Source organism: Streptomyces lydicamycinicus (assembly GCF_000829715.2).
In the GTDB taxonomy this organism is placed as follows: domain Bacteria; phylum Actinomycetota; class Actinomycetes; order Streptomycetales; family Streptomycetaceae; genus Streptomyces; species Streptomyces lydicamycinicus.
Window position 1 is genome coordinate 192,326 of sequence record NZ_BBNO01000001.1, and the last position, 57,505, is coordinate 249,830.

Below are 57,505 nucleotides of genomic sequence, written 5' to 3' on the forward strand. Positions count from 1 at the left end.
GCCGCCAGGCGCAACGGCGAGCAACACCCACGGCGGGAAAGCCGAAAACGTGGGAAGCCCGCTTATCGCGGAGCGATGTCCTCGTACCCGGCGATCTCCCGCGGGCTCCGCGCGCTGGGCCCCACATACCGGGCCGACGGCCGAACCAGTCGGCCCGTCCGCTTCTGTTCCAGGATGTGCGCGCTCCACCCCGCCGTGCGGGCGCAGGTGAACATCGAGGTGAACATGTGCGCCGGGACCTCGGCGAAGTCGAGGACGATGGCGGCCCAGAATTCGACGTTGGTGGCCAGCACCCGGTCCGGGCGGCGGCTGCGGAGCTCCTGGAGGGCGGCCTTCTCCAGTGCCTCGGCGACCTCGAAGCGGGGGGCGCCCAGCTCCTGGGCGGTCCGCCGCAGCACCCGGGCGCGGGGGTCCTCGGCGCGGTAGACACGGTGGCCGAAGCCCATCAGCCGGCCGCCCTTGTCCAGCGCCTGCCGGACGTAGGCCGACGCGTCGCCGGTCCGCTCGACGTCCTCGATCATGCCGAGGACGCGGGAGGGCGCACCGCCGTGCAGCGGCCCGGACATCGCGCCGACCGCACCGGACAGCGCGGCAGCCACATCCGCGCCGGTGGAGGCGATGGAGCGGGCGGTGAAGGTGGAGGGGTTCATGCCGTGCTCGGCGGCCGAGGTCCAGTAGGCGTCGACGGCCTTGACGTGCTGCGGGTCCGGCTCGCCGCGCCAGCGCTTCATGAAGCGCTCCACGATGGTGTCCGCCTTGTCGATCTCCTTCTGCGGCACCATCGGCAGGCCCGGCCCGCGGGCCGACTGGGCCACGTACGACAGCGCCATCACCGCGGCGCGGGCGAGGTCGTCACGGGCCGTCTGCTCGTCGATGTCCAGCAGCGGCTTCAGGCCCCATACGGGCGCGAGCATGGCGAGCGCCGACTGCACATCGACCCGGATGTCACCGGAGTGCACCGGGATCGGGAAGGGCTCCGCGGGCGGCAGCCCGGGGTTGAACGCCCCGTCGACCAGCAGCCCCCAGACGTTTCCGAAGGACACCTTGCCGACGAGATCTTCGATGTCCACACCGCGGTAGCGGAGCGAACCGCCTTCCTTGTCCGGCTCGGCGATCTCCGTCTCGAACGCGATGATTCCTTCGAGCCCGGGTACGAAGTCGGACATCAGGCAGCTCCTCAAGATGGGGACGGCAAACGGTCCGTGACCGGCTGCCGTGCGGTCGAGTCTCTGGTGTGCGGTGCCGGTGCGGTTCCGCGGCTGCGCCGGCAGCTCGCGGTCCGTACCGGTCACCCCGGTGATGCCCCGCCAGGGGGTGGGTCACGCGACGGTCTTGTCCGCGGTGGTCGGTCCGCGGGCGGCCAGGTGCGCTGTGGTGCGCCCTTCAGGCCGGACGGACACGATAGCTCTCCGCGCCCGGGGTCCACAGGGGGCCTGCCCCTGATTGTGGCGGGTCCCTCACCTGCGGGGAGGGGCGCGACCCGCACACCGGTCGATCTGCTGTCGGGAGGGTTACGGCCGGTCGACGAGGGGCAGACTTCCGCCCCTCCCGGCTGACCGCGTCAGACCGGGTGTTGCAAGATGAGGCCGTGCACCCCGCCGACGCGCCCCATGCCGAGACCCCCGATCCCTCCTCCATGCGTGCCCACTACCGCGCCGAGGGACTCGTCGAGTCCGACCTCGCCGCCAGCCCGTACGACCAGTTCGCGCGCTGGTTCAAGGACGCGACCGTGGCCGGTCTGCACGAGCCGAACGCGATGGTCGTCTCGACGGTGGACCCGGCGGGCCGGCCGAGCTCACGGACCGTCCTGCTGAAGGCGTTCGACGACCGCGGCTTTGTGTTCTTCACGAACTACAACAGCCGGAAGGGGCGGGAACTGGCCGAAAATCCGGCCATCTCGCTGCTGTTCCCCTGGCACCCCCTCGCCCGACAGGTCGTGGTGACCGGCACCGCGGAGCGCATCGGCCGGGACGAGACCGCCGCCTACTTCCGCACCCGCCCGCACGGCTCCCAGCTGGGCGCCTGGGCCAGTGACCAGTCCGCACGGGTCGGCTCGCGCGAGGAACTGGAGCGCGCCTACGAGGAATTGGCGGCCCGCTACCCGGAGGGCGAGCAGGTGCCGGCACCGCCGCACTGGGGCGGCTACCGGATCGCCGCCGAGACGATCGAGTTCTGGCAGGGCCGGCTCAACCGGCTGCACGACCGGCTGCGGTACGTGCGGGCGGGCGACGGCTGGAGCGTGGAGCGTCTGGCGCCCTGAGGGCGGGACGGCGCCGCCGGGACGGTGCCTCCGGCGCCGGGCGTGCGCCTGTCGTGTGCAGACGCAGACGACCCGCGGGCTGTTTCCTCCGCGCTGTGTGGCGCGAAGGGCCGGTCGGACGAACCGGCAGCCCGCGGGTCGGGTGACTGCTTGGGATTGGCCGGCTGCGCATCTCAGGATGCGCTGGTCCGGCGCTGCACTGCGGTGAAGCGACGGGCCGCTAGCCCGCAGCCACCTCACGCGTCCGGTGCGAAATCATCTGCCGAACCACCTCCCTTCTCGTGTGCTCAACACACTAGGAACCCGTCCGGCCGCACACAAGGGAATTTCCCGTTGGCAACGATTTCCGCGAATCCCGTGTGTGCTGTGTCACGTTCCAGTTGAATGTTCCCAGGTGGAGCATGTGTGGCCGCGTTCGTGAGGGGTGCCAGTGACTGCTTCGTCAGCTTCTTCCGCCTCGTCGGCCTCGGCGCGCTGCGCCGCCGACGAGACCGAGGACTCGGGTCTGCTCGCCGCGCTGCTGGACGGTATGGACGCCGCCCTGGTCGCGTTCGCCGCGGACGGCACGGTCACCCACTGGAACCACGAGGCCGAGCGCATTCTGGGCTGGACCACCGCCGAGGCCGTCGGCCGTACGGGCCTGACCGGCTGGGCGGTCCGCAAGGAGGACGCCGACGGGATCGAGGCCGCACTGGCGGCCGCGATGCGCTCCCCGGGCCGCCAGGTCCATGAGTTCGCCCTGCTGACCAAGGACGGCCACCGCGTGCTCGTCCGCACCCAGTCCTCCGCGGTCCGCGCCCCCGGCGGCCGGGTCGCGGGGGTGTACTGCGCCTTCAGCGAGGTGCACACCCAGATGGATCTGGAGCGGTCCATCGCGCTCAGCGAGGCGCTGTTCGAGGATGCGTCGTGGGGCGTGGTGCTGATCGACGCCGATCTGCGGCCCGCGGTCGTCAACGCGCACGCCGCCCGCGCCCTGGGCGTGGGGCGCACGGCCCTGCTGGGCCGCCCCCTGGGTGAGCTGCTGGCGCAGGGCGTCGAGGAACTGGAGTGCGCCCTTCAGCACGTCCTCGCCGAGGGCGCGCCGCCGGCCGTCAGCGAGCTGTGGGTGACGCTGCGCGCCGAGGCCGAGGTGCCGCGCCGGTGCTGGCGCAGCGGCTTCGTCCGGCTGGCCTCCCCGATGGCGGAGGAGCCGGTACCGCTGGGCGTGGCCTGGCTCTTCCAGGACATCACGGCCACCAAGCGTGCCGAGCAGGAGAACTCCCTGCTGCGCTTCCGTGCCCAGCAGCTCCACCGCGCCGGCCGGGCGGCCGCGGACTGCCCGGACCCGGCCGAGGCCGCCGCGGTCCACCTGGACTTCGCCCTGGCGGGCTTCGCCGACCACGGCCTGGTCGATCTCGCCACGACGCCCGCGCCCGCACCGTTCGGGGCGGTCGCCGAGGGCGATGCGCTCGACGCGTACGAGACGCAGGGCGCGACGGGCGGGGTGGGCGTGGAGTCTGTGGCGGGCGCGGCGGGTGGTGCCGAGCCGGGGTCCGGGGCCGGGGACGCCGCTGCCGCCGGGACGGATGCCGGGCGCCGGACACCGGCGGGCACGCCGCGGCTGGTGCGGGCGCTGGCGTCCCCGGCCGGTTCGCCCGGCCCGTCCGGGACGCCGGCGGCGACCGGCATCCCCGTGCCGTATGTGCCGGGCCATCCGGCGCTCCAGGCGTACGAGCGGCGCGGTTCGGTGCGTACCAGTGCCGGGCCCGCCTCGCCCGAGGGCTGGGCGGCGGCCCGCCGTTGGCCGGACGGCACCGTGCACGGGCTGTGCGTGGTGCTGTGCAGCCGCGGCCGCAGGCTCGGCGTCGCGACCTTTCTGCGGGCGCCCGCGCGCCGCCCGTTCGACCGCGCGGACGCGGACTACGCCGAGGAGGTCGCGGCCCGGATCGCGGCGGCCCTGGATCTCGCTGGTGCGGCCTCGCGCTGAGCGCGCCGGCCGCTCACTGCCGGTAGAAGATCCGGTCCGCGTAGGCGCTCATCACCCCGGCGTTCCAGTCGTGCCCGCCGTCGACGTTCCCGGAGCGCAGCAGCGGTGGCTCGATGCCCCGTTCGGCGAGGGTGCCCGCGGCCGTCGCCACCACGGCCTGCATGATCGCGCTGGTGACGACCGTGGAGGCGGGGGCGAACGGCGCGTCGATGCCCGCCAGCGTCAGCTCCGCGTCACCGACCGGGATCCGGCTGTCCAGCACGAGATCGCAGTGGTCCTTGAGGAAGTCCCCGGAGGTGTGCCGGGACGTGGTCGCCTCCGCGTACGCCACCGACGTCACGCCGATGACCTTGATGCCGAGGGCGCGGGCGTGCCGCGCCATTTCGACCGGCAGCGCATTGCGCCCGGAGAGCGAGATGATCACCAGCACATCGCCCGGCTCCAGCGGGCTGGTGTCCAATACGGCCCCGGCCAGCCCGTCGACCCGCTCCAGCGCGCTGCCGAGGGTCGCGGGCCGCACGTCCACGCCGACCACGCCCGGGACGGACAGCAGATTCATGATCGCCAGGCCGCCCGCGCGGTAGACCGTGTCCTGGGCGGGGAGCGAGGAGTGCCCGGCACCGAAGGAGAAGACCCGGCCGCCCGCCGCGACGGTGTCCGCGATCAGCGCTCCGACGGCGGTGATCCGGTCGCCCTCCTCGTCGCGGACCCGCCGCAGCAGGTCGATCGCGGCGTCGAAGTACTTCCCGGCCAGCCGGTCGCTCCGGTCGCTCTCAGCCATTGCCGCGGGCCCCTCTCGTCGGATCTCGGCGCATTTGATCAGTGGCGCGGATCACGTTGCGGTCTGGACCAGTGCCCTGTCAATACGGTGGGGAAAGCCCGGTGCGTGGACGAGGCGGCACCGTTGTCAGTGGGATGCGTCAGAATTGAGTTCAGGGCCACCGCACCACACATCGAGGGGCACGCATGTCCGGACTGATCGACACCACGGAGATGTATCTCCGCACCATCCTCGAACTGGAAGAGGAGGGTGTGGTGCCCATGCGCGCCCGCATCGCGGAGCGGCTCGAACAGAGCGGCCCGACGGTGAGCCAGACGGTGGCGCGCATGGAGCGAGACGGCCTGCTTCAGGTCGCGGGCGACCGGCATCTGGAGCTGACGGAGGAGGGCCGCCGGCTGGCGACGCGGGTGATGCGCAAGCACCGCCTCGCCGAATGCCTGCTCGTCGACGTCATCGGGCTCGAATGGGAGCAGGTGCACGCCGAGGCGTGCCGCTGGGAGCATGTGATGAGCGAGGCGGTCGAGCGCCGCGTCGTGGAACTCCTGCGGCATCCCACGGAGTCCCCGTACGGCAACCCCATCCCCGGGCTGGAGGAGCTGGGCGAGAAGACCGGGGGCGACCCGTTCCTGGACGCCGGCATGGTGAGCCTGATGGACCTGGACGCCGGGGCCGACGGGAAGACCGCCGTGGTGCGCCGGATCGGTGAGCCGATCCAGGCGGACGCCCAGCTGATGTACACGCTGCGGCGGGCCGGTGTGCAGCCGGGCGCGGTGGTGAGCGTGACGGAGTCGCCGGCCGGGGTGCTGGTCGGCAGCAGCGGCGAGGCCGCCGAGCTGGATTCCGAGATCGCCTCGCACGTCTTCGTCGCCAAGCGCTGAGATCGGTTTCGGCTGGTTTCCTTTTCGCACTTCCGCCCATATCTCGTCCACGAGCCCGCTGAGCTGCGCCGACGCGCCGTTCGGCGGGCTCGGCCCGTTCCTTCCCGCTGAACGGACTTGTGCGAATCCGTGCGATACGGCCGGTCTCGTGCCACCCTGACGCATGGCCATGCATCGGCCTGTCCTGGCCAGGGAGGGGGCTCGGATGCATCCACATATTCGGGAGACAGTCAGGGCCCCGGCGCTGCGAGCAGCCGGGGCCCTGCCTCCCCATGTCCCCCACCCCAGACCCGGAGCCCCGAGCTCCCAGGGTCTGTCCCCACGGGCCCCCTTCCCGGTAGGGCCCGCCTCCCGGCAGATGTCTCCCCGTGGCGGGCGCGGCCAATCCTTGAGCGAGGTCACTCGAACGAGGGGTGTTCCGCGTCGGAACGGCGCGTTCGAATAGGGGTTCGATAGTGTGGAGCTGCTCAAGGGACGATTGGGGGTGCCAGGGCACATGGTGCGGCGCATCGATGTAGCAGGGGCGGGCGGCGTGCGGCTCGCCGCCTGGGAGTTCACCGACCCGCCCAAGATCGGCGGCGGGCTGGAGGAGGGCGAGCAGCGGCCGGGCGTGCTGCTGCTCCATGGCCTGATGGGGCGCGCCTCGCACTGGGCGGCCACCGCACGCCGCCTGAGTGCCCGTCACCGCCCGGTCGCGCTGGATCAGCGGGGCCACGGCCGCAGCGAGAAGCCCGCCGAGGGGCCGTACGACCGCGAGGCGTATGTCGATGACGCCATCGCCGCCATCGAGCAGCTCGGCCTCGCCCCGGTCGCTCTCGTCGGGCATGCCATGGGCGCCCTGACGGCCTGGCAGTTAGCGGCCCGAAGACCGGATCTGGTCAGTGCGCTGGTCATCTGCGATATGCGGGCATCGGCGCTGGGCGCGGCCTCGCAGCGCGAATGGACCGAGTGGTTCCGGTCCTGGCCGGTGCCGTTCGCCACCCTCGCGGATGTCCGCAAGTGGTTCGGCGAGGACGATCCGACCCTGGAGCGGCCCAGACCCGCCCGTGGGGAGTTCTTCGCCGAGGTGATGGCCGAGCGCGCCGACGGCTGGCGGCCCGTCTTCTCCCGCCGGCAGATGCTCAGCGCCCGGGAGACCTGGGTGCATGACGCCCACTGGGAGGAGCTCGCCCAGGTGCCGTGCCCGGCCCTCGTGGTCCGCGGCCTCGATGCCGAACTCGGCCGCGCCGAGGCCCAGGAGATGGTCCGGGTGCTGCCCCGCGGCGCCTATGCCGAGATCCCCGACGCCGGACATCTGCTCCCGTGGGAACAGCCCGACGCCTGGTGCGCCGCCATCGAACCGTTTCTCCATGCGGCCACGATGCCGTCGTAGCGGCCCTCTGCCGTGCGCCACGGCCCCGAGGACCTGGCGCACGGCATCCGGGCCGCCGTCGGCTCAGCCGGCGTTGTCGAACTTCCAGATCAGCGGGGAGCCGCTCTGGTCCTCACCCGCCCAGTGGACCTCCACGGACTTCGCGCCCTTGGGGATCATGTAGGTCTGGCAGATGGTGTGGCTCTGCCCCGCCTTCCAGTTCTCGATGTCCAGGGTGTCCTCGCAGCCCGGACCGTCCTCGGCCGCGCCGATGAGCAGACCGCCGCGCTGTCCGTCCGCGTAGATCTCGGACTCGTCGGCCACGTCGGGCGATTCCTTGACGACGCCGCCGCCCTTGTTCGTGTACTTCACCCAAGCGGTGGCCGCCACCAGGCCCTTGGCCCGCTTCGGGTCCGAGACCAGTTTCTTGGTCTCGGCCTCGGTGCTCACATGCACCTTCTGCGCGGCGACCTCGTAAGTGATGGTCCCGCTCTCTTCCTTGAACTTCCCCGTACCGCCCTGGCCGGGCTTCAGTTCACCGCCGCCCGCCGGGGCCGACGATCCCTTTTCCGTCTTGGGTGCGTCGTCGGTGGTGGTGGTGGTGCTCTTCTTGTTACCGCCACAGGCGGTCAGTGCCACCGCCAGTACGGCGACGGGCGCGGCGGCGCGCAGCAAAGCGGTCTTCTTGTGCAGCACAGCATTCTCCTGACAGACGTTTCCCCCGTCGCACCACTCGGTTCCCATGGGTGTGTGAACGGCCCCATGGGTGTGCGAACGGCTGTGTCAGCGGAGCATAGGAGGGGGCTTTCGGATTTGTCGAAACTTTGCCGTGCGTGGGGCCCGGGACCGTCACCGGTGATTCGCGTGAAATTCCCGAAAAGGCTGGGGTGTTCTGTTGAGCGTTTGTCCAATTGACGGTGAATTCAATGCGATTGATATGCGGCATCAAATGCGGGAGAAATCTTTGAAAGCAGGGGAGTGCGGGAGGGGGCTGCCGACTTCCGGCGGCCGGCTTCCGGCGGCGGGATGCCGGCTTCCGGCTGCGGGCTGCGGACTTCCGGCCTCCGGCTGCGGGCTGTCGGTGGTGGCGGGCTGGGGGCTGCGGTCTGCGGACGGCATGGGGGGACGGGCCGACGGGCGGTGACGGGCGGCGGGTTGTGGACAGCGCTGGGGGGAACAGGCCGGCGGGCGCGGTCCGTGTGTCGGCCGACGGCATGGGTGACCGAGCCCGGAACCGTGCCTCGGTCAGCCCCGGGTACGGGTGAAGTCGCCGCGCTGGACCCGCCCGGTGAGGGAGTCGTCGGCGCCGCTCAGCAGTGAGCCGTAGCCGGTGGCCGCCCAGAGGCTCTCCTCGGCCGGGACCTCGAAGTACGGCACCGGGCGGTTGTCCTGGCGGTCGGTCAGCACCTCCGGGGCGCGCCGGGTGCGTATCGCGCGCAGACAGGTCTCGCAGGCGGCCACCCGCAGTTGCTCGCGCCGGCCCAGTGGCCGCCAGGGTATGCGGCGGACGGCCGGGCCGTGCAGGGGATGGAAGAAGCACAGCGGGAGCGCCGCCGCGGCCCCGGAGAGGGCCGCCCGGCCCTCAGCGACCAGCGCGAACACCCCTGCCAGGTCCGGGACTCCACCCGCCCGGTCCAGGACCGTGCCGGCCGCGGCATACGCGTCGAGTGCCCGCTCGACGGCTGCCGGGGCGCCTTGCGCGGTGCGCGCCTCCTCGCCCAGCCGGACGACCTCCTCGGCTGCCCGGTCCCGCAGCCCCGCCTCGTCCGCCTGCCGGGCGGCGGCGAAGACCGAGCGCGGCAGCGCGAACGGTGTCGAGAGGTCCCGCAGCCGCGACCGGCGCCGCAGCAACAGCCCCACCGCGGCCAGCAACAGCACCGGCCCGACGATGAGGGACAGGAGCCGCACAAGAGGGGAGCCGTGCCCGGGAGCGCTCTTCGCCCCCGCGCCGTCCGCCGTGGTCCGCGTCGGCGCCGGGGCACCGAGATCGGCGGTGGCCCGCTCGTACACCGCATCGCCGTTGCCGGCCTCGATGATGTCGATCGCGCGGGCGACCCGCTTCGCCGGGCCCGCGCCCTTCATGTCCTTCTGGAAGAAGACCGCGGCGGCGGCGTGGAACGCCTGATGTGCGTCCGAGGGCCATTCGCGGGCGGAGATGTCATCGGGCTGGTCCCCGAGGGTGATGAGGATCGCCGGGCCGCCGCCCATCCGGTCATGGACCACCTCGGCGAGCTGCTCCGGCTTGCCGCCCCAGCTGTCGCCCTCCACCAGCGGCACCAGCGCGACCCGGATCGGCAGATGGGTCCGCCGGATCCGCGCGGCCAGCTCCCGCTGTTGTTCCGCGTCGACGGCCGAGGTGAGGGACGGATCGACATGGACGGGGGAGCGGCGCAGCGCGTCGGCGATCTTCTGCCCCGGGCTCTCGGCCGCCGCGGCGGGCGGCACGGTGCAGCACAGCAGCGCGACGGACGCGGCGCCGACGGCGAGGGCCCTGCGCAGCCGGCCGGTGGCGGCGGCCCGCTGCGGGCCGGCGGGGTGGAGGAGGTCAGTGCACACCGAAGTACTCCCGTACATCGCGGGTGAGTTGATCGATTCCGACGCCGTCGCCGAGTGCGGCCAGTGGTCCGGGCAGGGTGGCGTACGGGACGTACCCGCCGCGTCCGCCGCTCCCGGAGGAGCGCAACCGCAACACCGGGCCGAACGCCACCCGGCACGCCTCGCACACCGGCAGCGACCGCGCCGGACCGCCGTCTGCGGGCCGGGCCGTCGCACGTCTGCGGGCCGCGCCGTGCAGCGGGTTGCGGTGGCAGACATGCCGCGCGGCGGCCGGTTCCCCGAGCGCGGTCCGTCCGGCGCGGGCCAGCACCACGGCACAGGCGAGGCCGACGGGTCCGGCGTCGGCGTCGATCCGGCCGTCGCTGTCACCGTCGATCAGGAGTGCCGCGGCGTCCAGGCACTCCCAGGCCCGGCGCCGGGCCTCCTCGGGCGGCGCGGCCGCAGCCTCCAACGCGGCGGTGAGGGCGTCGAGATCCTGCCGGGCGGTGCGCCGCAGCCAGGACAGGGTGGGCCGGTCCGGTGCCGCGGGTGCCACGGCGCCGCCCGCTCCCGGGGCCTCCGGCCTCCTGCGCCGGACCAGCCGGCGGGCGACGGCACGGGCCGCCGCCACCAGCCCGAAGACCAGACCAGCGGCGAACGTGCCGATCACCATGCCGGGTTCGAAGTCCCCGGTGAACAGACCGGGCAGCGCCTTCTCCTCGACCGGGTCGGCGGCGGGCGGCGGGTCATAGGGCCTGCCGCCCGTCTTGGCCCGCGGGGCCTTGCCGACATACGTGAGCAGCTCGTCCAGATGACGGCCCAGCTGCTCCTCGGCGGGCCCGGTGTAGGTGAGGTCGCGCGGGCGGTCGACGAGATAGCTGTCATCGACGCGGGTGCTGTAGTTGACGAGTTCGATACCGCCGGTCGCGGGGTCGGCGAACACCATCAGGGCATCGCGCCGCAGCCGGTCGTGCACGTGCTTGGCCAGCAGCTCCGTGCTGCCCCCGGACTCGTCGTCCGGTGGTGTGGGCAGGGCGGCGATCACCACCGGAACGTCCAGCTCCCGCAGCCGCTTACGGAGCCGGTCACGCTCGGCGCCGTCCAGCGTGGACCGGCTCTCCGGGTCGAGGTAGAGCGGGTCGTGGCGCAGCCCGGCGGACACCCGGTCGATCCGGGCCCGCATATCGGCGGCCGTGGGACGGGAGCCGTCGCCACTGGTCGTGTCGTCGAAGACCTGGGACGCGGTGAAGGCGATCAGCCCGCCCAGTACGGCGGCACCCGCCATCAGAGGCAGCAGCCGCGCGCGGGGGAACGGACCGGGATCCCCACCCGGCCGCTGCCGGGCGCTCCCCGCCCCGTTGCCGGCCTTCATTCCCCCGCCGGCCTTCTCGCCCCCGCCCTGCGCACCACCGCGCGCCGCCGGTACCCGTACCGCTCCGCCCGCCGCCGCGGCCCGCCGCACCCGGCGTCGCTGGAGGGAATGGACCGTCACCAGCAGCACGGTCAACGGGATGCCGAGAACGGCGATGCCCGTCACAAAGCTCTGGTTCTCGCGCTCGGTGGTGTCGGTGTGCAGACCGGGGCCGTCGTCCAGCCCTTCGTCCTCGTGTGCGGCGCGGGCTTCCTCGGCACGCTGATGCGCCTGCCCGGAGGCGACCACCTCGACGAAGTGCCGGAACACCTCGCGGGGAGTGGCGTCGTACGGCATCGCGTACACCGCTTCCGAGACGGCGTCCGCCGTGCCGGGCAGGTCCACGCCGTAGGTCTGCGCCGCGTCCAGGCCCGAGTCGCTCAGGGCGACATACAGGCCCCGGCGCCCCAGCCGGTCATGGACACCGGCGAGCAGGCCGTCCGCCTCGGTGCCGTAGGAGGTGTGCGGCAGGACCATGACGTACGTCGGAACGCCCAGCCGCCGGGCCTCGCGGGCGAAGGAGGGCGCGGTCGAGCGGGGGACCTCGCGCGGGATCTGGTCGCTGACATAGACCGGGCTCTTGCGGAGCTGCGCGGCGAGGTACGCGTACTGCGTCGGGTCGCCGGGCGCGTCCGGGCCGGCCGGCGCCGCCTGCACCGCCCCGGCGCAGAACAGCACCGCCAACCAGCCCGTCACCAGCACCCATCCGGCGCGCCGCACCGCCCCCACCACCCCTCGTCCAGGTCGTGGATGACGCTACCGCCACCGCGCGCCGGCCGGTGCGGCCTGTGGATAACCTTTCGGCGAGGCCACCGCCGCCCGGCCGGCGCGCTCAGCCCTTGCTGACGGCCGCCAGAATCTCCGGCAGCCGCTGGGCGGCCCGCGGCGCCATCACCCGCAGCCCCAGCTGCGCGATGCCCACGCCGTAGACCGCACCGAGCGGCAGCAGCACCCACAACAGGTGGTGCAGACCGGCGACATGGAGCCAGATCGTCAGCGCCAGCAGCGGCGCGCACAGCACGGCACCCACCACGACCCCGCCGAAGAGGCTGAACCAGGCGATCGCGCCCTGTCCCGGTGCGACGTTCTTGTTGCCCTCCGAGGGGATCGAGTACGGGAAGAACACCGACGACAGCGCCCCGGTGGCCAGCAGTGCGCCCAGCACCGCCAGCGAGAGCCCGTACACCTCCAGGAAGGCCGACCACGGCCCGATGAGCGCCGCGCTGCCGACGACGACCAGCGTGACGTACGGGATGGCCACCAGCGCCAGTGCCAGCGCGCGGGCCCGCAGTTCCTGGTAGGCGTCCCGCGGGGTCGCGATCGTCGAGGCGACCATCCAGAACGCCGAGGTGTCCTGTCCGAACTGGTTGTACATCTGCATGCCGAGCAGCGTGGCGGCCGAGAACGCGGTGTAGATGCTGCCGTTGCCCTGGAGGGACGAGATGACCGGCACCAGCAGACCGGCGGCGAGCGCGGTCGACCACGACATCTTCGACTTGGGGTCGCGCCAGCCGTAGCGCAGCGTACGGAGGATGACCGTGCCGGTGCGCCCGCGCGACAGCAGCCGCGCAAGCCCCCGCTCCCCGCCGCCGGACCGCCGCGCGCTGTCCTTCTCCACCGCCTGGAGGGTGGAGGAGTCCGGGGACGTCATCAGGGTGGTCAGGGTGCGCTGCCACCACCACAGCAGCAGGACCAGTGCCAGCACCGTCAGTCCCAGGCCGGCCAGCGCCCGCCCGTACGCGCCGTGTCCGGCGTCGTCGACGGCGGCCACGGCCGAGACCGGCGGCACCCAGCGCAGGATGTCGCCCAGCGGCTCCAGTACGGACAGGCCGTCCGACCGCCCCAGTTTCTGGGCGGCGATGTTGACGCCCTGGGCGCCGATGGCGATGAACAGACCGCTCAGCACGGCGAGGTCACGGCCCCGCCGGCTGGTCAGCAGCCGCACCGAGGCGGTGGCGACGGCCCGCGCCAGCGATACACACACCAGCACCACCAGGACCACGGCCACCACACCGACGGCCGCGGCGGCCGCCCCGTCGGCGACCGCGATCACCGAGCCGGTCACCAGCGCGAGGGTCACGAACGGGCCGATGCCGACGAGCGAGGCCACCAGCAGCGAGACGATCAGCGGCCGCGGTCGCAGCGGCAGCATGACCAGCCGGGTCGGATCGAGCGTCTCGTCGCTCGCCGGGAAGAACAGCGGCATCGCCGCCCAGCCCAGGGTGAGGATTCCGGTCAACAGCACGACCAGCGCGCCGACATGGGCGTTGCCGCGCAGCGCGATCAGTCCCGTCACGACGCCCGCGGCGAACAGCAGGCCCACGAGTACGGAGGAGACATACGCCAGCGTGCGCCCGGTCGACTGGCGCAGCCCGTTGCGCAGCAGGGTCAGCTTCAGCCGTACGAAGACGGCGGTCAGGGACGGCGCGGCGGCCGGTCTTACGGCCGCAGCGGCGGATTCGGTGCTCATCGGGCGCCGCCACCGCCCAGCCAGTCCAGGTTCGCTCCCGCGCCCCGGTCGCCCGCGCCGACGAGTTCCAGGAACGCGTCCTGGAGCGAGGGCGCCGCGCCGCGCACCTCGGCGAGCGGGCCGTCCGCCCGGATCTGCCCGGCGGCGATCACCGCGACCCAGTCACAGAGAGACTCGACCAGCTCCATCACATGGCTGGAGAAGATCACCGTCGCACCGGAGGTGGTGTAGCGCTCCAGTACACCGCGGATCGTCTGCGCCGACACCGGGTCGACGCCTTCGAAGGGCTCGTCGAGGAAGAGGACCTCGGGGTTGTGCAGCAGCGCCGCGGCCAGCCCGATCTTCTTGCGCATACCGGTGGAGTAGTCCACCACCAGCTTGTGCTGCGAGCCGGCCAGATCGAGCACGTCCAGCAGCTGAGCGGCCCGCTTGTCGACCTCGTCGCCCGGCAGACCGCGCAACCGCCCTATGTAGCCGAGGAGTTCGCGGCCCGACAGTCGCTCGAAGAGCCGCAGCCCCTCGGGCAGCACCCCGATCCGGGACTTGACGGACACCGGGTCCTTCCAGACGTCGTGCCCGCCGATCTCGACCAGCCCGGCGTCCGGCCGCAGCAGGCCCGTCACCATGGAGAGGGTGGTGGTCTTACCGGCGCCATTGGGGCCGACCAGTCCGATGAAGCGGCCGGCGGGCAGCGTCAGATCGATGCCGTTGACGGCGATCTGCTCGCCGAACTTCTTCCACAGGCCCTGGATGCGGACGGCGGGCGGACCGGCCGCACCGCCCCCGGGGGCCGCGGCCGGCCCGCCCGGAGAAGTGGCCGTGGTGCGCTGCGGCGGTGCCGATGCGCCCCGCTCCTCGATGTGTTCCGGCTCGTTCGCCACCGGTCCTGCCCTTCGACGTCCCCGCAGGGGCCGGTCCCGACCCCCGTCCGGCATCCCACGATACGGGCGGATACCGGGACGGGGCGGGACTGTGGACAGCCTGGGGACAAGGGGAGCGGACCGGTCCGGGATCAGCGTGCCCGGAGGGCGACCGCGTCCCGTGCGCAGGCATAGGCGAGCGGGCTGATCAGTTCCTCCGCGTCCGGCAGCCAGCGGTTGGCGGGGGTGGGGCGGCACGCCCACTGCACCACGCCGTGCGCGCCCACACGGGTCGGCGGTGCGGCGATGTACTCGCCCTCGCCGCGGCAGATCAGATCGAGCGCGGCCGGTGCCCAGCCCAGGGTGCGTACGAGGGCGGGCACCTTCACCGAGGCGCCGGGGAGCACGAGGAAGAGCATCCGGCGGGCGGGGGTACGGGTGACCGGGCCCAGGGTCAGCCCCATCCGCTCCATACGGGCCAGCGCCAGACAGCCCGCGGTCTCGGGCACGTCGAGCGCCTCGAACGTCCGGCCCGTGGGCAACAGGATCGAGGCGCGCGGCTGCTTGCTCCACATCCGGCGGACGGCGGTCGCGCTGCCGCTGGCCTGTCCGGCCCAGCCGGGCCCGGTGGGGTGCGCGCCGGGTGCGGCGCAGTCGGCGGCGTCGCACGAGCAGCGCGGGGTCTCACCGTCGTGCTCCAGCCATGCGCCGGGGAAGACGTCCCAGTGCCGTTCTTCCGCGTAACGCACCGCAGTGTCTATCAGCTGCTCGCCGCGCTGTAGGGGGATGTGCGGGGCTTCTGTGACTCCGATGGTTTTTTCCACGCTGAGGACAACTTCCGTCGTCACCAAGGGTTACGGCTCAGGGGTGGACCTCGGGGCGCATCGTTCTCGCACGTGGGGCGCATGGGTGCACCGGTGGGGGCGCGTATGCGGGCGGGGCCCGAGGAGCGGGTAGCCACCTGCGTGACGGGCGGAGGGACCGCCCGGCGGCAGTCCGCAGTGCACCCGGGGGGAGCCCGGCACGGCGGCGCCGCGATCTGTGCACGGCACCGCGCAGCTTTCCCACCCGTGAACGGCGCTGGGCGCCGAGGAGGCACCGGACCTGGCGCAAAAGTGCTCAGGACCGAGCATCCTCGGCACAGTGCATATCACACCGATCCCACCTATCGCGCATATTCAGGATCTCTCGGATATCCGGCATATTCCTGGGGAATCGATCACGGGTAACGGCGTTCGGCGGTGAACGCACAGCGGTACTCAGGGGGTACAAGCATGGCCGCCAGGCCACTCGTCGCACGGCAGCCCAACGAACGGCTCCAGGCGCTGATCCAGGAAGCCGCCTGTTCCAACGCGGGCCTCGCCCGCCGCGTCAACATGTGCGGGGCGGAACACGGTCTCGACCTCCGCTATGACAAGACCTCCGTGGCCAGATGGCTGCGCGGCCAGCAACCACGGGGCCGCGCCCCGGCCGTCATCGCGGAGGCGCTGGGGCGCAAACTGGGGCGCACGGTCACCATCGACGAGATCGGGATGGCCGACGGCAAGAACCTCGCGTCCGGGGTGGGGTTGCAGTTCTCGCCCACCGTCCTCGGGGCGATCGAGCAGGTCTGTGAGCTGTGGCGCAGCGATGTCGGCCGGCGCGACTTCCTCAGTGGTTCCACGGTCGCGGCGTCCGCCCTGGTGGAGCCCAGCCGCGACTGGCTGATCACCGGGGCGGACACCCAGGTCGCCCGGAACGCCGGTGCCCGGGTCGGGATCTCGGACGTCGAGGCGGTCCGCGCGATGACCACGGCGCTCAGCGAGCTCGACCACCGGTTCGGCGCCGGACACGTCAGACCGGTCGTCGTGCACTACCTCAACAGCGTGGTCTCCGGACTGCTGGCCGGTTCGTACCGGGAGTCCGTCGGGCGCGAACTCTTCGCCGCCGTCGCGCGGTTGACCGAACTGGGCGGCTACATGGCCGTCGACACCGGCCAGCCCGGCCTCGCCCAGCGCTACTACATCCAGGCGCTGCGGCTGGCCCAGGCGGCCGGGGACCGCGGCTATGGCGGCTACGTCCTCGCCGCGAGCATGAGCCATCTCGCCGCCTCGCTCGGCAATCCACGGGAGATCGCCCAGCTCGCGCGCGCCGCACAGGAAGGTGCTCGCGGCCATGTCACACCGCGCGCGGAGGCGATGTTCTGCGCCGCGGAGGCGCGCGGGCATGCGCTGATGGGCGACGGGCGGGCCTTCGAGGTGGTGGCCGGCCGGGCGGTCGCCGCACTGGAGCGCGCCGAAGCGGCTGCCGACGCGGGCGACGACCCGGTGTGGATCGCCCATTTCGACCAGGCCTACCTGGCCGATGAACTCGCCCACTGTCACCGCGACTTGGGGCAGCCGGGGCCCGCCGCGCAGCGGGCGCAGGAGGCGCTGGACGGGCATCCGGCCGGCCGGGCCCGGCGCCGGGCCATCGGCCTGCTGCTGCTGGCCGGCGCGCAGGTGCAGCAGCGCGAGGTGGAACAGGCCTGCCATACGGGCACCCAGGCCGTCGACCTGCTGAGCGGACTGCGTTCGGACCGTGGCGCGGAATATCTGGAGGACTTTCAGCTGCGTTTGGAGCCTTATCGGGACGAACCGGTGGTGCGGGAGTTCAGTGCGCGGCTGGAGTTGCGGGCCACAGCGGCGTGATCAGTGCCTCATCACAGGGGTGACGACTGCTTTGTCGTGCGACGTCGGGTTTTGTCGTGGGGTGACGGAAAGCCCAGGCGGCGGGGCCTGCCCGGGGGTTATGGGGGCGGGCAGGGGCGGTGACCAGGCGACGTGGTCGAACGTTGCTGCGACCCGGTAGCGTGCAGCCGACGATTCCGTAGGTCTGCACGTTGGTAGGAGTCACGGTGACGCAGAGCGGACAGGGTCACGACCCGCAGAATTCTGCGGCCGGTCCCGCGCGAGAGGGCATTGTGCTGCCCGCCAACGGTGAGCCGTGGGTGCCCGACCAGCAGGCCGCGCCGCCGGCCGGCCAGCCGTGGGGCCAGCCCTGGGGACCCGGCCAGCAGGCCGCCGCCCCGCAGTCGTACGGCGAGGCGCCCGCCCAGGGCCAGTCCGCCCCGCAGCAGGGATACGGCCAGAGCCCGCAGCAGGGCTACGGCCAAGGACCGCAGCAGGGCCACGCCCCGGCGCAGGCCCCGCACCCGCAGGGCGGCCAGGGCTTCCCGGCACCGCCCCAGGGGCAGCAGCCGCCGGCCATGCCGCCCTCGGCGCCGCAGCAGGCACCCCAGCAGCCCGCCGCGCCGCAGCCGCAACCCGGCTTCGACGCCGAGGCGACGGCGCTGCTGCCGCCCGGCGCACAGCCCGGCCAGGCTGCGCCCGGCGCGCTGCCGTCCGAGGGCCCGCAGTCGTACGGCCAGCAGATCCCGCAGCAGCCATACGGCCGGCAGACGCAGCCGCCGCAGCAGGCCCAGCAGCCTCAACAGCCGTACGGGCAGCAGCCCCAGGGCCAGTCCGGAGAGCTGGTGCGGGCGACACCGCAGACCGGTGCGCCGCTGCCGCCCGCCTCGGGCGACGCGGAGGCCACCGCGCTGATTCCGCCCGTCGGCGCCCCGGCCGGTGGCCCCGGCAGCGCGCCGCTGCCGCCCGAGGCGGCCTCGCGCCCCGAGACGCCCGACGAGTCCACGACCATGCTGCGCGCGATCAAGCCGAACCAGGGCGGTCCCCAGGGCCGGCCGATGCCGCAGTCCCAGCCGATGCCCGGTGCCCAGGGCGCGGGCGACGCCGAGGCCACCCAGCTCATCTCCCCGGTGGGCGCCGCCACGCCGCCCCCGCCGCCCGGCGCGCCGTACGGCGTGCGCCCCGGCGCGCCCGGTGACCGTCCCACCCCCGCCGAGTTCGACGGCCTGTTCCGCGACGGTCCGGGCGCACCCGGCCAGGCCGGACCGGCCGCCGCCCCGGACTCCACCGCGCAGCTGCCGCGTTTCGAGGACCCCGGCCGCCCGCCGTACGAGCAGCAGGGCCAGGGCTACGGGCAGCAGTTCCCGCCCGGCGGCGGCTACGAGCAGCGGCCCACGTTCGACGACGGCGGCAGCGGACGCCGCCGGCTCGCCCCGGCCGCGATCGTCGGCATCGTCATCGTGGCGCTCGCGGGCGCCGGCCTCGGCCTCGGCTGGGCGCTGAGCGGCGGCGGCAGCGAGGAGACCGCGAAGAAGCAGGGCTCCGGCGCCGACACCCCCAAGGAAGCCAAGGAGCCGGAGAAGCCGAAGCCGACCACCGACCCGGCCGAGTCCCAGGCCAAGGGGCTGGACGCGCTGCTGGGCGACAGCAACAACAGCCGCTCCTCGGTGATCAATGCCGTCAACAGCATCAAGACCTGCCACAACCTCGGTGGCGCGGCCAAGGACCTGCGGGCCGCGGCCGGGCAGCGCAACGATCTGGTGAAGCGGCTCCAGCAGCTGCCCGTCGACAAGATTCCGAACCATGACCGGCTGACCGCCGCGCTGACCAAGGCCTGGCAGTCCTCGGCGTCCGCGGACAACCACTACGCCGCCTGGGCCGGGCAGGTCGGCGGCAAGAAGGGCTGCCACAAGGGCAAGGCCCGGGTCACCCGGCAGACCGCCCAGGGCAACGCGGCCAGCGGGCAGGCCACCCTCGCCAAGAAGCAGGCGGCGCAGATCTGGAACCCGCTCGCCAAGAAGTACGGGCTGACGGAGCGCCGCCCCGAGCAGCTCTGAGCCGGGCCGGGACGGGCGCCGCCGGGCGGCCCGTCCCGCTCAGCTGTCCGTGCGGCGCCGTTCCAGCGTCTTGGTGACGTTCACAAAGCCGTGCTGGGCGGAGACCAACTCGCCGTCCCGCACGACCTGGTAGGTCACCGTCCCGTTCACGATGCGGGGGAAGTCCTGGACGGCGAGCATGTCGTCCTCGCGCCAGCGCAGCTTCGGGGTCAGGCCGCCGGTGTCGACGGCACGGTCGCCGCGGTCCAGCGCGGTCTGGAGGGAGTGCGGGGTGATGTCCTCGACGCCCTGGTCATCGAGCTGCTCGATCATCGACCGCAGCACCGTGTAGGCGATCCAGGTCGTCTGCGCGCCCTGGTCGGCGGGGTCGATGCGGTTGTCGTTGAACGCGAAGTCGTTGATGACCTTGCGCATCGGCGCCCAGCGGGAATCTCCGGCGGCCGGATACCAGCCGGTGATGTCCGCGCCTTCCAGCGGCCCGGACCTGCCGCCCGTACGGTTCACCAGGGCCTGGCCGACGCTGCCGAGCACGGAGGCGACCCGCACCCGGGGGCTGTCCTCCTGGAGCCGCCGGAACGAGTCGAAGAACGCATCGGTGTGATCGCCGAGCGAGGCGGTCACACAGGAGCCGTCCGCTTTGCCGCCGGCCTCCGACGTCCCGTAGACGGCCGGGTCGGCGCCCACGCCGTCCAGGGCGCGGTTCACCGCGGACGAGTAGTCGGTGCCGTCCTCGGGTGCCTTGATGTCCTTGGCCGGGTGCCGACTGCCGTTCTCCAGGCCGGAGTTGAGCAGGGACGGCATCTGGTCGCCCTGGATGGTGTCCGGGCGGACCAGTGCGACGCGTTGGCAGTCGCGCGCCAGCTGGCGGCCGTTCCCGGCGAGCAGGGAGGCCTGCCCGCCGTTGACGGGGTAGGACAGCGGGCTCTCGAACTCCTCGTCCGAGGCGCCGTAGCCGCCGATGAAGGGAACGCCCTTGACCTCCAGCGGCGACATGAACGAGCGGCCGAACTGGCTGTAGGAGCCGACCACCGCGACCGCGCCGCGGTCCACCGCGCGCTGGGCGCACTGCGCGGCGGCCACCGAGTCATTGCGCTCGTTGCAGGTCAGTACCCGTAGGTGATGCCCCCTGATGCCGCCCCGGGAGTTGACCCAGCGGGCGTAGGCCTGCGCCATGGCGGGCATACCCGGCATATTGGTCGCCTTGGTGCTCTCGGGGGCCCAGGTCATGACCGTGACCGGGTCCTTCTCCCCGGAGCCCCCCGAGACTCCGGGGAGGGAGCCGCAGCCCGAGAGCAGCGACGCGATGACCGCCGTACATGCCACCGCCGCACCGACCGCGGGGGCGTGAGAAGAAGGGCGGGGGGAGGAGCGTCGCCGTCCGGTCATGACACCGCAGCCTTCCGTCCTGCCAGGAACGGCCGAGTGACGACAAGGCAACGGATGGTGACGTCAAGGTGAACTCCGGGGGGCCGCTTGAGATCATCCGCGCGGAACGTACGATCCAATACTGTGCAAGGTTCGGAGAAGACTTCCCGTCGCGGCCGCCGCTCGACCACCATGGGCGGCATGCCACTCAACGACATGCCGTGGTGGCGCTGGCGCAGCAATGTGCGCTCCGCGCTGCACATGCTCTCCGACCCCGCCTTCCAGCAGGAGACCTGGCTGGCCGGCCGCCCCGGGTACGGAGATGTCACCGACGCCGTCTACCGGCTCGTCGAGGACACCTGGCTGGACAACTGGTCCGCCGAGAAGTACGTCGGCACGATCTTCCGGGACGCCCAGGAGGCGCAGCTCGTCGATGTCGCCGTGCTGCGGGTGCTGCGGATCATGCACCAGGTCGGCGCGGACGCCCCGGTCACCGCGTACATGGCCCACCAGGGCTGGCCGGAGGCCGTACGGGCGGCCCGTGAGGCCCATGTGCAGCTGGCCACCGCGGACGGCGAGGACCCCGATGCCGCGCCGCGCTCGCTGGAGGTGCTGGCCATCATGACCGGTCAGGCGGACGCCCCGGCCTGACCCGCTCGGCGGGTGTGCGACCCTATGAGGTCATGAGCGAGTCGCAGCCCACCCAGCCCGGTCAGCACGATCGGAACGATCAGTACGTCCTCACCCTGTCCTGCCCGGACAAGCAGGGCATCGTGCATGCCGTGTCCAGCTACCTCTTCATCACCGGCTGCAACATCGAGGACAGCCAGCAGTTCGGCGACCACGACACCGGGCTGTTCTTCATGCGGGTCCACTTCAGCGCGGACGCCTCGGTGAGCGTCGACAAGCTGCGGGCCAGCTTCGCGGCGGTGGGCGACTCCTTCGGCATGGACTGGCAGATCCACCGGGCCGACGAGAAGATGCGGGTCATCCTGATGGTGTCCAAGTTCGGGCACTGCCTCAACGACCTGCTGTTCCGCTCCCGGATCGGCGCCCTGCCGGTAGAGATCGCGGCCGTGGTCTCCAACCACACGGACTTCGCCGAGCTGGTCGCCTCGTACGACATCCCCTTCCATCACATTCCGGTCACCCGCGACACCAAGGCGCAGGCCGAGGCGCAGCTGCTGGAGCTGGTGGCGGCGGAGAACGTCGAGCTGGTGGTCCTCGCCCGCTATATGCAGGTGCTCTCCGACGATCTGTGCAAGGCGCTGTCCGGCCGGATCATCAACATCCACCACTCCTTCCTCCCGAGCTTCAAGGGCGCCAAGCCGTACCACCAGGCGCACGCCCGCGGGGTGAAGCTCATCGGTGCCACCGCGCACTATGTGACCGCCGATCTCGACGAGGGCCCGATCATCGAGCAGGAGGTCGAGCGGGTCGGTCACGAGGTCACGCCGGACCAGCTCGTGGCGATCGGCCGGGACGTGGAGTGCCAGGCCCTGGCGCGCGCCGTGAAGTGGCACAGCGAGCGCCGGGTGCTGCTGAACGGCAGCCGGACGGTCGTCTTCGCGTAGGCGGAACGGCCTCCGGACGGTCGTCTTCGCATAGCGCGGAACGGCCTCCGGTCGGTCGTCTTCGCATAGGGCGGAGCGGCAGCCGGGCGGTCGTCCTGGGCGGAGGGCCTCCGGGGCGGCGTCCTCACGAGCGCATTCGCCCACCGCCCCGGAATACCCTCCGCACCCCTCACGTTGTGGGCCCCGAGGGGGCGCTCGGACCCCCTACGGGACATGTTCGACCGCCCCCTACTGGCGAGCCTCTACGGGCCGCCCTCAGAGGCGGGACAGCGACGCGGTCGCGAAGAGCACCTCGCGGATCGCGTCGCGTTCGCCGTCCTGGCCCGCGGCGGCCTCCTCGGGGGAGATATGGCCCGCGGCCAGCTGGCAGAACTCGGCGCTGTCCAGGGCGATATGCGCGACGGTGCGCTCCGGGGTGCCCAGCGCGGCCGGTGAGTCCAGCGCTATGTACCAGTGGCCGCCGCCGTTGCCCTCGACCTCCAGATGGAGCGTACGGCCCGGGGCGCCCGCCTCGACCAGCCGCTGCGGCGGCGCGGCGAGCCCGGCCCGGCGGCGGTCGGCCAGCGCACTGGGCAGCAGCCGGGCGGCGAGGTCGACCATCTGGTGGAGATGTCCGGAGGCCGGCGGCACATACGGGTAGTCCACCGCCTCCGCGATATCGCCGGCGTGCACCCAGTACTCGAAGGCGCGGTCCAGGAACGAGTCGCGCAGCGCGAGCCGGAAGTCGCCGTACGGGACGGCGAGTTCGGCGACCCTGCTGCCGGCGAACGACACCTGCCGCATCAGCGCGTAGCTCTGGTCGCGCCACGGGGCGTGGACCGTGAGCGGACGCTGCGTCTCGTGTGCCGCGCGCCAGAACGTTTCCGTACGGATGAGGGGGTCCGGGGTGCCGGGCGGGGCGGCGGTGCCGAGCGGGTCGGTCAGCCCGAGGGCCGTCGCGACCAGGCCGTCCACCGCCATCAGATGCCCCATGACTCCGGCGACGGTGGTCTCCCGCTCGACCGGACGGTCGCCCTCGAACCAGCGCAGCCGCACCGGAGCACGCCACTCCGCCTCGCCCATGTCATGCAGCAGCGCATCCAGCTTGGCGGTCTCCGCGTCGTACGGCGCCGCCCAGTCGGGCACCGGGATACGGGCCGGCCGCCGGCCCAGAGCGCCCTCCAGGACGCGGGAGCGCAGCAGCGGATCGAGGTCGAGGCTGTCGGCGGGGTGCAGCAGCCCGACGGCATCGCGCAGCCGCAACGCCTCGTCCGCGCAGGAGGCGCAGTCGGTCAGATGCGCCTCGACGGCGGCGGTCTCCTCGGCGGAGCAGGCCGCCAGCGCCCAGGCGCCGAGCAGCGACTTGAGGACCCGGTGCGGCGGGGCGGGATCCGGGTCCGGAAGCGGCTGGGGCGCGGCGGGCGGCTCGGACCCGGGCCCGGCCTCCGGGAGGGTCTCGACGGTGTCGCTCGCCGGGTCGTGGGCGGGCACCGGCGGGGCGTCCGGAAGGGGGCCGTGGTCCTCGACTGCGGAGCGCGGGGAGGGTATCCGCGGCCGCTCACCGGGGCTGCCGGGCAGCTCGCGGCCGTCCCACTCGTCGGGGCCCTTCACCGCGACCGTCCATGGCCCGGACCGGGTGGTGCGGAGGATCCCGGGCCGGTGTGCTGGGAGTGCGACGGCAGCGGGCCGCGGGGAGCGTGCGGCCCCGGTGGCGCGGTGGGCGCCGCGGGGGCGGAGCGCGGGCCGCGGGCGGTGTACGAGGCGCGGTGGCCGGGCGGCAGGGCGTGGTGGTGATGGGCGGTGGAGAGCAGTTGCAGGCCCAGGCGGAGCCGGCGGCGGGCCTCGTCCTCGGTGACGCCGAGGTCGGCGGCGGTCTGGCGGTAGTCCCGGCGCTGGAAGTACGCCAGCTCCAGCGCGGCCCGCAGGGGCGCGGGCATGGACGTGACGATGTAGTCGGCGCGGGCGGCGGTGGAGGCCTCGCGGATCTTCTGCTCTATCTCGGCGGGCGCCGGGGCACCGTCTCCGCAGTCGCGCGCCGAGGCCACTTCGGTCTGGCGCAGCCGCTGGACGGCCTGATGGCGGGTGACACCGGCGATCCAGGAGCGCAGCGGGCCCTGCTTGGGGTCGTAGGAATCGGGGTGTTCCCAGATGTAGGTGAACACCTCGCGGGTGAGGCGGTCGGCGGCGTCCTCGTCGTCCAGGACACGGTGGGCGAGGCTGTGCACGAGCGAGGCGAAGCGGTCGTAGAGCTCGCCCAGCGCCGCCGCCTCGCCGTGGGCGAGCCGCTGTTGCATCCGCCTGTCCCAGCGCGGTGGCGCGTCGTGTCCCATTGGAACCCCATCCCTGCCCGTCGCCTCCGGGCTCACTCCTCAGCCGTCACTTCCGCACGCGCACGCACACCCGGAGCTGTACGCACGCTCACAGAAACCACCGTGCTACCGAATGTAATGCGCGGGTCTGACAACGCACGCTCCTTTGCGGCAAACCGAGCCCCGACGGGGACGGGGGTGGTAAGGACCTCACCACGGATGGCCTCGCTTTGTGGCGATACTGCCCGATCGGAGCCGATCGATGCCGATCGTTCGTGTCCACATACGGTGATGTGTTATCCGTGTGTGACCAGATGTCGGCGAAAAGGTGCGGCCGCTGGGGCATAGCCTTAGGCCGACTGTCTGTTGAGCCGGGGATTCGGAAGAGTTTCAGGGGAGAGAGGCCGGGCAGTCGAGGCGGGGAAGGATGAGTTCCGGATGCAGCCGGGCCCATCCGGTCCGAAAGCGAGCGAAAGGCTTCGAGCGCGTGTCGTTGAAGGTGGCAGAGGACGAACAGGGCCCGTGGGCCGTACTCCAGGTGTCGGGGGAGATGGACCTGGTCACGTCGCCCGCGGTGCGCCAGCATGTGCACGACGCGGTGGCGGATGGCCGGAGATCGGTCGTCCTCGACCTCTCCGAGGTGCGGTTCTGTGATTCCAGCGGTGTCGGTGTGCTGATCGCCGCCCGCCGTCTGATGCGCTCCTGTCAGGGACGGCTGCGGCTGATCCTCCCCGCGCAGGGCGCCGTGGACGGCTCGCACGTCAACCGGGTGCTGGCCGCCCTGGGTGTGCGCCGGCTCTTCGAGGTCTACCCGGACCTGCACACCGCCGTCGACGAGGCCGCCGCACCGCTCTCCGCCTGACCACGTCCGGGCACGCCTTCTGCCCCCGTACGCCCGCTCCTGCCTGATTCACCCCGCTCCGTACGGAAACTCCGCCCGTACGACGAAGCCGCCGTCGGAGGTATGACGCGCCTCCAGCGTCCCGCCGAGGCTCTGCGCGCGCTCGCGCAGCCCCACCAGCCCGTGCCCGCCCCCGGGAAGCGCGGGAACCGTCGCCGTCGCGTCCGGCGGCCCGTTGCGGATCTCCACCCGCAGCCCGTGCGCCGCACGGCTCTCCTCCGCCCGTCCGGAACCACCTGCCCGTCCGGAATCCTCGCCCCGCCCGGAGCTTTCGCCCCGCACCGTGTCCACCGGATCCACCCGTACCCGGACCCGCGCTCCCGGCGCGTGCTTGCGGATGTTGGTGAGCGCCTCCTGGACCGTACGGAACGCCGCCCGCTCCACCGTCTTCGTGCCGCTCGTCCCGGCCGCCACCGCGCCCTCGTACGTCACATCCAGCGCGCTCATCTCGATCAGCCGCGGCAGCTCCGTCAAGTCCGGCTGCGGCGCCAGCCGGTGCGCTTCCGCGGCCTCACCGCCGTCCGCCCGCAGCACGCCCACCATGTGCCGCAGCTCCTCCAGCGTCCGCACCGACAGCTCCCGGATCGTCCTGGCGCCCGCGCGCGCCGCCGGGTCCTCCGTGCTGACCTGCACCGCCCCCGCCTGGAGGCTGATCAGGCTGACCTGATGGGCCACCACGTCATGCATCTCACGGGCCAGCCGGGCGCGTTCGGTGGTCTTGACCCGGTCCGCGAGCAGCCGGTCCTCCCGGCGCAGGCTGCGGGTCAGGTCCTCGACGCGGGAGGCGAGTTCCTGGCGGGTGCGCACCAGCAGGCCCAGGGCGATCGGTGCGGCCGAGGTGACGCAGGCGTCGATCAGCACCAGGGTGTTCTCGCGGTAGACGGTGAGCTCGAAGTCGGTGATCGGATACGGGAAGAAGTGCGCGGCGATCAGCAGCACCGCACAGATGCCGAGCCGCGCCCGGCCGGGCCGGCGGACGGCCAGGGTGTAGAGCCCGATCATCGGCGCGAACCAGATGTAGCCGATGTAGAGCCCGGGGAGGGTGAAGAGGAACACCAGCAGCGGGAAGCGCCGGCGCAGCACCAGGGCCGCCGCCGCCAGCATCGAGACACCGACCTCCAGGTCGAGTTCGAGGCCGTTGACCAGCATCGCGTCGGCGATCGCCAGCAGCACCGGGACCACCACGGGAGCCAGGGCGCGCAACCGCCGCACCGGTGCCCCGTGCCCCAGCGCCCGCCCCTTCGCCTCCCCGCGGGCCACCGCCCGCCCCGCGCGGGCCCGCAGCCGGCTCCGCCCGCCCCGGGCCCTCACCACGCCCCCCGGGGATCGCCCGACACCAGGCCGGCACGGTCGGCGACGATGGCCGCCTGGATGCGGTTGATCCCGCCCAACTTCCCCAGCAGGGCGCGCACATGGTCCTTGACCGTACTGGGGGCGAGCCCCATTCGCCCGGCTATCTGGGCGTTGGCCAGCCCCTCGCCCAGCAGGGCGAGCACCTCCGACTCCCGCGGTGTCAGCCCGCTGACCGCCCTCGTCGCCGACGCCTGGTCCTCGGCGGTCAGATAGCCCCCGATCACCGCCCGCGTGACGCCCGGATCGAGCACGCTCCCGCCCTCCGCCAGCGTCCGTACGGCCCGTACGAGTTGCTCGGGATCGGAGTCCTTCAGCAGGAACCCGGCCGCGCCCTCACGCAGCGCCGCGGTCAGATACTCCTGGGCGTCGAAGGTGGTCAGCATCGCCACCGCGGGCGGCTCCGGGGCGGCGCGCAGCCCGCGCAGTACGGTCAGCCCGTCCACGTCCGGCATACGGATGTCCAGCAGCACGACATCGGCCGCACAGCGCAGCACGGTCTCCACGGCCTCGGCGCCGCCGCAGTCCGCGACCATCTCGATGTCCGGGGCGGTCCCCAGAATCATCCGCAGTCCCGATCTGACCAGCCGCTCGTCGTCCACCACAGCGACACGGATCACCGGCCGCCCCTTTCTCCTTCGCACCCACCCGCATCCGCGGAACCGCCCGGCGCTGCGCGATTCCGTTCCCCTGTCACCCGGGCCCGCCCTGCGACGGATCCGCACCCCCGCCGAGCGGCGGGGGTGATCCCGCGACCTCTGGAGGATGCCGCGGGGGGTTCCCCACGGGCAGAGTGGTTCTCATGCTGCACCACTGAAGAGGCCCCGAGCCCAGGACGCGGTGCAGTTCACATCGGCGGCCGCCGCGACCCCCACACGCGGCGGCCGCCTTTGGCGTGCGGGGGCGGTTCGGAGGGGGATCTCCCCCGCACCGCCGGAGCACGGCCTGTCACCCCCTCAAAGCCGCTGGTGGAGCAGGTACCCGGCGTGGTGGCGAGCGTCGCCGAAACGTGGGCCACCGGTCACGGCGTCGTCGACGGATGTCCTCGCGGGCAGGCATAAAATCGGATGAAATCGGCGCGTGGGTGCGGAACACTCGGGCCGGCCGATGAGTTCTGCCCTGCCTGTCGGTCTCTACCGACAATCCACCGCCCATGTTCGTGCCGACAGCCCCTGGCTGCGAGGCGACTGTGACCAGGAACCCCAGCGAGGTGCTGCCGTGACAGCTGCAATCCAAGAACGACCTGCCGCGAAGGCGGGCCGCATACCGACCGTGGTGCGGCTGCTGGTGCTCGCCACGTTCGTGGTGATCCTGAACGAGACGATCCTGGTCAACGCCATTCCGCGGCTGATGGACTCGTTGCACATCACCGAGCAGTCGGCGCAGTGGGTCTCCACCGCGTTCATGCTGACCATGGCCGCCGTCATTCCGGTGACCGGCTGGTTCCTCCAGCGGGTCACCACCCGCCAGGCCTACGCCATCGCGATGGGCGTGTTCCTCGCGGGGACCGCGCTGTCCGCCGTCGCGCCCTCCTTCGAGGTGCTGCTGCTGGGCCGGATCGTGCAGGCCGCCGGCACCGCCGTGATGATGCCCCTGCTGATGACCACGTTGATGATCGTGGTGCCCGAGCACGACCGCGGCCGGGTGATGGGCAACGTCACCCTGGCGATCTCGGTGGCGCCCGCGCTCGGACCCGCCGTGTCCGGACTGGTCCTCCAGCTCGGCTCGTGGCGCATGCTGTTCGTGGTCGTCCTGCCGATCGCGGCGCTGGTGACCCTGTTCGGGCTGCGCAAGATGGACAACATCGGCGAGCCGCAGGTGAGCTCCATCGACTGGCTCAGCGTCTCCGTGGCGGCGCTCGGCTTCGGCGGTCTGGTCTACGGTCTGAGCCTCCTCGGCGAATCCGGCGACAGGGTCGGGCTCGGCATCGGGATCGTCGTCGCCGGAGTCGCGGCCATCGCGGTCTTCGTGGTCCGCCAGCTCAAGCTGCAACGCACCGGCGTGCCGCTGATGGACCTGCGCACCCTCAAGCACCGCACCTACGGCCTTTCCCTGGCCCTCATCTCCGTCGGCTTCCTGGCGATGCTCGGGTCGATGATCCTGCTGCCGCTCTACCTCCAGAACATGCGCGGACTCAGCCCGCTGGAGACCGGCCTGCTGGTCATGCCGGGTGGTCTGGCCATGGGACTGCTCGGACCGACCGTGGGGAAGCTGTTCGACCGGTTCGGCAGCCGGCCGCTGGTCCTGCCCGGCTCGATCGGCATGGTGCTCTCCCTCGGCGGCTTCACCCAGGTCTCGATGACGATGCCGTACTGGCAGGTGCTGGGACTGCACACGCTGCTGATGGTGAGCCTGGCGGCGACGTTCACCCCCGTCTTCACGCTGGGCATGGGCGCGCTTCCGCCGCATCTGTACTCGCACGGCAGCTCGATGCTCGGGACGTTGCAGCAGGTCGCCGCGGCGTTCGGGACCGCGCTGGTGGTGACCGTGATGTCCGCGCGCAGCGGTCATCTGGTCGCCGACGGCGTCGCCGCCGCGCCCGCGGCAATGAGCGGGATGAAGCTGGCCTTCGGCGTCGCCGCCGCCCTCACCGTGGTGACGATCGTCGTGGCCGCGAAACTGCCGCGCCGGATCGCCGGCGCCGATGACGCCCCGGACCACGACAGCGCCGCGGAGCAGCCCATCGGGTCATGAGGGCCCATCGGGTCATGAGGGCCGGGCGGAGCTCAGTCCCCGGGCTCCGCACACCACGGCGCAGGCCGCCCGCCGGCCCGCGCGTCCCTCACAGCCACCCCTCCCGTCCCACCGCCGCCGTCCGGACCCCCTCCGGGCGGCGGCCGTCGTACGGGCCGATGCCGCGGCCGGTGGCCAGGACGACGACCGAGGTCATGGCGGCCAGGCCGTAGGCCGTCGTGGCCATGGAGAGGGCGCCCTCGGTGGTCTCGAAGGAGCGGTTGAAGAAGTCGGAGACGGTCAGCCAGACCACCGTCCGTACGGTCATGTACAGCTCCAGCGCCGCGAACACCAGGAGCGCGCCCCGGACTTCCCGGCGCCCCCGGAGGGCCAGCACCCCGAGGATCAGCAGGACGAGCACCGAGCCGACGGTGGTGAACTCGGCGGACGCGGCGAGATCGAGGGCGCCGAGCACCGAACCGTCCACGACCCCGCGCAGATAGCGGCCGGTGTCCGTCCCGGTGGCGGTCATGTCGCGGACCGCCCAGCCGAGTTCGGCCAGCGCCATGACGAGGAACAGCACCCCGCAGATCCGGGACAGGCGGCGCCACTGGGCCTCGGGACCGGTGGCGCCGGCCGCGGGCGGCGGGGCGTCCTGCTGCCGCTCGGTGGCCGGGAACATCGAGAACAGCACGACCAGCGCCACCACCACCCCCAGCCCGCGGGTGGCGAGCGCCCAGCTGCCCAGCGGGTCGTTGGTGTACTGGTGGCGGTAGGCGGCATGGAGCAGGCCCACGCCCTCGCGCAGCGAGAGGGCGAGCAGTACGAAACCGGACAGCAGCGCCGCGGAGCGCGCCACCCGCCGCTGGGCCAGCATGAGCACGGCGATCACCAGGAACGCGGCGGTGAAGGCCCATTCGTACGGGCCGAGGATCTGGGTCGTGGGGGAGGCGCCCGGATTGAACAGGCCCTCGACGAAGTCCCAGGTGCTGCCGTCCCCTTGGGTGATGCCGAAGACCGTCCAGGCGCCCAGCACTCCGGCGTACAGCGTCAGGCACAGCCCGGTGGCGAGGTAGGCGCCGCTGTGCTCCGGGGCGGCCCGGCGCGGATCGGGCCCCGGGCGGACATCCACCGTTCCACCGTCCTGCATCACCATGACCGACCCCCGATCCGCCTCTCGTGGCCGCCGTACCGGCAGTTCCCGTACAACGGCCTCACTGTGTCAAGGACGGCGGGAGAGCCGGTGGAGGTTCCACCCCGTGTCGTCCGGCTCCCGCCCGGTTGATCAGCGCACATACCGGGCCGTGGCCGCGATGAAGTCCCGGATCCCCTGGCGCGTGGTGGCCCGCAACGCGGTGAGGGTCTCCCGGTCGCGGGCCCGGTGCAACTCCGTCGTCGCCGACATCACCTGCTCGCTGCGGTCAAGTATTTCTCGGTCATCGGTCACCATCTGGGCCCGGAACATGGCCTCTTGGGCGCTGTAGCGGGTCTTGTACACCTCCTCGCGCAGCTCCGGGGTGTCCTCGCCGCCGCGGCCGCCTTCGTGCAGCACGAACCAGCGGTGGACGAGCACCCGCCGGTACTCCAGCAGCGCCCCCGCGTAGGCGCAGTACGCGTCGATCCGCTCCTGCCGCAGCCGCTCCGCGCGGGCGAACCCCTCGCTGCGGTCGGCCGCCCGGCGCTGGAAGACGTGGGTGATTCCGGAACCCAACAGGGTGCCCAGGACGGCCACGACGCTTGCCACAACTGCCTCCATGAGGGCAGTGGATCACAGCGGACCAGGTCAGCGGCAGGGTGCACATGACCATGGCCGGACGAGGGGTGCCGCCCCTGCCGGAAGGGCGGCCGTGCGGCAAGATGGGGCCATGGGGATCTTCGGGGGCGAGGGCCGACTGATCGGTGGCCGGTACCGCCTGGGAATACGGCTGGGCCGCGGCGGAATGGGAACGGTCTGGCGGGCCACCGATGAAGTGCTGGGACGTCAAGTAGCGGTGAAAGAACTGCACTTGGACGAGGGAACGGCCGAACCCGAGGCGCGGGTGCAGCGTGAGCGGGCGATGCGGGAGGCGCGGACCGTCGCGCAGATCAAGCATCCCAATGTGATCGTCGTGCATGACGTCGTCGAGCAGGACGGCCGGCCGTGGATCGTGATGGAACTGGTGGAGGGCGCGTCGCTGGCCGACCGGCTCCAGAGCGGCGGACCGGTCGCACCGCGCGAGGCGGCCCGGATCGGCGTCGCGCTGCTGGGCGCGCTGCGCGCCGCGCACACCCGCGGGGTGCTGCACCGTGACATCAAACCCGCCAACGTCCTGATGGAGTCGGGCACCGGCCGGGTCGTGCTCACCGACTTCGGGATCGCCCAGGTGCCCGGCGTCACGACGCTGACCGACACCGGCGGCTTCGTCGGCTCGCCCGAATACACCGCGCCGGAGCGGATGGCCGGGCGCGGCACCGGCCCCGAGGCCGACCTCTGGTCGCTCGGGGTGCTGCTGTGCGCGGCGCTCAGCGGTGCCTCGCCGTTCCACCGCGACTCGTTGGGCGGGGTGCTGCACGCGGTGGTGTACGACGAGATCGAACTCCCCGAATCCGCCCGCCCGTTGCACGCCGTGGTCGACGGTCTGCTGGACCGGGAGCCGGAGCGGCGGCTGGGTGTCGCCGAGACGGAGCGGATGCTGCGCGGCTATCTCCAGTCGGGCCGCGCCCCGGAACGCGGGCCGGGCGGGCCGCCGGGACACGGGACCGGTCGCGGTCACGGCGGCCACGGCGGCCACGGTGGTCATGGAGCTCATGGCGGTCACGGCGCCGGTGCAGCGGGGCTCGCGGCCGAGGCCGTGGCGGGCGGCCCGTTCCCCGGCGGCCCGAACACCCCGCGGTACCACGGGCCCGACGTCCACGCCCCCTTGTACGACGTCCCCGGCGGCGGGCTGCCCGGTGAACCCCCGCCCGGCGAGCACCCGTCCGGTGAGGACCCGCCGGTCGCGGGTACGCCGCCCCCGGGCCCGGCCGCGGCCGGCCGTACCCCTGCCGGGGGCGCCGGAAGACCCGGTGGCCGCACGGGCGGCCGCACCCCGGGCATGCCGATCCGGGACGCGCTCGACGACCGGGCACTGGCCGCGGCCGCCCGCCCGCACACCGGCCGTGCCCGCACCGCCCTGCTGGTCGCCCTCGCGGCGGTGGTGATCGGCGGCGCCGGTGCGGGCATCGCCGTGCTGCTGATGAACCAGGGCGGAGCCGACCACGGCACCGGCACGGGCGGCCGGCCCAGCCGCTCCCAGCAGGCCTCGGACACCGCGCCCTCGAAGGGCGGCGGCTCCGGCACGGCGGAACCCACCGTCACCGCGCCACCGGCCGCCGGAGGCACCGCGAAGGTCCCGGCCGGCTACCGCCTCGTCCGCGACCCGGCCGGCTTCGCACTCGCCGTCCCCGAGGGCTTCACCCGGTCCTATGAGAACGACCGCGTCTACTACTACTCCCAGGGCAAGCGGTTCCGGATCGGCGTCCAGCTTCAGCAGCCGGTGCCGGAGGGACCGCTGGGCGCGATGCGCGCGGCGCACGCCAAGGGCCCCGCCGATTACCGCGGTTACCGCCAGGGGCAGGTCACCGAGACCACCCACAACGGGCTCCAGGCCGGACTCTGGGAGTTCGTCTGGGACGGCAGTGCCCAGGACGGCGGCGCGCGGTACACCTACGACCTCAGCTGGGACGAGGGCGGCCGGATGATCGATGTGTGGATCTCCTCCCCGGTCGCCTCGCGCACCGAGGCCAAGCGGCACTTCGACACCGCGGTCGACGCGTTCCGGCTGTCCGGGACGTGATCGCGGGCCGTCCGGTCGTCCCAGACCAGCGCCCTTGCGGCCAGCGGACGCTGGCACGATTGTGCGTGCCGCGTGAAAACTCATTACTGCCGGGTACACAAAGCGCCGGGGGAGGAATACGCTCGCCCGCATGACGGACTCGCAGGACACCGGAACAGCTGCCGCCGCCGCGGAGGCCCCCGCCGAGGCCTCCACGGACGCCCCCGTGGCCACCGCGCCCGAGGGGGCCCCTGCCGGAGGCAACCCGGTCGCCCCCGCCCCCGCGGGCGCCCGTACCGCGGCGGAGGTGGTCACCCCCGAGATCGCCGCCAGGCTCAGTCGCGGTGTAGTGGGCAGCGGCCGTACCGCCAACCACACCCCCTTCACCGGGGAGAAGCTGGCCGACCTGCCGGAGTCCACCCCCGAGGACGTCGCCACCGCCTTCGAGCGCGCCCGCGCCGCCCAGGAGCGCTGGGCGAAGGTCCCGGTCAAGCAGCGTGCCGCGGTCCTGCTCCGCTTCCACGACCTGGTGCTGCGCCGCCAGGCCGAGGTGCTCGACCTGATCCAGCTGGAGACCGGCAAGGCGCGGCTGCACGCCCACGAGGAGGTGCAGGCGGTCGCCGTCACCGCCCGCCACTACGGCCGCAAGGCCCATGCCTACCTCAAGCCCAAGGCCCGCACCGGCGTCGTACCGACCCTCACCAAGGTCACCGAACTCCGCCAGCCCCGGGGCGTCGTGGGGCAGATAGCCCCCTGGAACTACCCCTTCGAGCTGTCCGTCGGCGATGCCCTGCCGGCCTTCGTCGCGGGCAACGCCGTCGTCATGAAGCCCGACACGGAGACCGCGCTGACCGCGCTGTGGGCCCGTGAGCAGCTCATCGAGGCCGGGCTGCCGGAGGACGTCTGGCAGGTCGTGATCGGCGAGGGCCCGGTCGTCGGCCCCGCCGTCGTCGCGCACGCCGACTACGTCTCCTTCACCGGCTCGACCCGTACGGGCCGCGAGGTCGCCCAGGGCGCCGCCGCCCGGTTGGTCGGCGTCTCCCTCGAACTCGGCGGCAAGAACGCCATGTTGGTGCTCCAGGACGCCGATGTGGAGAAGGCCGCCGCCGGCGCCGTCCGCGGCTGCTTCTCCTCCGCCGGCCAGCTGTGCATCTCCATCGAGCGGCTCTACGTCCACGAGTCCATCGCCGATGACTTCCTCCAGCGCTTCGCCGCCCGGACGAAGGCGATGCGGCTGGGCAACGCCCTGGCCTACGGCGCCGACATGGGCTCCCTGGTCGGCGAGCGCCAGCTGGAGACCGTCACCCGCCATGTCGAGGAGGCTGTCGCCAAGGGCGCCACGCTGGTCGCCGGCGGCCGCCCCCGCCCCGACATCGGCCCGCTGTTCTACGAGCCGACCATCCTCGACGGCGTCGAGGCCCCGATGGCGGTCTGCGGCGAGGAGACCTTCGGCCCGGTCGTCTCGATCTACCGCTTCCGTGACGAGGACGAGGCGGTGGCGCTCGCCAACGCCACCCCGTACGGGCTGAATTCCAGCGTCTGGACCAAGGACGGCCGCCGCGGCCGCGCGGTCGCCGCCCGGCTGCGGACCGGCACCGTCAACGTCAATGAGTCCTACGCCGCGGGCTACGGCAGTGTCCAGGCGCCGATGGGCGGCATGGGCGACTCGGGGCTGGGCCGCCGGCACGGCTCCGAGGGCATCCTCAAGTACACCGAGGCACAGACCGTCGCCCAGCAGCGGCTGATGCCGCTCGCCCCGTCCTTCGGCATGACCGACGAGAAGTACGCACAGTTCATGAGCCGCAGCCTGCGCGCGATGAAGGCGTTCCGACTCCGCTAACCAAGCAGCAGGGAGAGCCAGTGCCCCAGGAGAACTCTGCCCGGAAGCAGGACGGCAACGGCGACCGGGAGGCCGCCGACGCCCCCGCCGCACCGGACGACGGCTATGACTACGACGTGCTCGTCGTCGGCTCCGGCTTCGGCGGCTCGGTCTCCGCACTGCGGCTGACCGAGAAGGGCTATCGCGTCGGTGTCCTCGAAGCCGGCCGCCGCTTCACCCGGCAGACCCTGCCGAAGAACTCCTGGGACATCCGCAACTATCTGTGGGCGCCGGCACTCGGCTGCTACGGCATCCAGCGGGTGCATCTGCTCGGCAAGGTCATGGTGCTGGCCGGCGCGGGCGTCGGCGGCGGCTCGCTCAACTACGCCAACACCCTCTACGTCCCACCGAAGCCGTTCTTCGAGGACCGCCAGTGGGGCGATATCACCGACTGGCAGGAGGAGTTGGCCCCCTACTACGACCAGGCCAAGCGGATGCTGGGGGTCCGCCTCAACCCGACGATGACGCCCTCCGACGTCCACCTCAAGGAGGCCGCGGACAAGATGGGCGTCGGCGACTCCTTCCATCTCGCGCCGGTGGGGGTGTTCTTCGGGGACGGCGAGGACGCGGACGGGACCTCGGAGGCGGCACCGGGCGCGGAGGTCCCCGACCCCTACTTCGGCGGCCAGGGCCCGGCCCGTAGGGCCTGTACGGAGTGCGGCGAGTGCATGACCGGATGCCGGCACGGCGCCAAGAACACCCTCAATGAGAACTACCTCCACCTCGCCGAGCGGGCCGGCGCCGTCATCCACCCGATGACCTCGGTCGTCACCGTCACCGAGGACTCCCGCGGCGGTTTCGCCGTCGCCACCCTCCCCACCGACAACAAGCGCAAGGGCCGGGGCCGCACCTTCACCGCCCGCCGGGTCGTCCTCGCCGCCGGCACGTACGGCACCCAGACGCTGCTGCACAAGATGAAGGACAGCGGACTGCTGCCCGGCATCTCCGGCAGGCTGGGCGAGCTGACCCGGACGAACTCCGAGGCGCTGGTGGGCGCGCAGACCGACAACCGCCGCTACCGCAAGCGGCACGGCACCAAGGCCGACTTCACCCGCGGGGTCGCGATCACCTCGTCCATCCACCCCGACGCCCACACCCATATCGAGCCGGTCCGCTACGGCAAGGGCTCCAACGCGATGGGCGCGATGTCCATCCTCCAGGTGCCCGTCGACGGCCGCGGCTCCCGCGCCGGCCGGTGGGCCGCGAACTGTCTGCGGCATCCGCTGCTGCTGCTCCGGTCGCTCTCCAACCGCCGCTGGTCGGAGCGCACCATCATCGGCCTGGTGATGCAGTCGCTGGACAACTCCCTGACGACCTACCGCAAGCCGGACGGCCTCGGCAAGGGCCTGCTCACCGCCCGCCAGGGCCATGGCGCACCGAACCCCGAGCAGATCCCCGAGGCCACCGAGGCGGCCACGCTGCTCGCGCAGGAGATCAACGGCTTCGCGGGCAGCAATGTCGGCGAGCTGATGGGGACGCCGCTGACCGCGCACTTCCTGGGCGGCTGCCCGATCGGCGCCGACGCCGACCACGGGGTCATCGACCCGTACCACCGCCTCTACGGCCACCCGGGCATCTCGGTCGTCGACGGTGCCGCGGTCTCCGCCAACCTGGGCGTCAACCCGTCCCTGACCATCACCGCGCAGGCCGAGCGTGCGATGTCGCTGTGGCCCAACAAGGGCGAGGCCGACCCGCGCCCCGCCCCGGGCCGGGCCTACCGCCGGCTGGCACCGGTCGAGCCGGTCCGCCCCGCCGTCCCCAAGAAGGCGTTCGGCGCGCTGAACCTGCCCTTCCTGGCGGTCCCGCCGGTCCCGCCGAAGAAGTCGCTCTCCTAGAGCGTCTCCTGCGCACGTACGACGGAGGGCCGCACCCCGAACCGGGTGCGGCCCTCCTTCGCTGCGCTCGCCGTTACGCGGCGGCGCCATCCGTCTTGCGGCGACGGACCACGAAGATCGCGCCCGCGCCCACGACCATGGCGACCCCGCCCACGAGGCCGAGGGTCGGCAGCGCGGAGGAGGCACCGGTCTCGGCCAGGTTGCCGGTCACCGGCAGCTTGTCCATACCGTCCTTCGGCTTACCGGTGTTGACCGGCTTCCCGCCGCCCTGCGTACCGGGCTTGTTGCCGGGCTTACCGGGCTTGGCCGGCGGGATCTCGCCCGGGTTGCTGCCGGCCGACAGGATGGTGAAGTCGTACCACTGCTCCTCGGACCAGCCGCAGGAGCCGTCCTGGTTCTGGTAGTCGCCCGCCACCAGCGCGAAGCCGTCACCGGGCGTGGCGCCCTTGTCGGCACGGATCCGCATCTTCAGCTCGGCGGTCTGGTGCGCGTCGAGCTGGAACCAGCCGAAGTACTCCCCGTCGGTCCACTCGTCGAACGAGGTCCACTTGCCGGTGTCCGGGTTCTGGTACTCCAGGTCGAGCTGCGACTTGGGGTGGTCCATGTCGCCGGTCGGCACCGCGTAGATGACCGGGTAGACCTCGTCCAGCGTCCGGTCCGTGGTGTTGGCCAGCTGCACGCTGAAGCCCTTCCAGCCGCCGCCCGCGACGAGCTTGGAGGGCAGGTGGGCGACGGTCACCTTGATGGCGGCGTCATCGACCGTGCACTCGTCCTCGTCACCGGGCTCGCCCGGCTCGGTGGGCTTGGCCGAGGTGGAGGGCTTGGGCGAGTCACTCGGCTTGGTGTCGCCGCCGGGGGTGGCCGGGGTGGTCGGCCCGGTGCCGGCACCGCCCCCGGTCTCCTCGCCGGGCTTGGTGTCGTCGCCGGGGATGGTGTCACCCGGCGTGGTGCCGTCCGTCGCGTTCTCGTCACCGGCGTCCGGGGTCTCCGGCTGCGTGGTGGGCGCGTCGGTCTGCTCCGAGCCAGGGGTGCCCGGCGTGGGCTCGGCGCTCGCGGTGGACTCGGTCTCGGGGCCGGTCGCGTACGCGGCAGGCGCCGCCAGCAGGGCGGCGGGGGCTATGACGGCCGTCGCGGCGGCAGCCGTCAGGGCACGGCGAAGCTTCATCGAGAAGACCTCTCGGGTCCAAAGTGCCGGTTTCCGGCACAAGTGGTTGCGGGCCGTCGCGGTGGGGCGCGGGATGGCCGTGCGATTGCACGTACATGACCGGCCATGGCCGAAAAAGGTTGTTCACTCAACCAGAAACGCCACCGTGATGCCGGTCACATCTGTCACAGCAGCCTCACAGGCTTCACAAAGGCAGTGCACAGCCTTCGCTCGACGGCGGGCGTGCGCCGGGCGCACCCCGGGCACAGCGAAGGGCCCCGGACACCGTCCGCGAGGGGGGTTGCGGACGGCCACGGGGCCCTTGGCTTTCGGTGCCGGCGTCAGGGCAGCGCCGGCACCGAGGGGCGGCGCTGGGGGGGGGGTAGCGCCGCTGGCTTTCGGGGTGGTGCGCGATGGTGCCAAGCCCGCGACGGTCGGACCAGTGGCAGTGCACAGTCCCCACCGGATGCGGTGCTTCGTTCGTCAAGCATCGTCCTGGATACGCCTCACCTGGCGCAACCATTTCGACCGGATGCGGTCGGTCCCGGGCGTCCCCAGGACCGACCACCCCATCGGATGTGACCGGGCTGCTGTCCCCTGCTGACCGGCCACGGCACGGAGCGAGGTCCCACGACGCGGGCCGCGGCTGGCGGCCGGCGTCTCATCGCTCCGGGTTTCCGCCCGTGGGGCGGCGTCTACGCGTAGTCGTGCAGGCCGCGCCTGGCTGGCGTGGCACCGGGAACAACGAAGCCTCGCAGCGGCCGGTCACGCGCCGTACGGGTGAGTCGGCAACCGAACTCAGATCCGGCAGCTGCGCCGGGGCGCGTGCGTTCCTTCACGCGCCTGCCCGGCCGCAAAACCGACCGCACACCAGCCAAAACTGGCCACGCCGCTGGTCCCTGTCGCCTCAGATCTGGCCCCGGGACAGCTCCAGCAGCGTCATCGCCAGCGCGGTGCCCGGCTTGCCGAGCTGGTCGCGGTAGTGGGCGAGGATCTCCATCTCGCGGGCGAGGTTCACCCGCCGTCCGCCGGAGGTGACGCGCTCGTGCTGGATGACGGCCGAGACGGCCATCCGTTCCTGGACGAGGCCGATGATCCGGCCGTCGAGATCGTCGATCCGCTGCCGGGCGTCGATGATGATCCCGGCGGCCTCGGGGGAGCGGGCGCCGGTGTCGGGGGCGGTGCTGGTGGGGGTGCTCATGTCCGTATCTCCTGGGGTGAGTGGCCCCGGAGCCGAAGGCGGTCCGGACAGACGCAGGCGCCCCGGACCTTGTCGGCCCGGGGCGCCTGGGGAGGTGCTCGTCAGTGGATCAAGCAGCACGACCATGGCAGCCGGTTGGGCCGGTGCCATAGGTAAAGACGAAGGTCAGCTGCTTGTTCATGGGGCTCAGTATGAGCCCGTTAGAATCGAAAGTCCAACCCCTGCTCCACACCGCCGGAAGGCCGCCGAAGTGCCATCAGCGCCCCCTGCCGCTGCCCCGGACGTCGTCCTCGTAGTCGACTTCGGCGCACAGTACGCCCAGCTCATCGCCCGCCGGGTCCGAGAGGCCCGGGTCTACAGCGAGATCGTGCCCTCCACCATGCCGGTGGCGGAGATGCTCGCCAAGAACCCGAAGGCGATCATCCTCTCCGGCGGTCCCTCGTCGGTCTACGCCGAGGACGCCCCCAGCCTCGACCGCTCGCTGTTCGAGGCCGGTGTCCCGGTCTTCGGCATGTGTTACGGCTTCCAGCTCATGGCCACCACCCTCGGTGGCACCGTCGACAACACCGGCGCCCGTGAGTACGGCCGTACCCCGCTGACCGTCTCCCGTCCCGGCTCCACCCTGTTCGAGGGCACCCCCGCCGAGCAGTCGGTGTGGATGTCGCACGGTGACGCCTGCTCCGCCGCCCCCGAGGGCTTCACGGTCACCGCGTCCACGGACGTGGTCCCGGTCGCCGCCTTCGAGAACGACGAGAAGAAGCTCTACGGCGTCCAGTACCACCCCGAGGTCATGCACTCCACGCACGGCCAGCAGGTGCTGGAGCACTTCCTCTACCGCGGTGCGGGCATCGAGCCGAGCTGGACCACCACCAGCGTGGTCGAGGAGCAGGTCGCCGCGATCCGCGCCCAGGTCGGCACCAAGCGCGCGATCTGCGCGCTGTCCGGCGGGGTGGACTCCTCGGTGGCCGCCGCGATCGTGCAGAAGGCCATCGGCGAGCAGCTGACCTGCGTCTACGTCGACCACGGCCTCCAGCGCAAGGGCGAGTCCGAGCAGGTCGAGAAGGACTTCGTGGCCGCCACCGGCGTCCAGCTGAAGGTCGTCGACGCCGAGGAGCGCTTCCTGACCGCGCTGGCCGGGGTCAGCGACCCCGAGCAGAAGCGGAAGATCATCGGCCGGGAGTTCATCCGGGTCTTCGAGCAGGCCCAGGCCGAGCTGGTCGCCGAGGCCGGCGCCGAGGGCGAGGAAGTCGCCTTCCTGGTCCAGGGCACGCTCTACCCGGACATCGTCGAGTCCGGCGGCGGCACGGGCACCGCCAACATCAAGTCGCACCACAACGTCGGCGGGCTCCCCGACGACATCGAGTTCCAGCTCGTCGAGCCGCTGCGCCAGCTGTTCAAGGACGAGGTCCGGATGGTCGGCACCGAGCTCGGGCTGCCCGACGCGATCGTCCAGCGCCAGCCGTTCCCCGGCCCCGGCCTGGGCATCCGCATCGTCGGCGAGGTCACCAAGGAGCGCCTCGACCTGCTGCGCGAGGCCGACGCCATCGCCCGCGAGGAGCTGACCGCGGCCGGTCTGGACCGCGAGATCTGGCAGTGCCCGGTGGTCCTGCTCGCCGATGTCCGCTCGGTCGGCGTCCAGGGCGACGGCCGGACCTACGGCCACCCGATCGTGCTGCGCCCGGTGTCCTCCGAGGACGCCATGACCGCGGACTGGACGCGGATGCCGTACGAGGTCCTGGCCCGGATCTCCACCCGCATCACCAACGAGGTCGCCGAGGTCAACCGCGTGGTCCTCGATGTCACCAGCAAGCCCCCGGGCACCATCGAGTGGGAGTGATCCCACCCTTGGGGCCGGGGTGATCCCGCCGGTCGCCTGATGACGCCGCCGCTCGGCCTGCTGAGCGGCGGCGTTGTCGTTGGCCGGCCGGTCGGGCCCGCTCCGGGAGGGAACGCCCGGGGCGGCGGGCGACGGCGGTGCGGAGGTGCGGCGTGCTCAGCCCCGTACGGCCGAGGCCAGCCGCTCCAGCGTCGTGGCCATCGCCGGGCCCATCCGTCGTGGGAAGCCGGGGAGTTCGACGACGAGACGGGGGAGCCGGGCGCGCGACCAGTCATAGGTGTGGGTGACCCGGGTGGCGCCCCCGCCCCCGGCGCCGTCCGTGCCCTCCGTGCCCTCCGTGCCGTTCACGGGCGTCAGCTCGTAGCGCCAGCGCTGCCCGCCGACCAGCCGCCGGCCGCGGAACTCGCCCCAGGTCTCCCAGGCGATCAGCCGGTCCTTCTCGTACTCCACCACGATATTCACCGACCGGTACGCGATCCGGGCCTGTGCCATCCCCATGCTGAACCGGTCGCCGGGCCCCAGCGGCGACGGCCCCTGCGGGCTGCCGCGCAGCATCCCCGAACCGTCCAGCTCGGCGTGCCGGGCCGGGTCCCGGAGGACGTCGAAGAGCTCCCGCGGTGTGGCGACGATGTCCCTGCTGACCGATATGGCCCTCATGGTGTGCCCCCTCTGCTGCCGTTCCTGATGGCCTCATCATGCAGGCAGCGGGAAGTGCGCCGGTCGCGGCCCTGTTTACCTGCGGTAGCGGAAGGTACCTTCCGCATCGAGCATCACGCCGTACGTGCCAGAGGAGGGCCGCGATGCCCGAGCCGACGCCCATACCCACAGATCAGCTGCACTTCGCGATGCCGCCGGCGCATGCGACCGTCGAGGGCGAGCGGCGCTACCGCAAGGAGCGCCTGGTCGCGGCGCTGCGCCTCTTCGGGCGCCATGGCTTCGAGGAGGGCGTCGCGGGCCATATCACCGTGCGCGACCCGGAGTTCCCGCACTGCTTCTGGGTCAACCCCTTCGGGATGTCCTTCCGGCACCTCAGGGTCAGCGATCTGATCATGGTGAACGCGGAGGGAAAGGTCGTCGACGGCCGGTACCACGTCAACCAGGCGGCGTTCGCCATCCATTCCCAGGTCCACCAGGCCCGCCCCGACGTCATCGCGGCGGCGCACAGCCACTCCACCTACGGCCGGGCGCTGTCCTCGCTCGGCGAGCTGCTGGAGCCGATCACCCAGGACGTCTGCGCGTTCTATGAGGACCATGCGCTCTTCGACGACTACACGGGCGTGGTGGTCGACGAGGGGGAAGGGCGGCGGATCGCGGCCGCCCTCGGGCCCCACAAGGCGGTGATCCTGCGCAACCACGGGCTGCTGACGGTCGGCGACTCGGTGGACGCGGCGGCATGGTGGTTCCTCACGATGGAGCGGTCCTGCCAGGTCCAGCTGACCGCCAAGGCCGCCGGCAAGCCGGTGCTGATCGACCACCACGACGCCGTCCACACGCGCGAACAGCTGGGCAACGACCTGGTCGCCTGGATCAACTACCAGCCGCTGTACCAGCAGATCGTGCGCACCGAGCCGGACCTCTTCGACTAGGGGGCTCCCGGGCCGCGGGGCGGCCGGGCGGGGGTGCCCGGCGGGACGTACGGAAGTCCCGCCGGGCACCCGCCTCACGCCTGCGGGAACAGATCGAGGAACGGCGCGACCGTTGCCGAGATGCTGCGGCTGAAGGGTGCGTCGAAATCCCAGACCAGAAACAGCAGAAAGGCGATCAGCGCGCTGAAGAGGCCCGCCATCAGCAACTCCCGCCCCGAGCGGCGGATTTGCAGGGTGAACATGACACCGATCGAGATGGCGCCCCCGATGATCAGCCCGAACCACACCACTCCCGGCAGCGTCGACTCGGCCGCGTTCCCACGGGCGGTGCGGGCCCCGTCGGCCACCGCGACCTGGTCGACGAGGGGCTGGTACGACTGCCCCTCGAAGTCATTGCGCGGACGGTAGTCGGTGACATCCGCCCGGACCTTCGTCAGCAGCTCGGTGCCGCGCCCGGTCAACGCCCCCTGCTCGGCCATCACGGGCCACTCCTTGTGCACCACATGACTCACATACGCGTCGACATCCGCCCGGATACGGTCCCGCACCGGCGCGGGGTAGGCCCGGGCCCGCGCGCTGACCTCGTGCAGCGCCTGCGCCTCGGTCCGTACGGTGTCCTCGGCCGCGCTTCTGGCCTCCCACACACCGGCGATGGCCAGCCCCAGCACGATCGCGTACACCACCCCCACCATCATCGTCAGATACTCGATCACATCGGGTGTTTCGGACGGGTCGTCGTCCTCGGTGATCCGGCGCTCCTTGAGCACCGTGATGGTCAGGACGACGCCGCAGGCAGCGGCCATGGCGAGGGTCAGCACCAGCCATTGCGACATGGAGACCTCCTACGAGGAACGGCGCCCGGCGGAACCGGACGAGGAGCTCGAACGGGGACGGAGGGCGGCGCCGGCCAGCACGGCCGGGGCGGTGAGCAGCAGGGTCGTGGTCACCATGGAGCGCCCGTCGCGCGGCCGGTAGGACGGCCGTGCGTAGCTGCGGGGCAGGACGGGCGGCGGTGACGCCGGGCGGCGGACGGCGGGTGGGGGCTTCGGCTTCGGCTTCGGTGCGGGCGGCGGCGCCGTGGGACGGGCGCGTGGAGTGGGCGGCGGTGGTGGCGGTGGTGGCGGGGGCGGTGCCGGCCGGGGCGTATGGGCCCGGGGCGGTGGGGGAGCGGGCCTGGGGACGCGGGGGCGCGGCGGCGGCCGGTGGGAGGGCGTCGGCGGGGGCTTGGCCCGGCTACAGGGGAAGTGCCAGCCGCGCGGCATGGGGAAGTCCGTCGGTACGTCCACCGGCGGCGCCGTTCCGGCGTAGGCGCAATTGTCGCCGGTGTCCGCGCGGTTGGGCCGGTCACGGGCGGTGGCCGTGGGCGCGACGACGAGCAGCGCGGCGATCCCGGCCAGCAGCAGGAACGCGGCGGCGGTCCGCAGCCCGGGACCGCCGGGGCGCGGTCCGTCCGGCCGTCGCGGCGCATACGGTCCGTCCAGGCCATCGCGGCTGTGCCATCCGTGAAATCCGTTTATTTGACGCACGGCGAGAGCTTGCGCAGCGCGCCCACCGCTCAGCCTTCGCGGTGGCCCGGTTCGCCCGAATAGGGGATGTGTCCTGGTTACCCGGCCGGTGCGCCGGTCAGGTGTACGGGGCGGCGAATTCCCCTGTGCCGGGGCGTGGGTTCGTGGGTGCGCAGGTGCCCTCGCTCGGCTGCCGTCGTGGAGGTGCCGGGCACTGCTGTGAGGGCGGCGGGCGCGGTGGCGGAGCCCGTTCGCGGGCGGGCGTCAACACAGTGCTGCGTCCGCCCCCCGCCACCAACTGGACGTTTGAGGTGCTTCCTGCGGGGTGCGGCACAATTCGCCTCCGGAGAACTCAAGTTGATGATCAGCGGTGGCGGGCGGTAGCGGACGTGTCGGTGGATGCGGCGGGAAAGATGGCCGGAACGGACGAGCCGGGGGAGGGCGCGGAGCGCGCCGCCGGTGGCGAGTGCCGGTGCGGACGGTGCCCGCACGGCGCCCGGGCGGGACACCGGCAGGCGGTTGCCGCGTTTGTCGCGCTCCGCGAGGACTTCGCCGCCGGGCGCGGGGTGCCGGCCGGACTCGCGCGTTCCGCCGGTGCGGCCCGGCAGTGGGTCTCCGACGAACTGACGCTGTCCGCGCGGGAGGTCGCCCGGCGGCGCGCCGCCGGAAAGACCGCCTGGCTGGCGGCCCTACGGTGGCGCACCCTGCTCGCCGTCTGGAGCGCGGCGGTGGCGCTGCTGCTCGGCCAGGCGCTGACCGCCCTCGGCACCGGCTGGACGGCGGCCCGTACGGCGGGGCTGGTCGCGGCCGTCGTACTGGCGCTGGGGCTCACCGCGGCGGCCTGGTGGCACCGGGCGCACGGCGGGGCGCTGGCACCGCTGATCGGCGAGGACGGGCGGCTGTCCACCTCACGGACGGTGGCGGCGGGCTGGGCGGCCGCGGTGCTGTACGCCGTCCTCACGGTGGCCGTGCAGCAGGTGACGGCCGGGGGCCCGGACGAGCGGCGCATGCTGTTCCAGGGGGTGGCGCTCGCGCGGTCCGGTGCGCTGCTGGTGGCGCTCGCCCTCGGGTGCGCGGTGGCCGTGCTGGCCTACGGGCTGGTGGCCTCGCGGGTGCGGTCGGGCCGGCTCCAGAAGGTGTCCGTGGAGCGGCCGCGGGCCGCCGATCTGCTGACGGACGACGCGGGGCGGGGCAGCCTCCTGGACGTGCAGTACGTCCTGGTGAACGCGGCCGTGCTGGGGTGCGCGCTGGTACGGCTGGCCGGGCACCCGGCGCAATTGCCGCAGCTGCCCTGGGGCCTGGTGGTGCTCCTCGCGCTCTCCGGGGCGACCTATTTGTGGGGGAAGGCGGTGTCGGGCGGGCGGCCGGTGATCCTCTCGGTCGTCCGCTCCCGTGAACTGGGCGATCTCGCCGCGCCGGTCCGTACCGGCGACGACATCGAGATCCGCGGCGCCGGTTTCGTCCCGCCGGGCGCCGGGACCCCCGACCGGCTCGCCCGTACCGTCGTACGCATCGGAGACGTCCATGTCCCCGTCCCCCTGGTCCCGGTGGCCGGCGGCTTCACCAACCCGACGGACGGGGTGCTGACGGTCCCGGTACCGGTCGATGTCGAGCCCGGCCGGGTAGAGGTCCGGGTGGTCACGGCGGCAGGCGTGGAGACAAAGGGGTATGTGATCGACGTCGTGGATTAGGGGGTGGCGTGGATTAGAGGTGGCGGGCGGGGCCGGTGGGTCCGGCGGGTCCGGAGAGCCCGGCGGGTCACGGTCGGGTCCCGCGGATCGCGGTGGGGTGCAGCGGCGCCTGGCTCGGTGTCCCGCCGGGTGCCTGGTGCGGTGCCTCGCCGGGTGCCTGGCGCCGGTCATCGGGCGGTGACGGATGTGGTCGGTGCCGCCCGATGCCGCCCGGTGCCGCTGCGTGACGATTCTGTGTGGCGTAGTCGCCTGAAGTGCATCGGTCCGTTGAACCTCTCGCGCACGTGCGTACGTATCTCCCCAGGAGGCGCGGGCGCGGGCACAATCGTCTGCGCCCGGTGGCAACGGAGAGGCGGACGTCATGGTGCACGCGAATCGTACGATCGGTGCCGACTTGGGAGGGGCGGGCGTCGAGGGTGCCGGCGCCGGATTGCGGGCGCAGCTGGCGCGCCATGCGCTGCTCCCCTTGCGGCTCTTTCTGGGGGCGACCTTCCTCTATGCGGGCATCGACAAGCTGACGGATCCGGCGTTCCTTGCGGCCGGTGGCGCGGGTTCGCTCGGCGAGATGCTGCGCCAGGTCCATGACGCGGCGGCGCTGCCGCAGCTCGTGGAGATCGCACAGAAGAGTCCGGTGGGCTTTGGCTATGCCATCGCGGCCGGTGAACTGGCGGTGGGACTCGGGACTTTGGTGGGGCTGCTGGGGCGGCTGGCCGCGTTCGGCGGTGCGCTGATCTCGCTGACGCTGTGGCTCACCGTGAGCTGGGCGACCACGCCCTACTACTACGGCAATGACCTCGCCTACCTGGTGGCCTGGATCCCGCTCCTGCTGGCCGGTACGCCGAGGTTCTCGCTGGACGCCGCCCTGGCGAACCGCCGGAAGCGGCACGGGGCGCAGTTGTTCGGCTGAGGGCTGCTGCCCGCCGAGGCGGAGCGGCAGCGCGCCGCCCGCGGGTCCCGCAGGCGGCGGGTGCGGTTCATGAGGGCCGAGACGGGGCCGGTGGTGCCGCAGCGCGGTGACGGTGCCGTCGGTAGTCGTGTCAGGAGCCCTTCTGGGAGGTGGCGTCGGTGTGCGGGTGCGGGCGGCGGGTCCTGGTCCAGACGGCTGCGGTGATGCCGGAGAGGAGCAGGCCCGCCGGGAGGGTGAGGAAGAGCCACGGGCCGGGGGCCTGCCAGAGGCCGAGGGCGTCGAGGCCGTAGGCCGTGCCGAGGGTCAGGGCGGTGAGGCCCGAGATCAGGCGGGCCGGTTCGAAGGGGTGGCGCTTCACCGGTGGGCTCCCTGGGGGGTCGGGGCGGTCGGCGCGACGGGGGCCCGTGGGGCGGGGGCCCGCGGGGCGGGGGCCGGTGCGGCGCGGGTGACGGCGACCTGGCCGGTGCCGAGTTCGAGGTTCAGCTCCACCGAGCCGCGCGGCTTCTCGCCCTTCTTGAGGCCGTCGGCGGGGAGGTCGACCGTTCGCTGTCCGCCCGCCACGAGGTCCACGTCGTGCGGCGATTCGCCGGGCAGCTGGACATCCCCGAGGCCGAGCGAGATATGGAGGCGGGCGGTGACACCGTGCGGCAGCGTCACCTGAAGGCGGCCGGCGCCCACTTCCGCGCCGGTGTGGACCGTGCGGCCCGCCTTGAGGGGCAGGCCGGTGAGGTCCAGCTCCCCCTCTCCCGAACCGAGCTCATACTGCGGCTGTACGGCGCCGAGGGTGGTGGGGGACCAGGTGCGCTTCTGCCATTGGGCGGTGAGGTTGTCGGGCAGCGTCGTCGCGCCCGCCAGCAGCAGGGCCGTCAGCACCACCATGAAGACCGTGCCGCCGCCCGTGCGTCCGAACCAGGCGCTGAGCACCAGCCCGAGACCGAAGACGACCAGCGCGCACGCCAGGCCCGCCTGGAGGGCCGGCACCGGGCCGTCATGGCGGGAGACGGCGAGCGCGGTGCCGCCACCGGCGAGCAGCGCGAGCAGGAACGTCCACCCCCCGATCGGGCGTCCGGCGCGGCGGCCCCGGCGCGGGGAGCGGGCCGGCGGCGCACCGCTCGGCGGCTCGGGCGGACGGCCCGCGTCGGACCAGCCGTCGTGCCGGTACGGGGCCGTGGCTGTGCCGTGCCCGCCCCGGTAACTGAGGTCGAGGGGCAGCGGGGTGTTGTCGGGCCCCCACAGATAGCCCGGGCCCGCCGCCTCACCGGAGCGCTGGGCGCGCCACCAGGAGGGGCTGGTGGGCACCGGGGGCGCCTTGGTCTCGGGCGGGGCGTCGGCCACCGCCTGGGCCGTGGCGGTGTCCATCGCCTGTGGACCCTCGGCCTCCACCAGCCGCCGCCGGCGCGACCAATAGGCGGAACCGGCCACCGCCAGCGTCAGCATGATGGCGAAGGACATCATGCTGCCCTTGGCGAGGGTCGTCAGAAAGAGTCCGCAGCCGACCAGCGCGAAGAGCAGGGCCGTCAGCGCGGAGCCCTCCACCCGGCCCGAGAGCAGCCGGCGGCCCTCGTTCTGGTCCTCGCCGTCGAGGGGGATGAGCAGCCAGGCGAAGCCATAGGCGATCAGCCCGAGGCCGCCGACGGAGAGCACGGCGAGCACGACCCGGAAGATCACCGGATCGAGATCCCACTGCCGGCCCAGCCCGCCGCAGACTCCGCCGATCACTTTGTGCCGCCGGCTGCGGCGCAGCGGCGGATGCGAGGCGGGGCCGGCGGGCGCCGACTCCTCGATGTGGGCTGCATCGTTCATGAGGCCATCGTGACAAGGGCGACCGCGCCGCGACATCCGTGGAAACCCTGGCACATCCCTGAGATCCGCTGCTGATGGCCCTGAGATGCCCCAGGGGGGTCCCGAAACCCCTCGTGCGTTCGCATATGCCCCCGCGCCCGTGCTCGGTCGGAGGAACAGATGTGGACGGGTGGTGGCCGGGGGGCTGCCCGGCCGCATCGACGACTATCGTTGCGCCCTGGATACGTACGGGTTTCCGGAGGGGCGTGCGGTGACGGAGGCGGCGTCGGTGGACGAGGGGCGACTGGTCGCCGGGCGATATCGTCTGGTTGAGCGGATAGGCCAGGGCGGTATGGGCACCGTCTGGCGTGCCCGGGACGAACTGCTCGGCCGTCAGGTCGCGGTCAAGCGTCTGCATGTCTCACCGCAGCTCGACGAGGACGAACTGGCAACGCGCTATGAGCGCACCACCCGTGAGGCCCAGGCAGCTGCGCGCATCAACCACCCCAATGTGGTGAGCGTCCACGACGTCGTGGACGACGCCGGGATGCCGTGCATCGTCATGGAGTACGTCCCCTCCACGACGCTCGGCGACGCCATCAAGGAGGCCGCGCGGATCGACAGTTCGGTGGAGCCGCGCGAGGCCGCCCGTATCGGACGCGGCATGGTGGCGGCGCTGCGGGCCGCACACTCCGCCGGTGTGCTGCACCGTGACGTCAAGCCGGGCAACGTGCTGCTCGGTGAGGACGGCCGCATCGTCCTCACCGACTTCGGCATCGCGGTCGCCAGCGGTACCTCCACCCTCACCAAGACGGGCGAGCTGGTGGGCTCCATCGACTACTTGGCGCCCGAGCGCGTCAAGGGCGGCACCCCGGGCCCCGCCTCCGATCTGTGGGCGCTGGGAGCGACGCTCTATCAGGCGGTCGAGGGACGCTCGCCCTTCCGGAAGCCCACCGCGGTCGAGACGGCGTACGCCATCGCCATGGACCCGTTCGAGCCGCCCCGCAACGCCGGGACGCTGGCCCCGCTGATCGAGGCGCTGCTCGCCAAGGAGCCGGCGGAGCGGCCGACGGCCGAGGTCGTCGAACAGGCGCTGCGCGCGGCCGAAGCCGAGGCGGAGACCGAGCTGATGGGCTGGTCGACGATGACCCTGGGGACGGTCGGGCGGGGCCGCACCGAGCCCGCCACTTCGGACGCTGCGGCGGAGACGCCCACCCGCCCGGTGCACGACACGGGCGAGGTCGCGGCCACTTCGGCCCGTGGCACCGGAACCGGCACCGGAGCGCGTACGGGTGCGGGGACCGGCGCTGTTCCGGACACCGGCGGCGAGGCCGTGACCGGACCGGTCGTCGTTCCGGGCGGTACCGGCGCCGGACGGCCCGCCGGTGACCGCGCGGACGTGCTGCCCGGTGGCAAGGCGCCTCGTAAGAAGGGTGTGCTGGTCTGGAGCGTCGTCGGGGTGCTGGTCGTTGCCGGCGGCGTGGGTGCGGCCTGGTACCTGATGCACCCCACCGAATCCGGTGGCGCGGGCAAGGCGGCGACGAACAAGAGCACCCCCAAGCTCCCCAAGACCCCGGACCACAGCATCGGGCCGCCGCCGCCCCTTCCCGACGGCTACCGCACCGCCAAGGAGACCCCACTCGGTGTCACCTTCCCGGTTCCCGAAGGCTGGACGCGCAAGCCCCAGGACGTTGGCCGGCAGATCGTCTACGTCTCGGGTCTCGCGCAGCTCACCGTGAGCGTCCTGGACTTCTCCTCGGGGGACCAGGTGCAGCACTTCAAGGACTTGGAGACCGTCCTCAAGAAGGACTATCCCGTCTACAAGAACCTGCGCTTGCAGCCCACGTCCTTCCAGGGCGATCCCGCCGCGATCTGGGAGTTCACCTTCGGGGGCCGGGCCCGTACCTTCCGGGGGGTCGACCTGGGCTTCGGCCGCAAGGGCGGTAAGGAGTACGCGATCTACGTGTCCGCGCCGGACGCCGACTGGGCGAAGTACGAGAAGGTCTTCTCGACCGTGAAGGACGGCTTCCGCAGGACCGACCCCCAGAGCTGAGACGCCCCGGGCCGCCGGGCTGTCCATCGGCCCCCGGGCCCGGACCACACCCGCAAACCTCAGGGACAGCCTCAGGGACGACCCTGATGCCCCGGGCCCGGGAACCGTGTGACGATCGAGCACATGACCACCGCCCCACCCCGCGCCGAGACGGGCTACGCCCCGGCGCCGGACCCTGACGACCCGCCTGTGCGCAAGCTCTACCGCAGCGCCGACGGGCGGCTGCTCGGTGGCGTCGCGCGGGGGCTCGCGGGCCATCTCGGACTGCCGGTCTCCTGGGTGCGGATCGTGTTCGCGGCCCTCTTCATGGCCGACGGGATGGGCGCGCTGCTGTATGCCGCGTTCTGGTTCTTCGTCCCGCTGGGCATCGGCGGTGTGGAGTACCGGCAGCCCGCCGCGGCCGACGGCAGGCGCCGCCTGCTGCGCCACCGGCCCGACAAGGGACAGGTCTTCGCGCTGATCGCGCTGCTCATCGGAGCCTCGATCGTCGCCTCCCGCTTCCAGCTGGGCCAGGCCGACGGCTATCTCTGGCCGGTGCTGCTGATCGGCGCCGGTGTCGCCCTGGTGTGGCGGCAGGCGGACAACTCCCGCCGTGCCCAGTGGCTGGAGCTCGGCCGCCGCAAGGGCCTGCTGCCGATGGTGCGCGGCGCTGCCGGGGTGCTGCTGGTGGGCGTCGGGGTGACGGGCATCGTCGTGCTTCAGGGGTCGGTGCGCCATCTCGGGTCGGTGCTTCAGGCCGCGCTCGCCGTCGTCGTCGGCATAGCGCTGCTGGCGGGCCCCTATCTCGTGCGGATGGCCCAGGACCTCTCCGAGGAGCGGCTGATGCGCATCCGCGCCCAGGAGCGCGCCGAAGTGGCCGCCCATGTCCATGACTCGGTCCTGCACACCCTCACCCTGATCCAGCGCAATGCGGACGACCCCCGGGAGGTGGCGCGGCTGGCCCGCGCCCAGGAGCGCGAGCTGCGCGCTTGGCTCTACAAGCCCGAGGGCCGCGGCAAAGAGGAGGACGAGGAGCCGGCCACCCTGGCGGAGGCGGTCCGCAGGTCCGCCGCCGAGGTGGAGGACCACCACGGTGTCCCCATCGAGGTCGTGGTCGTCGGCGACTGCCCGCTGGACGAGCCGCTGGGCGCCCAGATGCAGGCCGCCCGCGAGGCGATGGTCAATGCCGCGAAATACGGCGGCGAGGGCGGCGCGGTGCAGGTGTTCGCCGAAGTGGAGGGCCGTACGGTCTTCGTCTCGGTGCGCGACCGCGGCCCCGGATTCGACCTGGACGCGGTCCCCGCGGACCGGATGGGCGTACGGGAGTCCATCATCGGCCGTATGGAGCGCCACGGCGGCACCGCCCGGCTGCGGTCCGCCCCCGAGGGCGGCACGGTCGTCGAGCTGGAAATCGAGCGCGCGGCGACGGAGTCCGAGATATGACCGGCCCCGGTGAGGGGCGGCCGGAGGCGACAGGGCGCGCCGGGGCACGGGATGATGGCGGGGCAGACACCGAGGGACGGGCGGAAGAGATGAGCAGCGAGGACGCACAGCAGGACGGGACCGGCGGGGCGGCCGAGGGCCGGACCGTACGGGTCGTGCTGGTCGACGACCACCGGATGTTCCGTACGGGCGTCCAGGCCGAGATCGGCGAGACCGGGCGCACCGGCGTCGAGGTCGTCGGCGAGGCCGCCGACGTCGACCAGGCGCTCACGGTCATCACGGCCACCCGCCCCGAGGTCGTCCTCCTGGATGTCCACCTCCCCGGGGGCGGCGGCGTCGAGGTGCTGCGCCGCAGCGCCACGATGATGAGCGACGCCGAGCGCCCGGTCCGCTTCCTGGCGCTCTCCGTCTCCGACGCGGCCGAGGACGTCATCGGCGTCATCCGGGGCGGCGCCCGCGGCTATGTCACCAAGACGATCACGGGCACGGACCTGGTCGACGCGATCTTCCGGGTCGCCGACGGCGATGCGGTCTTCTCCCCGCGGCTGGCCGGCTTCGTGCTGGACGCCTTCGCCTCGTCGGACGCCCCGCCGATCGACGAGGACCTCGACCGCCTCACCCAGCGCGAGCGGGAGGTGCTGCGGCTGATCGCCCGCGGCTATGCCTACAAGGAGATCGCCAAGCAGCTGTTCATCTCCGTGAAGACCGTCGAGTCCCATGTCTCCGCGGTGCTGCGCAAGCTCCAGCTCTCCAACCGCCATGAGCTGACCCGGTGGGCCGCGGCCCGGCGGCTGGTCTGAGCTGCGGAACCGGCACGGGGCGGGCGCACCCGCAGCTTCATGACGAGGGGGTAACAAAGCACCACAGAAGGGCAACCAGGACCCCGCGGATCACCATCTAAGGGCGCGGAGAGGCTCACTGCCGAAGGCGGGGCCGGAACCATCCCCACGTCCTTCGCGTAGTTTGTCCTGGAAGCGAGATCCCGATGAGCCTGACGGGCACGCCCTTCTTCCTCACCTCGCTCATGCTGCTGATCGTTGCCGTCGTGCTGCCCTTCGCCCTCTGGGGCCGAATAGCCGGGCCGCCCCTGGTGCGCGGTCTCGCCCGGCTGCTGATGCTGCTGTTCGCCCAGGTCACGGCCATCACCGTGGTCTTCGTCCTGGTCAACAACGCCAACAGCCTCTACGACACCTGGGGCGATCTGCTCGGCACCGACAGCCATGTCGAGGCGGCCCGCGACCTCGGCCCCGACGGCATGGGCGGCCGGCAGGTCGCGCATGAGCCCAAGCAGATCCAGCGCTTCCGCCCGGCCGACGACCCCAAGGTGGGCGCCGATGTCCGGATGACCGACCTCCAGGGCAAGATCTCGGGGGTGCGGGGCGAGGTGTACGTCTGGCTGCCGCCGCAGTACAACGACCCCGCCTACCGGAACAAGAAGTTCCCGGTGGTCGAGCTGCTGCCCGGCTACCCGGGCTCGGCGAAGTCCTGGCTGGGCTCGCTGCACGCGGCCCAGCAGCTGATGCCGCTGATGCAGAGCGGTACGGTCAAGCCGGCCATCCTGGTGGCGCCCCGGACCAACCTGCTCCCCGGTGTGGACACCGGATGCGTCAACCTCCCCGGGAAGGTCAACGCCGACAGCTGGCTGACCGTCGACGTCCGCAAGATGATCATTGACAACTTCCGGGCCGGCGACAAGCCGGACTCCTGGGCCCTGGCCGGGTATTCGGCCGGTGCGCACTGCGCCGCCAAGCTCGCGCTGGCCCACCCCGACCGCTACCGTGCCGCGGTCGCCATGTCCGGCTACAACGACCCGGCGCTGGAGCGCGACTCGCTGGCCGGCAAGGACCCCAAGCTGCGCATCGAGTCCAACCCGCTGCACATCCTGAAGACGGCCAACGCGGCCGGCAAGCCGCCGCGTACCGCGCTGTATGTGTCGGGCGCGGCCCGCGACGGCTACCAGTCCGGCCTCGCCCTGCGGCAGTACGCGCAGCTCCCGACGACGGTGAACGTGCAGCTGATCCCGGCGAACGCGGGCGGCCACACCACGGCGGTCTGGGAGCAGCAGGTCCCGCAGATCTTCCGCTGGCTGGGGACACAGCTCAGGGCGTGAGCCCACGGGGACGCCACCGGGCCCCCGCCGCAACCGGGACCGGGGGCGGAAGCGGGGACACGAAGGCCCGAGTCCCTTTCCGTGCGCGGCAGTCGGGCGCCACCGCCGCGCACTCTCCCCGTGGCTACATGGCTACATGGCTACGTGGCTACGTGGCTACGCGGGCCGGGTCGCCGCCGCGAACGGCATCTGGTCGATCGGCGCGATCCGTACCGGCGCCCCCGGATGCGGCGCGTGGATCATCCGGCCGTCCCCGACGTAGATCCCCACATGGCTGATGCCCGAGTAGAAGAACACCAGGTCGCCGGGGGCGAGTTGGGAGCGGGCGACCCGCGGCCCGGAGCTGATCTGGGTGTAGGTCGTACGGGGCAGGGCGACCCCGCCGGCCTTCCACGCGGCCTGGGTCAGCCCGGAGCAGTCGTAGCCGGCGGGCCCCGTCGCGCCCCAGACGTACGGCTTGCCGAGGGCGCTGTAGGCGAAGGAGACGGCGCGGGCGGCGCGGGGGTTGGGCGCCTGCGCCGCGGCGGCCCCCGCCACGCCGGGAAGCCGGCCGAGCACGCCGCCCCCGTGGCCGCCTCCGTGGCCGTCCCCCTGGTCCGTGCGGCCCCCGCGCGTGCTCCGTGCGCCGTCCCGGGCCGTCATCCGCTGCCGCTGCTCCGCGGTCAGCCGGGACAGCAACTGCTCGGCGGCGCCCAGCTTGTGCACCACGGTGACCCGGTGCTTCTTCAGCTGCGCCTCGGTGTCCGCCAGCCGCTCCACGGTGTCCTCGGCCCGCTGCCGGACCTGCCGGACGCTGCCGAGCCGGCGCGCGTAACCGGCCACGGCGGTCGCCTGATGGCTGCCCGTACGCTCCAGCACCGCGGCGCCGTCCAGATAGCGCTGGGGGTCAGCGGACAGCAGCAGCCGCACGGTCGGGTCGACGCCGCCGGAGCGGTACTGGCCGGCGGCCAGGGCGCCCAGTTCGGCGCGGGCGGCGTTCAGCTTCCCGGTCCTGCGGGCGGCCTCGTCCTGGAGCCGGCTCAGCTCCTCGCGTGCGGTGTCGGCGGATTCCTTCGCACCGTTGTAGCTCTGCGTGGCCACCTCTGCCTCCTGGTACAGCGCGTCGACCCGGTCCTTGACCTGGGCGGGGGTGAGCCGGTGTGCGGCCTGGCCGGCGGCGTCGAAATCGGGGGTGAGGGGGGCGCCTGCCGCCTGCGCGAGGCCGAACGTGGGGGCGGCACCGGCCAGCGCCAGGGTGGCGGCCGTACGGGCGGTGCGCGCGCTGCGCGAGCCGCCACCGGTGAGCGAGGCGAGCGGATGCTGCCGGGGCTTGCGGTGCGAGGCCACGGTGGCCGTCACTTCCTTCCCTTCGAGCCGCGGGTCCGGCGACGGTCCGTCACGGGGGCAACGGGCCGCCGCCGCACCTCTCGGCGGGGGCGGCCGACGGAACGCCGGTGGGAGACCGGCGAGGCGGGGAGTCGGCCGCCTGAGGGAGGACGCTAAGCCTGGGTGTTGCGGCAGTGAGTGCGCTTGCCCGGCATTGTTCGCTTTCGACCGCGGCGAGTGCGCGGGTGACCGCGGTGCCATGGCCGTACGGCCGGGACCGGCCTGGCCTGACCGAAGCGGCGATAGTGGGCGCCCTGCCCGAAGGGCCGTGCTATACGGCGGCTACGATCCAGCACTATGGACGTAGTAACCAATATCTTCGTCGGCCTGCACATCATCGGTATCGCCTCCCTGCTGGGCGGCTTTCTGACCCAGATGAAGGCGATGAGCGCGGGTACCGCCCGCTTCGTGCCGGCCATGCTGCACGGCGCACTGACGATGCTGGTCACCGGCATCGTGCTGGTCGGTCTCAATCAGGCCCAGGACCACCCGCTGAACAACCTCAAGCTCGGCATCAAGATGGCCGTCCTGGTGGTGATCCTGGCGCTGGTCTACGTCAAGCGGGACGACGAGACGGTCGACAAGCCGCTCTTCGGCGCGGTCGGCGGCCTGACCGTGGCCAACATCTTCATCGCGGTGCTCTGGACCTGACGAGCGCCCCACCACGGCACACCGCGCGGTCCTCGCCTCCGTATCCGGAGGCGACGGCCGCGCGGTGGTGTGGGGGGTGACCGTGGGGGGTGGTCTGGTGGGGGAGCGGGGCGGGCTCAGCCCGGGCGGACGCTCCCGTATATCGGCATGTAGTAGATCGACTCCTCCCGGACGCTGGCGCCCGGCTTCGGAGCGTGCACCATCTTCCCGTCGCCCATGTACATGCCGACGTGGCTGATGTCGTCATAGAAGAAGACCAGGTCGCCGGGCTGAAGATCCTTGGTGGCCACCCGCTGGCCCACCTTGACCTGGTCCCAGGTCGTCCGCGGCAGATCGACGCCCGCCGCCTTCCATGCTGCCTGGGTCAGCCCCGAGCAGTCGTAGGAAGTGGGCCCGGTCGCGCCCCAGACATACGGCTTGCCGATCTGGGCGCGGGCGAAGGCGAGCGCCTTGGCGCCCTTGCTGGAGGCCGAGTCGTCCGTGGAGCCACCACCGGTGGAGCCCCCGGTCGAGCCACCCGTCGAGCCGTCGCCGTCCTGCTGCCGCTGGCGCTCCCGCTCCTGCTGCTTGCGCGCCTCCTCCGCGGCCCGGCGCTTGGCCGCCGCCTCCTTCTGGCGCTCCAGCTCCGCCAGCCGCGCCTTCTCCTGCGCGGTCAGCCGGGACAGCAGCTGCCGGGCCTCGGCCAGCTTGTCCTGGACGGAGCGCTTGGATTCCTTGAGGGAGGCCTGCGACGCCTGCAACCGCTCCAGGCTGCGGGTCGCCTGGGCGCGCTGCTTGGCGGCCGCCGCCTGCTGCTCCTGGTAGTCGGTGACGGCCTGCTTCTGCCGGCCGGTCAGCCGCTCCATGAGGTGGTTGCGGTCGACGAACTGCTGCGGGTCCTTGGCGAGCATCAGCTGCGCCGTCGGGTTCATGCCACCGGTCCGGTACTGCGCCGAGGCGAAGGTGCCCAGCAGGCGCCGGGACTCGTTCATCTTCTCGGCGCGCTTGGCGGAGGCGTCGAGCAGGTCGTCCACGGTGTCGCGCTGGGTCTCGGCGCGCTCCTTGGCGGCGTTGTATTTCTGGGTGGCCACCTCGGCCTGGTGGTAGAGATCGTCGACCTTCTGTTTGACCTCTTCGACGGTGGGCTTGGGCGCCCTGGGGGCCGCGTCGGCGGACTGCGAGAGCAGCGTGACCGAGGCGAGGGCGGCGGTGGTGAGGCCGGCCGCCGTACGACGGCCGGTGGGTGAGGCGAGAACGCTGGTGCGCGGCTTGCGATGCGACGCCAAGACCGGCAACTCCTTCCGTGGACCGCCTACCGGGTTAGCTGTCGGGTTCGGGCGGTGTCGCTGACGGAAGGCTTGCCCTACGGTCCGGACGTCCACTGGCGACGGCCGTA

General features: G+C 72.6%; 46 protein-coding genes and 1 riboswitch (1 of these 47 only partly in view). Of the genes, 22 read left to right on the plus strand and 24 right to left on the minus strand.

Going from position 1 to position 57,505, the window contains the following annotated elements; genetic code table 11:
* Nucleotides 1–62: 62 nt before the first annotated feature.
* On the minus strand, nucleotides 63–1,166 hold the full coding sequence (locus tag TU31_RS00865) for a citrate synthase 2 (RefSeq protein WP_181018505.1): 1,104 nt from the start codon (nucleotides 1,164–1,166) through the stop codon (nucleotides 63–65).
* A gap of 470 nt (nucleotides 1,167–1,636) precedes the next feature.
* Here TU31_RS00865 and pdxH point away from each other — a divergent pair, with 470 nt between their 5' ends.
* The gene (pdxH, locus tag TU31_RS00870) at nucleotides 1,637–2,260 is read left to right on the plus strand and encodes a pyridoxamine 5'-phosphate oxidase (protein WP_042149709.1); all 624 of its coding nucleotides are present in this window, start codon (nucleotides 1,637–1,639) and stop codon (nucleotides 2,258–2,260) included.
* A 529-nt stretch (nucleotides 2,261–2,789) separates the two neighbouring features.
* On the plus strand, nucleotides 2,790–4,226 hold the full coding sequence (locus tag TU31_RS00875; RefSeq protein ID WP_423677475.1) for a PAS domain-containing protein: 1,437 nt from the start codon (nucleotides 2,790–2,792) through the stop codon (nucleotides 4,224–4,226).
* Between the two features lie 13 nt (nucleotides 4,227–4,239).
* Here the strand turns inward: TU31_RS00875 and TU31_RS00880 are convergent, their stop codons facing one another.
* Nucleotides 4,240–5,007: an SIS domain-containing protein gene (locus tag TU31_RS00880; RefSeq protein ID WP_042147336.1), complete on the minus strand. Its 768-nt coding sequence runs from the start codon at nucleotides 5,005–5,007 to the stop codon at nucleotides 4,240–4,242.
* A 185-nt stretch (nucleotides 5,008–5,192) separates the two neighbouring features.
* Between TU31_RS00880 and TU31_RS00885 the strand changes: the two genes are divergently transcribed.
* Both TU31_RS00885 and TU31_RS00890 read left to right on the plus strand, forming a co-directional pair.
* Entirely contained in the window at nucleotides 5,193–5,885 is a 693-nt protein-coding gene (locus tag TU31_RS00885; protein WP_042147339.1) for an iron-dependent transcriptional repressor DtxR, read from the plus strand.
* Nucleotides 5,886–6,381: 496 nt separating this feature from the next.
* Nucleotides 6,382–7,257: an alpha/beta fold hydrolase gene (locus tag TU31_RS00890; RefSeq protein WP_042147343.1), complete on the plus strand. Its 876-nt coding sequence runs from the start codon at nucleotides 6,382–6,384 to the stop codon at nucleotides 7,255–7,257.
* A gap of 63 nt (nucleotides 7,258–7,320) precedes the next feature.
* Here TU31_RS00890 and TU31_RS00895 read toward each other — a convergent pair whose 3' ends face one another.
* The 6 genes from TU31_RS00895 to TU31_RS00920 form a co-directional block, all read right to left on the minus strand.
* Complete coding sequence (locus TU31_RS00895) at nucleotides 7,321–7,929, minus strand: hypothetical protein (protein WP_042149713.1); 609 nt, start codon at nucleotides 7,927–7,929, stop codon at nucleotides 7,321–7,323.
* A gap of 552 nt (nucleotides 7,930–8,481) precedes the next feature.
* Nucleotides 8,482–9,792 (minus strand): hypothetical protein, encoded by a 1,311-nt coding sequence (locus TU31_RS00900; RefSeq protein ID WP_042147347.1) that lies wholly within the window; start codon nucleotides 9,790–9,792, stop codon nucleotides 8,482–8,484.
* Nucleotides 9,782–11,902 carry a hypothetical protein gene (locus tag TU31_RS00905; protein ID WP_245698367.1) on the minus strand — a complete coding sequence of 707 codons (2,121 nt, stop codon included), beginning with the start codon at nucleotides 11,900–11,902 and terminating at the stop codon, nucleotides 9,782–9,784. Before TU31_RS00905 ends, TU31_RS00900 begins: the two co-directional genes overlap by 11 nt.
* A 112-nt stretch (nucleotides 11,903–12,014) precedes the next feature.
* Nucleotides 12,015–13,652: a hypothetical protein gene (locus tag TU31_RS00910; protein WP_042147354.1), complete on the minus strand. Its 1,638-nt coding sequence runs from the start codon at nucleotides 13,650–13,652 to the stop codon at nucleotides 12,015–12,017.
* Nucleotides 13,649–14,533, minus strand: coding sequence for an ABC transporter ATP-binding protein (locus TU31_RS00915; RefSeq protein WP_107070594.1), 885 nt, complete (start codon nucleotides 14,531–14,533; stop codon nucleotides 13,649–13,651). Before TU31_RS00915 ends, TU31_RS00910 begins: the two co-directional genes overlap by 4 nt.
* A 131-nt stretch (nucleotides 14,534–14,664) precedes the next feature.
* The gene (locus TU31_RS00920; protein ID WP_042147357.1) at nucleotides 14,665–15,336 is read right to left on the minus strand and encodes a bifunctional DNA primase/polymerase; all 672 of its coding nucleotides are present in this window, start codon (nucleotides 15,334–15,336) and stop codon (nucleotides 14,665–14,667) included.
* A gap of 450 nt (nucleotides 15,337–15,786) precedes the next feature.
* Between TU31_RS00920 and TU31_RS00925 the strand changes: the two genes are divergently transcribed.
* Both TU31_RS00925 and TU31_RS00930 read left to right on the plus strand, forming a co-directional pair.
* A complete protein-coding gene (locus tag TU31_RS00925; RefSeq protein WP_042147359.1) occupies nucleotides 15,787–17,181 on the plus strand; it encodes an NsdA family TPR-like regulatory protein in 1,395 nt (464 codons plus the stop codon).
* Between the two features lie 206 nt (nucleotides 17,182–17,387).
* On the plus strand, nucleotides 17,388–19,217 hold the full coding sequence (locus tag TU31_RS00930) for a hypothetical protein (protein WP_306304246.1): 1,830 nt from the start codon (nucleotides 17,388–17,390) through the stop codon (nucleotides 19,215–19,217).
* A gap of 39 nt (nucleotides 19,218–19,256) precedes the next feature.
* Here TU31_RS00930 and TU31_RS00935 read toward each other — a convergent pair whose 3' ends face one another.
* Nucleotides 19,257–20,603: an ABC transporter substrate-binding protein gene (locus TU31_RS00935; protein WP_042147367.1), complete on the minus strand. Its 1,347-nt coding sequence runs from the start codon at nucleotides 20,601–20,603 to the stop codon at nucleotides 19,257–19,259.
* 171 nt (nucleotides 20,604–20,774) lie between these two features.
* On the opposite strand from TU31_RS00935, the gene TU31_RS00940 reads away from it, so the two are divergent.
* Both TU31_RS00940 and purU read left to right on the plus strand, forming a co-directional pair.
* The gene (locus tag TU31_RS00940; protein ID WP_042147369.1) at nucleotides 20,775–21,233 is read left to right on the plus strand and encodes an SCO4402 family protein; all 459 of its coding nucleotides are present in this window, start codon (nucleotides 20,775–20,777) and stop codon (nucleotides 21,231–21,233) included.
* A 32-nt stretch (nucleotides 21,234–21,265) separates the two neighbouring features.
* Nucleotides 21,266–22,156, plus strand: a complete 891-nt coding sequence (gene purU, locus TU31_RS00945; protein WP_042147371.1) for a formyltetrahydrofolate deformylase — start codon at nucleotides 21,266–21,268, stop codon at nucleotides 22,154–22,156.
* Nucleotides 22,157–22,411: 255 nt separating this feature from the next.
* On the opposite strand, the gene TU31_RS00950 is transcribed toward purU, so the two are convergent.
* Together TU31_RS00950 and TU31_RS00955 are read right to left on the minus strand one after the other, a co-directional pair.
* Nucleotides 22,412–23,746, minus strand: coding sequence for a zf-HC2 domain-containing protein (locus TU31_RS00950; RefSeq protein ID WP_042147374.1), 1,335 nt, complete (start codon nucleotides 23,744–23,746; stop codon nucleotides 22,412–22,414).
* On the minus strand, nucleotides 23,743–24,465 hold the full coding sequence (locus TU31_RS00955; RefSeq protein WP_042147377.1) for an RNA polymerase sigma factor: 723 nt from the start codon (nucleotides 24,463–24,465) through the stop codon (nucleotides 23,743–23,745). Before TU31_RS00955 ends, TU31_RS00950 begins: the two co-directional genes overlap by 4 nt.
* A 466-nt stretch (nucleotides 24,466–24,931) precedes the next feature.
* Between TU31_RS00955 and TU31_RS00960 the strand changes: the two genes are divergently transcribed.
* Entirely contained in the window at nucleotides 24,932–25,306 is a 375-nt protein-coding gene (locus TU31_RS00960) for an STAS domain-containing protein (protein WP_042147378.1), read from the plus strand.
* A gap of 48 nt (nucleotides 25,307–25,354) precedes the next feature.
* Here TU31_RS00960 and TU31_RS00965 read toward each other — a convergent pair whose 3' ends face one another.
* Both TU31_RS00965 and TU31_RS00970 read right to left on the minus strand, forming a co-directional pair.
* Complete coding sequence (locus TU31_RS00965) at nucleotides 25,355–26,605, minus strand: sensor histidine kinase (protein WP_042147381.1); 1,251 nt, start codon at nucleotides 26,603–26,605, stop codon at nucleotides 25,355–25,357.
* Nucleotides 26,606–26,652: 47 nt separating this feature from the next.
* The gene (locus TU31_RS00970) at nucleotides 26,653–27,315 is read right to left on the minus strand and encodes a response regulator (protein WP_042147384.1); all 663 of its coding nucleotides are present in this window, start codon (nucleotides 27,313–27,315) and stop codon (nucleotides 26,653–26,655) included.
* A 598-nt stretch (nucleotides 27,316–27,913) separates the two neighbouring features.
* Here TU31_RS00970 and TU31_RS00975 point away from each other — a divergent pair.
* Nucleotides 27,914–29,389 (plus strand): MDR family MFS transporter, encoded by a 1,476-nt coding sequence (locus tag TU31_RS00975; RefSeq protein WP_042147387.1) that lies wholly within the window; start codon nucleotides 27,914–27,916, stop codon nucleotides 29,387–29,389.
* Nucleotides 29,390–29,477: 88 nt separating this feature from the next.
* Here the strand turns inward: TU31_RS00975 and TU31_RS00980 are convergent, their stop codons facing one another.
* Nucleotides 29,478–30,524 carry a hypothetical protein gene (locus TU31_RS00980; protein WP_042147390.1) on the minus strand — a complete coding sequence of 349 codons (1,047 nt, stop codon included), beginning with the start codon at nucleotides 30,522–30,524 and terminating at the stop codon, nucleotides 29,478–29,480.
* Between the two features lie 129 nt (nucleotides 30,525–30,653).
* Nucleotides 30,654–31,112: a plasmid transfer protein KilB gene (gene kilB, locus TU31_RS00985; RefSeq protein ID WP_306304247.1), complete on the minus strand. Its 459-nt coding sequence runs from the start codon at nucleotides 31,110–31,112 to the stop codon at nucleotides 30,654–30,656.
* A 121-nt stretch (nucleotides 31,113–31,233) separates the two neighbouring features.
* Here kilB and TU31_RS00990 point away from each other — a divergent pair, with 121 nt between their 5' ends.
* From TU31_RS00990 to TU31_RS01000, 3 genes are all read left to right on the plus strand, one after another.
* Entirely contained in the window at nucleotides 31,234–33,183 is a 1,950-nt protein-coding gene (locus TU31_RS00990; RefSeq protein ID WP_042147397.1) for a serine/threonine-protein kinase, read from the plus strand.
* 130 nt (nucleotides 33,184–33,313) lie between these two features.
* Entirely contained in the window at nucleotides 33,314–35,002 is a 1,689-nt protein-coding gene (locus tag TU31_RS00995; protein ID WP_107070595.1) for a succinic semialdehyde dehydrogenase, read from the plus strand.
* A gap of 20 nt (nucleotides 35,003–35,022) precedes the next feature.
* Nucleotides 35,023–36,876, plus strand: coding sequence for a GMC oxidoreductase (locus tag TU31_RS01000; RefSeq protein WP_042147399.1), 1,854 nt, complete (start codon nucleotides 35,023–35,025; stop codon nucleotides 36,874–36,876).
* A gap of 73 nt (nucleotides 36,877–36,949) precedes the next feature.
* Here the strand turns inward: TU31_RS01000 and TU31_RS01005 are convergent, their stop codons facing one another.
* On the minus strand, nucleotides 36,950–38,041 hold the full coding sequence (locus TU31_RS01005; protein WP_042147403.1) for an LPXTG cell wall anchor domain-containing protein: 1,092 nt from the start codon (nucleotides 38,039–38,041) through the stop codon (nucleotides 36,950–36,952).
* Nucleotides 38,042–38,927: 886 nt separating this feature from the next.
* Nucleotides 38,928–39,221: a chorismate mutase gene (locus TU31_RS01010; RefSeq protein WP_042147408.1), complete on the minus strand. Its 294-nt coding sequence runs from the start codon at nucleotides 39,219–39,221 to the stop codon at nucleotides 38,928–38,930.
* A gap of 250 nt (nucleotides 39,222–39,471) precedes the next feature.
* On the opposite strand from TU31_RS01010, the gene guaA reads away from it, so the two are divergent.
* Nucleotides 39,472–41,058 carry a glutamine-hydrolyzing GMP synthase gene (gene guaA, locus TU31_RS01015; RefSeq protein WP_042147410.1) on the plus strand — a complete coding sequence of 529 codons (1,587 nt, stop codon included), beginning with the start codon at nucleotides 39,472–39,474 and terminating at the stop codon, nucleotides 41,056–41,058.
* A 156-nt stretch (nucleotides 41,059–41,214) separates the two neighbouring features.
* On the opposite strand, the gene TU31_RS01020 is transcribed toward guaA, so the two are convergent.
* On the minus strand, nucleotides 41,215–41,715 hold the full coding sequence (locus tag TU31_RS01020) for an SRPBCC family protein (protein ID WP_042147412.1): 501 nt from the start codon (nucleotides 41,713–41,715) through the stop codon (nucleotides 41,215–41,217).
* 38 nt (nucleotides 41,716–41,753) lie between these two features.
* Between TU31_RS01020 and TU31_RS01025 the strand changes: the two genes are divergently transcribed.
* Complete coding sequence (locus tag TU31_RS01025) at nucleotides 41,754–42,644, plus strand: class II aldolase/adducin family protein (RefSeq protein WP_275451764.1); 891 nt, start codon at nucleotides 41,754–41,756, stop codon at nucleotides 42,642–42,644.
* A 74-nt stretch (nucleotides 42,645–42,718) separates the two neighbouring features.
* Here TU31_RS01025 and TU31_RS01030 read toward each other — a convergent pair whose 3' ends face one another.
* Both TU31_RS01030 and TU31_RS38420 read right to left on the minus strand, forming a co-directional pair.
* On the minus strand, nucleotides 42,719–43,477 hold the full coding sequence (locus TU31_RS01030) for a bestrophin-like domain (RefSeq protein WP_042147417.1): 759 nt from the start codon (nucleotides 43,475–43,477) through the stop codon (nucleotides 42,719–42,721).
* 9 nt (nucleotides 43,478–43,486) lie between these two features.
* A complete protein-coding gene (locus TU31_RS38420; protein WP_158894194.1) occupies nucleotides 43,487–44,170 on the minus strand; it encodes a hypothetical protein in 684 nt (227 codons plus the stop codon).
* A 392-nt stretch (nucleotides 44,171–44,562) separates the two neighbouring features.
* Between TU31_RS38420 and TU31_RS01035 the strand changes: the two genes are divergently transcribed.
* Both TU31_RS01035 and TU31_RS01040 read left to right on the plus strand, forming a co-directional pair.
* Entirely contained in the window at nucleotides 44,563–45,840 is a 1,278-nt protein-coding gene (locus TU31_RS01035) for a hypothetical protein (RefSeq protein ID WP_042149721.1), read from the plus strand.
* A gap of 361 nt (nucleotides 45,841–46,201) precedes the next feature.
* Nucleotides 46,202–46,747 carry a TQO small subunit DoxD gene (locus TU31_RS01040; RefSeq protein ID WP_042147419.1) on the plus strand — a complete coding sequence of 182 codons (546 nt, stop codon included), beginning with the start codon at nucleotides 46,202–46,204 and terminating at the stop codon, nucleotides 46,745–46,747.
* 130 nt (nucleotides 46,748–46,877) lie between these two features.
* Here the strand turns inward: TU31_RS01040 and TU31_RS01045 are convergent, their stop codons facing one another.
* A complete protein-coding gene (locus TU31_RS01045; RefSeq protein WP_042147420.1) occupies nucleotides 46,878–47,105 on the minus strand; it encodes a hypothetical protein in 228 nt (75 codons plus the stop codon).
* The gene (locus TU31_RS01050) at nucleotides 47,102–48,550 is read right to left on the minus strand and encodes a PspC domain-containing protein (protein WP_042147421.1); all 1,449 of its coding nucleotides are present in this window, start codon (nucleotides 48,548–48,550) and stop codon (nucleotides 47,102–47,104) included. Before TU31_RS01050 ends, TU31_RS01045 begins: the two co-directional genes overlap by 4 nt.
* A 250-nt stretch (nucleotides 48,551–48,800) precedes the next feature.
* Here TU31_RS01050 and TU31_RS01055 point away from each other — a divergent pair, with 250 nt between their 5' ends.
* The 4 genes from TU31_RS01055 to TU31_RS01070 all read left to right on the plus strand — a co-directional run bounded on the left by TU31_RS01055 (nucleotide 48,801) and on the right by TU31_RS01070 (nucleotide 54,114).
* The gene (locus tag TU31_RS01055; RefSeq protein WP_042149722.1) at nucleotides 48,801–50,582 is read left to right on the plus strand and encodes a serine/threonine-protein kinase; all 1,782 of its coding nucleotides are present in this window, start codon (nucleotides 48,801–48,803) and stop codon (nucleotides 50,580–50,582) included.
* A gap of 123 nt (nucleotides 50,583–50,705) precedes the next feature.
* A complete protein-coding gene (locus TU31_RS01060; protein ID WP_042149724.1) occupies nucleotides 50,706–52,004 on the plus strand; it encodes an ATP-binding protein in 1,299 nt (432 codons plus the stop codon).
* A gap of 89 nt (nucleotides 52,005–52,093) precedes the next feature.
* Nucleotides 52,094–52,804 (plus strand): LuxR C-terminal-related transcriptional regulator, encoded by a 711-nt coding sequence (locus TU31_RS01065; protein ID WP_042147422.1) that lies wholly within the window; start codon nucleotides 52,094–52,096, stop codon nucleotides 52,802–52,804.
* Between the two features lie 185 nt (nucleotides 52,805–52,989).
* Entirely contained in the window at nucleotides 52,990–54,114 is a 1,125-nt protein-coding gene (locus tag TU31_RS01070) for an alpha/beta hydrolase (protein ID WP_042147426.1), read from the plus strand.
* 156 nt (nucleotides 54,115–54,270) lie between these two features.
* On the opposite strand, the gene TU31_RS01075 is transcribed toward TU31_RS01070, so the two are convergent.
* Nucleotides 54,271–55,452, minus strand: coding sequence for a C40 family peptidase (locus TU31_RS01075; protein ID WP_042147428.1), 1,182 nt, complete (start codon nucleotides 55,450–55,452; stop codon nucleotides 54,271–54,273).
* Nucleotides 55,453–55,776: 324 nt separating this feature from the next.
* On the opposite strand from TU31_RS01075, the gene TU31_RS01080 reads away from it, so the two are divergent.
* Complete coding sequence (locus tag TU31_RS01080) at nucleotides 55,777–56,130, plus strand: hypothetical protein (RefSeq protein WP_042147431.1); 354 nt, start codon at nucleotides 55,777–55,779, stop codon at nucleotides 56,128–56,130.
* A gap of 116 nt (nucleotides 56,131–56,246) precedes the next feature.
* On the opposite strand, the gene TU31_RS01085 is transcribed toward TU31_RS01080, so the two are convergent.
* Nucleotides 56,247–57,395 (minus strand): C40 family peptidase, encoded by a 1,149-nt coding sequence (locus TU31_RS01085; protein WP_181018507.1) that lies wholly within the window; start codon nucleotides 57,393–57,395, stop codon nucleotides 56,247–56,249.
* 7 nt (nucleotides 57,396–57,402) lie between these two features.
* A riboswitch (cyclic di-AMP (ydaO/yuaA leader) is annotated at nucleotides 57,403–57,505 on the minus strand; it runs 82 nt beyond the window's last position.

What these genes read in the sequence shown, in the direction of transcription:
- TU31_RS00865 (WP_181018505.1), bottom strand. Translation starts at nt 1,166, where the DNA reads ATGTCCGACTTCGTACCCGGGCTCGAAGGAATCATCGCGTTCGAGACG.
- pdxH (WP_042149709.1), top strand. Translation starts at nt 1,637, where the DNA reads ATGCGTGCCCACTACCGCGCCGAGGGACTCGTCGAGTCCGACCTCGCC.
- TU31_RS00875 (WP_423677475.1), top strand. Translation starts at nt 2,790, where the DNA reads ATGGACGCCGCCCTGGTCGCGTTCGCCGCGGACGGCACGGTCACCCAC.
- TU31_RS00880 (WP_042147336.1), bottom strand. Translation starts at nt 5,007, where the DNA reads ATGGCTGAGAGCGACCGGAGCGACCGGCTGGCCGGGAAGTACTTCGAC.
- TU31_RS00885 (WP_042147339.1), top strand. Translation starts at nt 5,193, where the DNA reads ATGTCCGGACTGATCGACACCACGGAGATGTATCTCCGCACCATCCTC.
- TU31_RS00890 (WP_042147343.1), top strand. Translation starts at nt 6,382, where the DNA reads ATGGTGCGGCGCATCGATGTAGCAGGGGCGGGCGGCGTGCGGCTCGCC.
- TU31_RS00910 (WP_042147354.1), bottom strand. Translation starts at nt 13,652, where the DNA reads ATGAGCACCGAATCCGCCGCTGCGGCCGTAAGACCGGCCGCCGCGCCG.
- TU31_RS00925 (WP_042147359.1), top strand. Translation starts at nt 15,787, where the DNA reads ATGGCCGCCAGGCCACTCGTCGCACGGCAGCCCAACGAACGGCTCCAG.
- TU31_RS00935 (WP_042147367.1), bottom strand. Translation starts at nt 20,603, where the DNA reads ATGACCGGACGGCGACGCTCCTCCCCCCGCCCTTCTTCTCACGCCCCC.
- TU31_RS00940 (WP_042147369.1), top strand. Translation starts at nt 20,775, where the DNA reads ATGGGCGGCATGCCACTCAACGACATGCCGTGGTGGCGCTGGCGCAGC.
- purU (WP_042147371.1), top strand. Translation starts at nt 21,266, where the DNA reads ATGAGCGAGTCGCAGCCCACCCAGCCCGGTCAGCACGATCGGAACGAT.
- TU31_RS00955 (WP_042147377.1), bottom strand. Translation starts at nt 24,465, where the DNA reads ATGGGACACGACGCGCCACCGCGCTGGGACAGGCGGATGCAACAGCGG.
- TU31_RS00980 (WP_042147390.1), bottom strand. Translation starts at nt 30,524, where the DNA reads ATGGTGATGCAGGACGGTGGAACGGTGGATGTCCGCCCGGGGCCCGAT.
- TU31_RS00990 (WP_042147397.1), top strand. Translation starts at nt 31,234, where the DNA reads ATGGGGATCTTCGGGGGCGAGGGCCGACTGATCGGTGGCCGGTACCGC.
- TU31_RS00995 (WP_107070595.1), top strand. Translation starts at nt 33,314, where the DNA reads ATGACGGACTCGCAGGACACCGGAACAGCTGCCGCCGCCGCGGAGGCC.
- TU31_RS01005 (WP_042147403.1), bottom strand. Translation starts at nt 38,041, where the DNA reads ATGAAGCTTCGCCGTGCCCTGACGGCTGCCGCCGCGACGGCCGTCATA.
- TU31_RS01010 (WP_042147408.1), bottom strand. Translation starts at nt 39,221, where the DNA reads ATGAGCACCCCCACCAGCACCGCCCCCGACACCGGCGCCCGCTCCCCC.
- TU31_RS01020 (WP_042147412.1), bottom strand. Translation starts at nt 41,715, where the DNA reads ATGAGGGCCATATCGGTCAGCAGGGACATCGTCGCCACACCGCGGGAG.
- TU31_RS01025 (WP_275451764.1), top strand. Translation starts at nt 41,754, where the DNA reads ATGCAGGCAGCGGGAAGTGCGCCGGTCGCGGCCCTGTTTACCTGCGGT.
- TU31_RS01030 (WP_042147417.1), bottom strand. Translation starts at nt 43,477, where the DNA reads ATGTCGCAATGGCTGGTGCTGACCCTCGCCATGGCCGCTGCCTGCGGC.
- TU31_RS01035 (WP_042149721.1), top strand. Translation starts at nt 44,563, where the DNA reads ATGGCCGGAACGGACGAGCCGGGGGAGGGCGCGGAGCGCGCCGCCGGT.
- TU31_RS01040 (WP_042147419.1), top strand. Translation starts at nt 46,202, where the DNA reads ATGGTGCACGCGAATCGTACGATCGGTGCCGACTTGGGAGGGGCGGGC.
- TU31_RS01050 (WP_042147421.1), bottom strand. Translation starts at nt 48,550, where the DNA reads ATGAACGATGCAGCCCACATCGAGGAGTCGGCGCCCGCCGGCCCCGCC.
- TU31_RS01060 (WP_042149724.1), top strand. Translation starts at nt 50,706, where the DNA reads ATGACCACCGCCCCACCCCGCGCCGAGACGGGCTACGCCCCGGCGCCG.
- TU31_RS01065 (WP_042147422.1), top strand. Translation starts at nt 52,094, where the DNA reads ATGAGCAGCGAGGACGCACAGCAGGACGGGACCGGCGGGGCGGCCGAG.
- TU31_RS01070 (WP_042147426.1), top strand. Translation starts at nt 52,990, where the DNA reads ATGAGCCTGACGGGCACGCCCTTCTTCCTCACCTCGCTCATGCTGCTG.
- TU31_RS01080 (WP_042147431.1), top strand. Translation starts at nt 55,777, where the DNA reads ATGGACGTAGTAACCAATATCTTCGTCGGCCTGCACATCATCGGTATC.